This is a genomic window from Halostagnicola sp. A-GB9-2, from assembly GCF_030068615.1.
Taxonomy (GTDB): Archaea; Halobacteriota; Halobacteria; order Halobacteriales; family Natrialbaceae; genus Halostagnicola.
Genome location: NZ_JASJOC010000004.1, coordinates 223,929 through 280,312, shown reverse-complemented (window position 1 = coordinate 280,312; position 56,384 = coordinate 223,929). Strand labels below are relative to the sequence as shown.

The 56,384-nt window shown below is 61.2% G+C and carries 59 protein-coding genes (2 of these 59 cut by a window edge); 37 read left to right on the top strand and 22 right to left on the bottom strand.

Annotation, left to right across the window (positions count from 1 at the left end; all coding sequences use genetic code 11):
- Together QNM96_RS12495 and QNM96_RS12490 are read right to left on the bottom strand one after the other, a co-directional pair.
- On the bottom strand, positions 1–227 hold the 5' portion of the coding sequence (locus QNM96_RS12495; protein ID WP_283836721.1) for an SCO family protein. Its footprint begins 607 nt before the window's first position; 227 of the gene's 834 nt are visible here — the first part of the coding sequence; the start codon lies at positions 225–227; its stop codon lies off the left edge, out of view.
- A 172-nt stretch (positions 228–399) separates the two neighbouring features.
- Entirely contained in the window at positions 400–579 is a 180-nt protein-coding gene (locus tag QNM96_RS12490) for a hypothetical protein (protein ID WP_283836720.1), read from the bottom strand.
- Positions 580–686: 107 nt separating this feature from the next.
- Between QNM96_RS12490 and QNM96_RS12485 the strand changes: the two genes are divergently transcribed.
- The 5 genes from QNM96_RS12485 (at position 687) to QNM96_RS12465 (ending at position 3,821) form a co-directional block, all read left to right on the top strand.
- Positions 687–1,526: a CPBP family intramembrane metalloprotease gene (locus QNM96_RS12485; protein WP_283836719.1), complete on the top strand. Its 840-nt coding sequence runs from the start codon at positions 687–689 to the stop codon at positions 1,524–1,526.
- 314 nt (positions 1,527–1,840) lie between these two features.
- Positions 1,841–2,320 carry a hypothetical protein gene (locus tag QNM96_RS12480; protein ID WP_283836718.1) on the top strand — a complete coding sequence of 160 codons (480 nt, stop codon included), beginning with the start codon at positions 1,841–1,843 and terminating at the stop codon, positions 2,318–2,320.
- A gap of 383 nt (positions 2,321–2,703) precedes the next feature.
- The gene (locus QNM96_RS12475; RefSeq protein WP_283836717.1) at positions 2,704–2,886 is read left to right on the top strand and encodes a hypothetical protein; all 183 of its coding nucleotides are present in this window, start codon (positions 2,704–2,706) and stop codon (positions 2,884–2,886) included.
- 318 nt (positions 2,887–3,204) lie between these two features.
- Positions 3,205–3,444: an antitoxin VapB family protein gene (locus QNM96_RS12470; RefSeq protein ID WP_283836716.1), complete on the top strand. Its 240-nt coding sequence runs from the start codon at positions 3,205–3,207 to the stop codon at positions 3,442–3,444.
- Positions 3,441–3,821: a PIN domain-containing protein gene (locus QNM96_RS12465; protein ID WP_283836715.1), complete on the top strand. Its 381-nt coding sequence runs from the start codon at positions 3,441–3,443 to the stop codon at positions 3,819–3,821. Before QNM96_RS12470 ends, QNM96_RS12465 begins: the two co-directional genes overlap by 4 nt.
- A 98-nt stretch (positions 3,822–3,919) precedes the next feature.
- On the opposite strand, the gene QNM96_RS12460 is transcribed toward QNM96_RS12465, so the two are convergent.
- A complete protein-coding gene (locus QNM96_RS12460; RefSeq protein WP_283836714.1) occupies positions 3,920–4,339 on the bottom strand; it encodes a transcriptional regulator in 420 nt (139 codons plus the stop codon).
- Positions 4,323–4,646, bottom strand: coding sequence for a DUF6516 family protein (locus tag QNM96_RS12455; protein ID WP_283836713.1), 324 nt, complete (start codon positions 4,644–4,646; stop codon positions 4,323–4,325). Before QNM96_RS12455 ends, QNM96_RS12460 begins: the two co-directional genes overlap by 17 nt.
- Before the next feature lie 268 nt (positions 4,647–4,914).
- Between QNM96_RS12455 and hisI the strand changes: the two genes are divergently transcribed.
- From hisI to QNM96_RS12435, 4 genes are all read left to right on the top strand, one after another.
- Positions 4,915–5,283, top strand: coding sequence for a phosphoribosyl-AMP cyclohydrolase (hisI, locus tag QNM96_RS12450; protein ID WP_283836712.1), 369 nt, complete (start codon positions 4,915–4,917; stop codon positions 5,281–5,283).
- 45 nt (positions 5,284–5,328) lie between these two features.
- Positions 5,329–6,480 carry a hypothetical protein gene (locus QNM96_RS12445; RefSeq protein ID WP_283836711.1) on the top strand — a complete coding sequence of 384 codons (1,152 nt, stop codon included), beginning with the start codon at positions 5,329–5,331 and terminating at the stop codon, positions 6,478–6,480.
- A 391-nt stretch (positions 6,481–6,871) separates the two neighbouring features.
- On the top strand, positions 6,872–7,276 hold the full coding sequence (locus QNM96_RS12440; RefSeq protein ID WP_283836710.1) for a universal stress protein: 405 nt from the start codon (positions 6,872–6,874) through the stop codon (positions 7,274–7,276).
- A 160-nt stretch (positions 7,277–7,436) separates the two neighbouring features.
- On the top strand, positions 7,437–7,931 hold the full coding sequence (locus QNM96_RS12435) for an HPP family protein (RefSeq protein WP_283836709.1): 495 nt from the start codon (positions 7,437–7,439) through the stop codon (positions 7,929–7,931).
- 35 nt (positions 7,932–7,966) lie between these two features.
- On the opposite strand, the gene glmM is transcribed toward QNM96_RS12435, so the two are convergent.
- Positions 7,967–9,331, bottom strand: a complete 1,365-nt coding sequence (gene glmM, locus QNM96_RS12430; protein ID WP_283836708.1) for a phosphoglucosamine mutase — start codon at positions 9,329–9,331, stop codon at positions 7,967–7,969.
- A 180-nt stretch (positions 9,332–9,511) separates the two neighbouring features.
- On the opposite strand from glmM, the gene QNM96_RS12425 reads away from it, so the two are divergent.
- From QNM96_RS12425 to QNM96_RS12410, 4 genes are all read left to right on the top strand, one after another.
- On the top strand, positions 9,512–10,402 hold the full coding sequence (locus QNM96_RS12425) for a hypothetical protein (RefSeq protein WP_283836707.1): 891 nt from the start codon (positions 9,512–9,514) through the stop codon (positions 10,400–10,402).
- Between the two features lie 76 nt (positions 10,403–10,478).
- A complete protein-coding gene (locus QNM96_RS12420; protein WP_283836706.1) occupies positions 10,479–11,015 on the top strand; it encodes a hypothetical protein in 537 nt (178 codons plus the stop codon).
- Positions 11,016–11,151: 136 nt separating this feature from the next.
- Complete coding sequence (locus tag QNM96_RS12415; RefSeq protein ID WP_283836705.1) at positions 11,152–12,000, top strand: ribose-phosphate diphosphokinase; 849 nt, start codon at positions 11,152–11,154, stop codon at positions 11,998–12,000.
- Between the two features lie 118 nt (positions 12,001–12,118).
- Positions 12,119–13,222 (top strand): hypothetical protein, encoded by a 1,104-nt coding sequence (locus QNM96_RS12410; protein WP_283836704.1) that lies wholly within the window; start codon positions 12,119–12,121, stop codon positions 13,220–13,222.
- Positions 13,223–13,360: 138 nt separating this feature from the next.
- Here the strand turns inward: QNM96_RS12410 and ileS are convergent, their stop codons facing one another.
- A complete protein-coding gene (gene ileS / locus QNM96_RS12405) occupies positions 13,361–16,618 on the bottom strand; it encodes an isoleucine--tRNA ligase (RefSeq protein ID WP_283836703.1) in 3,258 nt (1,085 codons plus the stop codon).
- 105 nt (positions 16,619–16,723) lie between these two features.
- Positions 16,724–16,951, bottom strand: coding sequence for a hypothetical protein (locus QNM96_RS12400; protein ID WP_283836702.1), 228 nt, complete (start codon positions 16,949–16,951; stop codon positions 16,724–16,726).
- Between the two features lie 112 nt (positions 16,952–17,063).
- Here QNM96_RS12400 and QNM96_RS12395 point away from each other — a divergent pair, with 112 nt between their 5' ends.
- From QNM96_RS12395 to QNM96_RS12375, 5 genes are all read left to right on the top strand, one after another.
- A complete protein-coding gene (locus tag QNM96_RS12395; protein ID WP_283836701.1) occupies positions 17,064–17,753 on the top strand; it encodes a uracil-DNA glycosylase family protein in 690 nt (229 codons plus the stop codon).
- 65 nt (positions 17,754–17,818) lie between these two features.
- The gene (locus QNM96_RS12390) at positions 17,819–18,238 is read left to right on the top strand and encodes an HIT family protein (RefSeq protein WP_283836700.1); all 420 of its coding nucleotides are present in this window, start codon (positions 17,819–17,821) and stop codon (positions 18,236–18,238) included.
- A 162-nt stretch (positions 18,239–18,400) separates the two neighbouring features.
- Positions 18,401–19,369, top strand: coding sequence for an ABC transporter ATP-binding protein (locus QNM96_RS12385; protein WP_283836699.1), 969 nt, complete (start codon positions 18,401–18,403; stop codon positions 19,367–19,369).
- On the top strand, positions 19,362–20,153 hold the full coding sequence (locus tag QNM96_RS12380; RefSeq protein ID WP_283836698.1) for an ABC transporter permease subunit: 792 nt from the start codon (positions 19,362–19,364) through the stop codon (positions 20,151–20,153). The genes QNM96_RS12385 and QNM96_RS12380 overlap by 8 nt, the downstream gene beginning before the upstream one ends.
- A gap of 95 nt (positions 20,154–20,248) precedes the next feature.
- A complete protein-coding gene (locus tag QNM96_RS12375) occupies positions 20,249–20,491 on the top strand; it encodes a hypothetical protein (RefSeq protein ID WP_283836697.1) in 243 nt (80 codons plus the stop codon).
- A gap of 72 nt (positions 20,492–20,563) precedes the next feature.
- On the opposite strand, the gene QNM96_RS12370 is transcribed toward QNM96_RS12375, so the two are convergent.
- Positions 20,564–21,664, bottom strand: a complete 1,101-nt coding sequence (locus QNM96_RS12370; RefSeq protein WP_283836955.1) for an A24 family peptidase C-terminal domain-containing protein — start codon at positions 21,662–21,664, stop codon at positions 20,564–20,566.
- Positions 21,665–22,180: 516 nt separating this feature from the next.
- Positions 22,181–22,942, bottom strand: coding sequence for an IclR family transcriptional regulator (locus QNM96_RS12365; RefSeq protein WP_283836696.1), 762 nt, complete (start codon positions 22,940–22,942; stop codon positions 22,181–22,183).
- A 449-nt stretch (positions 22,943–23,391) separates the two neighbouring features.
- On the opposite strand from QNM96_RS12365, the gene QNM96_RS12360 reads away from it, so the two are divergent.
- From QNM96_RS12360 to QNM96_RS12345, 4 genes are read left to right on the top strand one after another with little or no spacing between them, the layout of a single operon-like run.
- A complete protein-coding gene (locus QNM96_RS12360; protein WP_283836695.1) occupies positions 23,392–25,356 on the top strand; it encodes a 3-hydroxyacyl-CoA dehydrogenase/enoyl-CoA hydratase family protein in 1,965 nt (654 codons plus the stop codon).
- Between the two features lie 3 nt (positions 25,357–25,359).
- Positions 25,360–26,550, top strand: coding sequence for a beta-ketoacyl synthase N-terminal-like domain-containing protein (locus tag QNM96_RS12355; RefSeq protein ID WP_283836694.1), 1,191 nt, complete (start codon positions 25,360–25,362; stop codon positions 26,548–26,550).
- A complete protein-coding gene (locus QNM96_RS12350; protein ID WP_283836693.1) occupies positions 26,547–27,089 on the top strand; it encodes a Zn-ribbon domain-containing OB-fold protein in 543 nt (180 codons plus the stop codon). The genes QNM96_RS12355 and QNM96_RS12350 overlap by 4 nt, the downstream gene beginning before the upstream one ends.
- A complete protein-coding gene (locus QNM96_RS12345; protein WP_283836692.1) occupies positions 27,086–28,762 on the top strand; it encodes a long-chain-fatty-acid--CoA ligase in 1,677 nt (558 codons plus the stop codon). The genes QNM96_RS12350 and QNM96_RS12345 overlap by 4 nt, the downstream gene beginning before the upstream one ends.
- Before the next feature lie 49 nt (positions 28,763–28,811).
- Here QNM96_RS12345 and QNM96_RS12340 read toward each other — a convergent pair whose 3' ends face one another.
- From QNM96_RS12340 to QNM96_RS12330, 3 genes are all read right to left on the bottom strand, one after another.
- Positions 28,812–30,143, bottom strand: coding sequence for a methyl-accepting chemotaxis protein (locus QNM96_RS12340; protein ID WP_283836691.1), 1,332 nt, complete (start codon positions 30,141–30,143; stop codon positions 28,812–28,814).
- 186 nt (positions 30,144–30,329) lie between these two features.
- A complete protein-coding gene (locus QNM96_RS12335) occupies positions 30,330–31,187 on the bottom strand; it encodes a branched-chain amino acid ABC transporter permease (RefSeq protein ID WP_283836690.1) in 858 nt (285 codons plus the stop codon).
- Between the two features lie 3 nt (positions 31,188–31,190).
- Positions 31,191–32,468, bottom strand: coding sequence for an ABC transporter substrate-binding protein (locus QNM96_RS12330; protein WP_283836689.1), 1,278 nt, complete (start codon positions 32,466–32,468; stop codon positions 31,191–31,193).
- Between the two features lie 126 nt (positions 32,469–32,594).
- Here QNM96_RS12330 and QNM96_RS12325 point away from each other — a divergent pair, with 126 nt between their 5' ends.
- The 3 genes from QNM96_RS12325 to QNM96_RS12315 are packed head-to-tail and all read left to right on the top strand — an operon-like array spanning position 32,595 to position 35,135.
- Positions 32,595–33,623, top strand: coding sequence for a branched-chain amino acid ABC transporter permease (locus QNM96_RS12325; RefSeq protein ID WP_283836688.1), 1,029 nt, complete (start codon positions 32,595–32,597; stop codon positions 33,621–33,623).
- Positions 33,624–33,636: 13 nt separating this feature from the next.
- Positions 33,637–34,413 (top strand): ABC transporter ATP-binding protein, encoded by a 777-nt coding sequence (locus QNM96_RS12320; protein WP_283836687.1) that lies wholly within the window; start codon positions 33,637–33,639, stop codon positions 34,411–34,413.
- Positions 34,410–35,135 carry an ABC transporter ATP-binding protein gene (locus QNM96_RS12315; protein ID WP_283836686.1) on the top strand — a complete coding sequence of 242 codons (726 nt, stop codon included), beginning with the start codon at positions 34,410–34,412 and terminating at the stop codon, positions 35,133–35,135. Before QNM96_RS12320 ends, QNM96_RS12315 begins: the two co-directional genes overlap by 4 nt.
- Positions 35,136–35,804: 669 nt before the next feature.
- Here QNM96_RS12315 and QNM96_RS12310 read toward each other — a convergent pair.
- From QNM96_RS12310 to QNM96_RS12300, 3 genes are all read right to left on the bottom strand, one after another.
- Positions 35,805–37,763 carry an ATP-binding protein gene (locus tag QNM96_RS12310; protein WP_283836685.1) on the bottom strand — a complete coding sequence of 653 codons (1,959 nt, stop codon included), beginning with the start codon at positions 37,761–37,763 and terminating at the stop codon, positions 35,805–35,807.
- A gap of 249 nt (positions 37,764–38,012) precedes the next feature.
- Positions 38,013–38,402, bottom strand: a complete 390-nt coding sequence (gene fer / locus QNM96_RS12305) for a ferredoxin Fer (protein ID WP_283836684.1) — start codon at positions 38,400–38,402, stop codon at positions 38,013–38,015.
- Positions 38,403–38,564: 162 nt separating this feature from the next.
- Positions 38,565–39,746, bottom strand: a complete 1,182-nt coding sequence (locus QNM96_RS12300; RefSeq protein ID WP_283836683.1) for an anion permease — start codon at positions 39,744–39,746, stop codon at positions 38,565–38,567.
- Positions 39,747–39,907: 161 nt separating this feature from the next.
- Here QNM96_RS12300 and hisA point away from each other — a divergent pair, with 161 nt between their 5' ends.
- Complete coding sequence (hisA, locus tag QNM96_RS12295; protein ID WP_283836682.1) at positions 39,908–40,642, top strand: 1-(5-phosphoribosyl)-5-[(5-phosphoribosylamino)methylideneamino]imidazole-4-carboxamide isomerase; 735 nt, start codon at positions 39,908–39,910, stop codon at positions 40,640–40,642.
- A gap of 410 nt (positions 40,643–41,052) precedes the next feature.
- On the opposite strand, the gene QNM96_RS12290 is transcribed toward hisA, so the two are convergent.
- Positions 41,053–42,552 (bottom strand): TrkH family potassium uptake protein, encoded by a 1,500-nt coding sequence (locus tag QNM96_RS12290; RefSeq protein WP_283836681.1) that lies wholly within the window; start codon positions 42,550–42,552, stop codon positions 41,053–41,055.
- A 94-nt stretch (positions 42,553–42,646) separates the two neighbouring features.
- Entirely contained in the window at positions 42,647–42,919 is a 273-nt protein-coding gene (locus tag QNM96_RS12285) for a hypothetical protein (protein ID WP_283836680.1), read from the bottom strand.
- Positions 42,920–43,186: 267 nt separating this feature from the next.
- Here QNM96_RS12285 and hisB point away from each other — a divergent pair, with 267 nt between their 5' ends.
- Positions 43,187–43,780 (top strand): imidazoleglycerol-phosphate dehydratase HisB, encoded by a 594-nt coding sequence (gene hisB / locus QNM96_RS12280; protein ID WP_283836679.1) that lies wholly within the window; start codon positions 43,187–43,189, stop codon positions 43,778–43,780.
- Positions 43,781–43,829: 49 nt separating this feature from the next.
- On the opposite strand, the gene QNM96_RS12275 is transcribed toward hisB, so the two are convergent.
- The 3 genes from QNM96_RS12275 to QNM96_RS12265 form a co-directional block, all read right to left on the bottom strand.
- Positions 43,830–44,363, bottom strand: coding sequence for a hypothetical protein (locus tag QNM96_RS12275; protein ID WP_283836678.1), 534 nt, complete (start codon positions 44,361–44,363; stop codon positions 43,830–43,832).
- A 391-nt stretch (positions 44,364–44,754) separates the two neighbouring features.
- A complete protein-coding gene (locus QNM96_RS12270) occupies positions 44,755–44,907 on the bottom strand; it encodes a hypothetical protein (RefSeq protein WP_283836677.1) in 153 nt (50 codons plus the stop codon).
- Between the two features lie 96 nt (positions 44,908–45,003).
- On the bottom strand, positions 45,004–45,777 hold the full coding sequence (locus QNM96_RS12265) for a hypothetical protein (protein WP_283836676.1): 774 nt from the start codon (positions 45,775–45,777) through the stop codon (positions 45,004–45,006).
- A gap of 132 nt (positions 45,778–45,909) precedes the next feature.
- On the opposite strand from QNM96_RS12265, the gene QNM96_RS12260 reads away from it, so the two are divergent.
- The 4 genes from QNM96_RS12260 to QNM96_RS12245 all read left to right on the top strand — a co-directional run bounded on the left by QNM96_RS12260 (position 45,910) and on the right by QNM96_RS12245 (position 49,669).
- Positions 45,910–46,413, top strand: a complete 504-nt coding sequence (locus QNM96_RS12260; protein ID WP_283836675.1) for an amino acid-binding protein — start codon at positions 45,910–45,912, stop codon at positions 46,411–46,413.
- A gap of 19 nt (positions 46,414–46,432) precedes the next feature.
- Complete coding sequence (locus tag QNM96_RS12255) at positions 46,433–47,041, top strand: YigZ family protein (protein WP_283836674.1); 609 nt, start codon at positions 46,433–46,435, stop codon at positions 47,039–47,041.
- A gap of 76 nt (positions 47,042–47,117) precedes the next feature.
- Positions 47,118–49,262, top strand: a complete 2,145-nt coding sequence (locus tag QNM96_RS12250; protein ID WP_283836673.1) for a S9 family peptidase — start codon at positions 47,118–47,120, stop codon at positions 49,260–49,262.
- A gap of 200 nt (positions 49,263–49,462) precedes the next feature.
- The gene (locus tag QNM96_RS12245) at positions 49,463–49,669 is read left to right on the top strand and encodes a DUF2892 domain-containing protein (protein ID WP_283836672.1); all 207 of its coding nucleotides are present in this window, start codon (positions 49,463–49,465) and stop codon (positions 49,667–49,669) included.
- 58 nt (positions 49,670–49,727) lie between these two features.
- On the opposite strand, the gene upp is transcribed toward QNM96_RS12245, so the two are convergent.
- Complete coding sequence (gene upp / locus QNM96_RS12240; protein ID WP_283836671.1) at positions 49,728–50,405, bottom strand: uracil phosphoribosyltransferase; 678 nt, start codon at positions 50,403–50,405, stop codon at positions 49,728–49,730.
- Positions 50,406–50,536: 131 nt separating this feature from the next.
- Between upp and QNM96_RS12235 the strand changes: the two genes are divergently transcribed.
- From QNM96_RS12235 to QNM96_RS12225, 3 genes are all read left to right on the top strand, one after another.
- Entirely contained in the window at positions 50,537–51,259 is a 723-nt protein-coding gene (locus QNM96_RS12235) for a DUF5828 family protein (RefSeq protein WP_283836670.1), read from the top strand.
- 98 nt (positions 51,260–51,357) lie between these two features.
- The gene (locus QNM96_RS12230) at positions 51,358–52,548 is read left to right on the top strand and encodes an anion permease (RefSeq protein ID WP_283836669.1); all 1,191 of its coding nucleotides are present in this window, start codon (positions 51,358–51,360) and stop codon (positions 52,546–52,548) included.
- 169 nt (positions 52,549–52,717) lie between these two features.
- Complete coding sequence (locus QNM96_RS12225; RefSeq protein ID WP_283836668.1) at positions 52,718–53,428, top strand: hypothetical protein; 711 nt, start codon at positions 52,718–52,720, stop codon at positions 53,426–53,428.
- Positions 53,429–53,577: 149 nt separating this feature from the next.
- Here the strand turns inward: QNM96_RS12225 and QNM96_RS12220 are convergent, their stop codons facing one another.
- Positions 53,578–54,963: a hemolysin family protein gene (locus QNM96_RS12220; RefSeq protein ID WP_283836667.1), complete on the bottom strand. Its 1,386-nt coding sequence runs from the start codon at positions 54,961–54,963 to the stop codon at positions 53,578–53,580.
- A gap of 102 nt (positions 54,964–55,065) precedes the next feature.
- On the opposite strand from QNM96_RS12220, the gene QNM96_RS12215 reads away from it, so the two are divergent.
- The 3 genes from QNM96_RS12215 to QNM96_RS12205 all read left to right on the top strand — a co-directional run.
- The gene (locus tag QNM96_RS12215) at positions 55,066–55,365 is read left to right on the top strand and encodes a glutathione S-transferase N-terminal domain-containing protein (RefSeq protein ID WP_283836666.1); all 300 of its coding nucleotides are present in this window, start codon (positions 55,066–55,068) and stop codon (positions 55,363–55,365) included.
- A complete protein-coding gene (locus tag QNM96_RS12210; protein WP_283836665.1) occupies positions 55,366–55,875 on the top strand; it encodes a redoxin domain-containing protein in 510 nt (169 codons plus the stop codon).
- 302 nt (positions 55,876–56,177) lie between these two features.
- A protein-coding gene (locus QNM96_RS12205; RefSeq protein ID WP_283836664.1) for an L-threonylcarbamoyladenylate synthase crosses the window boundary here: on the top strand, positions 56,178–56,384 show its beginning. Its footprint extends 384 nt past the window's final position; 207 of the gene's 591 nt are visible here — the first part of the coding sequence; the start codon lies at positions 56,178–56,180; its stop codon lies off the right edge, out of view.

Genomic DNA, 56,384 nt, shown 5'->3' with positions numbered 1-56,384 from the left:
GTTTCTCGTTCCTCGAGGAACTCCGTCGTCGATATCGATCGATCGTGAAGCGGCGACGGCAGCGTCGCCGTCGGAAGTTCCTCGCCGTGTGTCGGATAGGGTAACGTTTCGGGGTCCGCGTCATGATCCGGCGGATCCAACGCGGTCGTGGAATCGTCTCCGAGACAACCGGCTACCGACACCGTAGAAGCCAGACAAATAGTTCCGAGAAGGTGGCGTCGCTGCATACCTCCGGTTTGGGAGTACCGGGACATAGCCTCGTTGGTGCGGTTTTCGAAAGAGTCGGGTCGTCGATTCGCACGAACGATGCCGGGGCGGCGAGTGCAACCCCACGTTGGCCGAGCACGGACCGACTCGCCCGCGGAGACACGCGTCGGCGAGGCGACGACTCGAAACGAGCTACGGGCCTTCGCCGCGGTTTTCGTCGGCGGCGTCCTCGAGTCGCTCGAGTTCGCGTTCGGCGTCCGGCGACCGCCTGTGCTGTGGCGACGTGATGGGGTCGCCCGAGCCCACGATACGTTCCTCGGGGTCTTCGACGGCGATCCACGCTCGGAGCCGCGCGAGTAGTCCTCGAGCCACGGCGGGAGAATCGTGAGCGACCATGAAAAGTTTGGGTTCCGTGCGGAATGCGAGCACGGACTGCAGGGATCGGCACATTCATCGGTTGGATTCCCTGATATTCAGGTATGGACAGCCCCCAATCGGATCCTCCGTCCGATCCCGAAGATTCCGGTTCCGATCCCGAAGATCCTGGCCCCGGTGTGTCAGGGCCCGAAGAACCCCCGTCGCGGTCGCGGTTGATCGCCATTGCCGGCTCGGTCGGCTACGTCATCGGCGCGTTCATCATCGCATTCGCCGGCAGTATCGCGCTGATGATGCCGCTCATGATCGGCCTGATGGTGACCGATAACCTCGAGCTCGTAGAGTACCTCTTCGAGGGAGACGGGTTCGTATTCCTGGCCGCCGCGGAGTCGGCGATGTTGGGACTGGGCGCGGTCGGCCTCGCGGCGCTTTCGGTCATGCGCGGCTGGATCCCGAAATCGGATTTCGGCCTGTCGATCCCGACGAACCGCCAGTTCGTCGTGAGCCTCATCGCGATCGCCGGACTCGTCGCGCTCGGCATGGCGCTCTCGATCATCAGCAACACGCTCGGGATCCCCGCTTCGGAGCACTCGCTGATCGACGAGAACGCCTCAGCGACGTACTTCCTCGCGCTGGCCGTGATTTCGATCCTCATCATCGGACCCGCCGAGGAGCTGTTGTTCAGGGGCGTCATCCAGAACTACATGCGCCCCGCGTTCGGCTCCGCAGGGGCGATCGTCCTGACCTCGGTGCTGTTCTCGAGCATCCACCTGCCCGCCTACTTTACGGCCACGTTCGCCGAAGCTGTCGTCTCGCTCGGCGTCGTCCTCGCGCTGTCGCTCGTGCTCGGCTGGCTCTACGAGAAGTACGAAAACCTCTATCTCGTGATGTGGATCCACGGCGGCTACAACGCCGTGTTGTTCCTGTTTCAGGCGTTTCTGTAACTCGTCTTTTCGAAATCGTTCTGGTTCGGTTTGGCCGCCCTCGAGCACTCTTCCTGATGAGAGACGGTAACGGCTCGAGTGAGAGTGATTGTAACCCCGAAGGCCCTCAGCACGCTGGCGGTCACACGGCGACATATCGCCTGCGACGATAGGGGTCGCTGTGATGACCACGCAAGCGCCAGCGCGCTTTGCCCCTTCACTCCGCCAGGTTACAGCGCGTTCCCCAGCGTGGGCTGAGAGAACGGATATCGAAAGGACAAATCACGGTTTGACCTTCGAAAGGGAACTTATATTGAGAGAGTGTACCGTGTAACATGAATCGCCGGCAGGCCCTCGCTTCGGGCTGTGCGGGGGTAGGTATCTGTCTCGGTGGCCTTCTCGTCCACAGCAACCCGACCGGAGAGTCGGATGCGGTACCGGTCGTCGCGGGCGAAGAGTTGGAACTCACACCGGGCGAGAAAACGACAGCGACGTTCCGAGTCGACGACGCGGGAAGCGTGCGCGTTTCCAGCCTTCCAGAATCGGAATCCGTCGTCTTCGACGTCAACGATGCGAGCTTCTCCGACTCGCCAGTCGGCCAAGACGACGCGGACCCGCCGTACTGGAACTGGTCGCCGCCCGAATTGAGCGTCGAAATTTCGGTCCCAGTACGCGTACCCGACCGCACAACGTCCGGGGAGTATCGGTACGCAGTCACGGCGTGGCACGCAGACGTCGAGCGCGGGCCCGATAGAACTCGAGACGATGCCAACGCCGAAACCGAATCGTTCCACATCACGGTCACCGACGACTAACCCGACCGCCTACGCTCTTCGAAATCTCTCTCGCAACCGCCTACGCTCGATCGGACCACAATTGCCAGACAGCGCGGTCTCGAGACGGAGAGTCGACGAATTAGGTAGTGCCTCGAGGACGGATTCGGTCACAGAAATGGCGATTTTCCCGAGCTGTGACGGATAGATATAAGTCTCATCAGGTCAACAAACAGAATGGAAGTCACCCTCAACGAGTGATGGGGCATGCGTTGAAATGCCCCGGGTGTCCTAGCACCCGAGGCGTGGCTTCCAAGCGGTCTGCTCGGAGCCATGATTACGTTCATTCTACCGGGATATAAACATCCCGCCCGACGGCTGAATAACGTACAGACACCAGTCACAATCACTGCAGGAGGGAAGCTATGACCGACGAGAGCGACGACCTCGAGATTGAATCGGACGACGCCACATCCGATTCGAGGTCTCTGGTCGAGTGTCCCACCTGCGGAACCCCGGTCGCACTCGTCACGATGAAAGAGCCCACGATCGGCATCGCCACGCCCTGTGGCTGTCACGTCGCCCCCGGCCTGCTCGAGTCCGACTAAGGCTCGAGTCGGGGCGGTAAGCCGAAATCTCGATCAGCGAGTTGCCGACAAAGAAACAACCACCATCACCACATCGTGGATCGGGGTTTCGGTCCGTAAACCGGACTCGAGGCATTTTCTCGAGACAGAAATCGAGGGAGTAGGTCAACATGAATCTGTGAAAGTAATCGCATCGGCAGTACGAATTTGGGATGTCCCTCAATCCCGTAGTGGGTTTTCTCCCTTCCGAGACCACTGAACCAAACTCTCCGTTACTGCAACGAGGAACCTGAGTCCGGTACACTTTTGCTAATAGTAGACGTACACCTACGTGTACACATGGGGACGAAAAGTCTGACTATCACGGAAGAGGCGTACAAAAACCTGAAAGCGCACAAGCGAGAGGATGAGAGCTTCACGGACACGATCAACCGGATAACGGGCGGTGAGCGCGACCACATGAAAGGATTCGGCGCGTTTGCCGACGCAGACGGGTTCCGCGAGGCCGTTGACGAGGCCCGCGAAGACGTTAACGAGGGCTTCGACGAGCGACAGGAGCGGCTTCAAAACCGCCGATGAAAGCGCTCGACGCGACGTTTCTCGTCGACTATCTCGAGGGGGTTGACGACGCTGCGGCGTTTCTCGAGAGCCACGACACGCCGATCTACTACGCGCCAGCGACCGTGATGTTCGAGGTGTACGAAGGTGCCGCCCGCTACCCCGGTAGCTCGATCGAAAAAGCACAACAGAGTCTCGACTGGGTCGACACACTCGAGTTCGACGATCGGGCGGCCGCCGAGGCGGCACTGGTTAAATCCGAACTGGTCGACCGCGGCCAGCCCATCAACAGCGGGGACGTTCTAATCGCCGGCCTCTGTCGGAGATACGGTGCATCGCTCGTCACCCGGGATTCCGACTTCGACGCCGTGGCTGGCCTCGAGACGGTGCACTACTGAACAGCAAAGTAAAGCCGCATGGTGCACTACGATGGTCCTTTAACCCAACAAAAGTTTGTCTGAAACTGTTTGCACTGAGCTAAATGTTACTGCAGTACTCAGACGTCGGCAGCATCTCGATTTGCGTTTGTGCCGTGTGCGAGTGGCAGATCTACCGCAATCGTGTCGTACCAGACCGTCGGCTTCTTGGCTCTGCCGTCTTTCTCGAACTCGATTAGACGCAACTCCTCGAGTTCTTCCAAGTTCGTGTGGACCTGCCGAACGTCCCGATCGACGAGACGAGCCGCATCACGGATGCTTTTGGGATCGTGTTGAGCGATGGTCCGAAGTAACTCGAGGTTCTTCGGCCGAACTACCCGTGCCAAGTCATCCGGATCGCTGTACACGATCTCAAAGAACGGCTCTGGCTCATCGCCTCGGTCGAGCGCTCGAAGCGTCTCGAGCGCTCGCTGTTCATCGCCAGTTCTGAAACGGATATGTAACGTCCGATCGTCGTTCGTGTTACCAGTTTTCTCCATTGTCGATTACCTCCTGTTTGAAGCGTTTGTAGAGTGATTCGAGGTCGGTGAAGTCGACGTTTTCAACGTCGTCAGGGTCATCTGAGTTGTGTTTGTGGTGACGGCCGACGCCCGGATGGTCCGGGAAGTTATCGTACCGAAAGATCGTTTCGCCATCAGTGGTTCCGTACTGGAACGAGTATTTGATGCCTTCCGGATACCGGTCGGAGTTCGGAACAACCCACGCCTCGGCTTCGACGTAGGTCCCGTCGAACTCGAACTCACGCCCCATGACGTGTTTCGCGTCGGTATCGTCACCATCGCCCATCAACTGTTGTTACATGTCACAACACAATAAAGGTGCCGAGAAAGAGGGACTGCGCTAATACGGTTTGTAGTTCAGTGGTCCAACAGGGAAAACCCAGAACGGGATCGAAATCTGGATCGCTCGAGCGGCTCGTCGCCGTTTACGAAAAAATAACAGCTGCCATCGAGATTTGCTCGAGAACCGCTACCGGTCCAACCGAAACCCGTCCGTTCCCACAATCTCGAGCCCAGCAAAAGACCTATCGCCCCCGGCGGACTTCCACTCGAGTATGGACGACGGCATCGAGGTCGATTTTGGCGAGGACGGGCTGGTTCCGGCCGTAGCCCAGGACGCCGAGACGGGCGAGGTGTTGATGCTCGCGTACGTGTCTCCGGAGGCGCTCGAGCGGACGCGAGAGACGGGGGTGGCCCACTACTACTCGAGAAGCCGCGACGAGTTGTGGCAGAAGGGCAAGACAAGCGGCCACACCCAGCAGGTCGACGCCGTGCGGGTCGATTGTGACGCCGACACGTTGCTCTATCTGGTCGACCAGGAGGGCGGCGCGTGTCACACGGGCCATCGATCGTGTTTCTACCGCACGATCGAGGGCGAGAACGTCGGCGAGAAGGTGTTCGATCCGGATACCGTCTACGAATAATTCGGCCAACTAACTGAACGACGCGAACTTACTGGACCCAGACCAATGAGCGAATCCGTTCATCGCACGGCATCCGACGCACTCGAGGAGCTCGAGGCGGCCCGAGACCGGCTCGAGCGGGCACAACAACAGATCGAAACGAAAGGGGGCGACGGCGGTGAGGCGGTCGTGGACGCTGCCGAGGCCTACCGGGACGCGGTGGATCTCCTGGAGTCGTACGTCGATCGGGCGACGGGAACTGGCAAGGAGAACTTCAAGGCCTACGTCGAACTCGAGGGAAAGTTCGATTCGCTCGTGGAGGGGCTCTCGGACGATCTCAAGGGAAGGGAGGCCTTCGAGGCGTCCCTGGACGCAATCGACAAACGCCGACTGAGCGAGTCCGATTTCGAGAGGGCCGAAGCCGAACTCGAGCCGGCCAAGCAGTACGCGGAGTTGATCGACGAACGCCAAGCCGCTCGCGAGGCGGTAAGAGCCGCGAGGACGAACGCGAGCAAACGACTGCGAGAGATCGACGACGAACTCGCGGAAAACGAGCGGTTGCTCGAGCTTTCGAACGCCGATCTCGACGCGCCGGTCGAGCGACTCCGAGAGCCCATCGAAGGCTACAACGACGCGTTCCGCGAGGCCTTCGAAGCGTACCGAAGCGAGGCCTCCGCGCGGGAGATTTTCGCCTTCCTCGATCGGACGCGCTGGTACCCATTCGTCGGGTACGAGCAACCGCCCGCGGATCTCGAGTCCTACGTCGCCACCAATTCTGCAGGCGAGTACACGATCGACGAACTCCTCGAGTACGCGAACTACTCCCGGTCGAAGCTCTCTCACTACGTCGACGACGCGGACGAACTCAAACGACAGGTGGCGACACAGCAGACGTTCCTCGACGGGATCGACGCCGAGCCGTTGACCCTCGAGTGGCCACCCGGACCCGCGGGGGTCCTCCAGCGGCGGACGCGGGAGTATCGACCGTTCGTCGACCGGATCGCCGACGAAGAGACGGTCGCGCTGTTGCGAGATGTCCGACTGTTCGCTCGCGATCCCGACTACGATCGCCTGCAGACGGCGGCCCAGGCGGTCGTTCAGCTCACCCCCGACGAACGCAGGCGACTGGCGGACGGACGGGTTGCGGACGAACTCGAGGCCCTTCGAGAAGAGCGCGAACAGTTGCGAAATGCCCTCGAGGTCGACGATCCGGTGTAGCTCACTACCGTTGTTCGGCTACTGCCGTATGACATTCCGTACGTGATGCTCGTGTTCAGGTGAAAGTTCAGTTTATTGGGCACTCTCGAGATGAGAGTTCACAACTGCGTTCTGCCGTGGCCCCATATTTCGGGAGGGGTATCGTGAATGTAGTCGGTCCACCGACGGACGGCCTCGAGTCGCTCTCGAGTAATTCGACCATGTTTCGCCGCCAGTTGCCCACATTTCTGTGAGTCGGTAATACGTATCGAGAACGTATAGTTCGGGAACCCAACGTTCGAGTTCCGACTCCTAAGCGTTTCTCCGAAAAGTGCGTCGGGATGTGCCACGTCTTCGAGGCGAAGCTGCAAACTCCGGAGAATTTTCCCGGGTCGGGCACGAACATCGTGGTATGACACATCATCTCTTGGCCCCCGTCGACGACTCCGATCCCGCACGCGCGGCCCTCGAGTACGCCCTCGAGCACTTTCCCGACGCGGAGATCACCGTCCTTCACGCGGTCGACGACCTCGCGGCCGGCTACGCCGGTCAACCGCCCGCGATCGCGGGAACCGATGCCGAACCAGAGGTGTTCGACGAAGCGAAGCGACTCGCCGCAGAGTACGACGCTGATCTCGAGACGGCGGTCGTCGATGGAACGGCCGGCGACGCCATCCTCGAGTACGCCGAGGAGGAAAGCGTCGACGGCATCATCATGGGAAGCAAGGGCCGGTCGGGCGTCTCGAGAGTGTTGCTCGGCAGCATCGCAGAACAGGTGACTCGACGGGCGACGGTTCCGGTGACGGTCGTTCCATGATCGCGGTCCGCACGATCGCCGATGACGGCGCGGGCCTTCCCTGAGGACGACGCTTCGCCTCACTCTCCGCCCCGATCGACACTCGCTCTCCGCTCCGATCGGCGCTCGAGACGGCCGAAACCGGTCACGTTTGTACCTCGAGTCCGAACGCTCGAGCAGGATGGACGACCAGCTCGGGAGCACGCTCCACACCGGACTCCTCATCATGACCACAGCGGGGATGGCGTGGCTGTCGGGGTTCCCGATGTTGTTTCCGAGTCTCGGTCCAACGGCGTTCGTGCTGGCACTGTTCCAGAAGAGCGACGCGACCTCGCCGCGGCGCGTGATCGGCGGCCACGTCATCGGCGTCGTTGCCGGGCTCCTCGCTTACCACCTGCTCGCCGGCGGAATCACGATGGCGGGGACGACGGAACCGGGGTCGATAGAAGGCCTCCGCCTCGCAGCAAGCGGCGTGTTCGCGACGACGCTCACCGCGGGCGGAATGCTGGCGACGGATACCCGTCATCCCCCGGCCTGTGCGACCACGTTGATCGTCTCACTCGGACTCCTTACGACGGTCCTCGAGGGCGCGTTAATCGTCCTCACCGTCATCGTTCTCGTGCTCGCCCATCAGCTGTTGCTCGCGACCGAACGGTGGGGCGCACGACACGTCTGAAAGAAAAAGCTGGTCGAAAGATAGCAGGTCCGCAGTCAGGCCTCGTCCTTCGCCTCGATTAACGCCCGATACATGTCGTCCACGAGTTCGTCGGCGCGACTCGAGTCGCGAGCTTCCGCGTAGATTCGAACGAGGGGTTCGGTTCCCGACGGTCGGGCGAGCACCCAGGCGTCGCCGTGATCGAGTCGGTAGCCGTCGCGCGTGTTGAGTTCCGCCTCGGAGGTTTTGGCCTGGTTCGCCGCAGCGTCGATCATCGCGTCGCGCTCGGCGGTCGAGTCGTACTCGACGTTCCGTCGAACGTTCGCGTAGCCGCCGTACGGTTCGACGAGGTCGCTCACCGACTGGTCGGCGACAAGCTCGAGGAACCGGGCGGCGGTAAAGGCCCCGTCTCGCGAGAGGCGGAATCCGGGGAAGAAGATGCCGCCGTTGCCCTCGCCGGCGACTGGGACGCGGCGGTCGTTGGCCTCGAGTTCCTCTATCCTCGTGATGATGTTCGTCGAGCCGATGGGTGTGAGTTCGATGGATGCACCGGCGTCGTTGACCACGTCGACCAGTCGCTGGGAGACGTTAACCGCGGAGACGGTCGTATCGCCGGGCTCGAGTTCGGCCGCGGCGAGTGCGGCCAGCGTCGCGTCGCCCTCGATGTACTCGCCGGTTTCGTCGAAGAAGATGGCGCGGTCGGCGTCGCCGTCGTGGGCGATTCCGATATCGGCGTCGGTCGCGCGAACGAGCCGGCCGAGATCCTCGAGGTTGTCGGGAACGGGCTCGGGGTCGCGACCGGGGAAGTGGCCGTCTGCCTGGCTGTTGACGGTGACGACTCGACAGCCGAGCTCGCGGAAGAACTCGGGGCTGACGAGCGCACCCGCACCGTGGCCTGGGTCGAGGGCGACGGTCAGGTCGGCGTCGGCGATCCGCTCTCGGTCGACGGTCGCAAGCAGTTCGTCGATATAGTCCCGCCGGACGCCGTCGACGTCACGGCTTCGTCCGGTTTCGTCCCACGCGGCGACCTCGAACGACTCTGCGAGCAGCGCTTCCTCGATTCGCTCTAAGTCGTCGATCGCCAGTTCGACGCCGTCGCTCCCGACGAGTTTGACGCCGTTGTACTGGGGCGGATTGTGCGAAGCCGTGATCACGATGGTCGGCACGCCCTCGCGTTCCGCGTAGAACTGCGCGCCCGGCGTCGGGAGGATGCCGAGTCGATCGACGTCCGTTCCCGTGCTCACGATTCCGCTGGCCGCCGCATCGGCGAGCATCCGGCCGGTGTGGCGCGTATCTCGAGCGATCGCGATGCGGTCGACGTCCCAGGCTGTCCCCGCAGCCTTTGCGACGCGCAGGACGAATTCCGGCGTCAGTTCCTCGTTGGCGACGCCGCGAGTTCCACTCGATCCGAACACTTTCATTGGGAACTAGTCTGGACGGACACCTCAAAGGGGTTCCGGAGAACGCACACGTCCAGCGCTCGCTCGAAGGAGTACAGTAGTCGCAACCAATGGCGTCGCCGACATCCGATATCGTCCGCGAACCCGACAGCGTCGCCGCCAAGCAGAATGCTTTCGACGCCCCCGGCCGATGGCACGAGTATGACCACGATCGACGAAAAACGCGTCTACGGCGAGAGTGAGGGTGCGCTCAGCGCCTACGTCGGCAGTTCCATGGGTGTCGTCCGTGTGAAAGTCTCCGGAAGCGCCGTCGGCGAGTTCTCGCTCTGTCACCGAAGCGAGACTCGAGATGTCGCCGCCGGGCCCGGTTCAGTCGCGATCGCGACCGAAGAAGACGTGCTGGTGGCCGATCCGACCGATCCCGACTCGTTCGCGGAAATGGACTTCGGCCCCGCAGTAGGCGTGAGCTACCACGACGAAGCGCTATTGGCCGCCGGACCCGATGGTCGCATCGGCCGCCGACTCGAGGGAGACTGGGAAACGCTCGCCGAAACGCTAGAAGCCGACGTTCGAGCGATGGACGGAGACCTGTTGGGAACCGAGAACGGCGTCTACCGCGTTCACGACGGCGAACTCGACCACGCCGGGCTCACAGACGTCCGCGACGTCTCCGCGGCCGGCGTTCCGCTCGCGGCGACCGAAGCGGGGCTGTACAAACTCGGCAACGGCTGGATGGAGGTTCGATCTGAATCCTTCGACACGGTCGCGGCCGACCCGGTTAGCCCGCCGGGCGAACTCGAGCGAGCGCACGCGGTTTCCGAGGGCGTCGTCTACGAGCACTCGAGCGACAGGAGCGAAACGGCCGAATGGATTCGGGACGGCGAGTTGGGGTCCGGCGAGCAAACGGACGAAGATCGGCGCGCGAGCGGTGCGAACTCGAGCGATTCCGTCGTCGGCTTCGGCTACGGGGAAACCGTCTATGCGATCACGTCGGAGGGAACGTTTCTTGCGGCCGATACGGACGGCTGGCGACCGCACGTTCTCGGCGTAGCGGGCGTTACAGGGCTTGCGATCCCTGAACCACCGGCGTAATCCGATCCGGCGAGCGACGAGAGTATGACGGACGTCTGACGGGGGATTAATGTGACGGGATTCTCAGAAGACTCCAATGGCAGAGATAACACGGCGGCGCGTGCTGGCCGTCGCGGGTGCAACCACGATGGGTGCGGTTGCTGGGTGTACGAGTTCCGGTGAAGAAGACGAAAACGGCGGCGACGACGAAAGCGGTGGCAGTGAGGGCGACGGGACCGAAACCGAGAGCTCCGAAACCGGTGACCAGACCGGGACCGTCCTCGGCAATATTACGGTCGAAAACATGGACGACTCGAGTCACACCGTCGACGTCCTCGTCGAATTCGACGGCGAAATCGAAGACTGGACGAGCGAGAGCCTCGGATCGAGCGGCGATACCACGACGCTCGAACGAAACTGGCCGAGCGAGCCGGGACCGATCAGGATCGTCGCTCGAGTCGACGGCGACGAGTTCACCGAAGTGACGCCGGCAGACTGGAACGATCCGGACTGTTTCAACCTATACGTTAGCGTCAGAGACAGCGACGGCGTAACGATCGCGGCCGAAACGGACAGCGGCCCGTGTGGACCAGGCGATGGTGATATTGACGACGCGGAAGAAGCCGACGACTGATAGGGTCGTTGTAACTATTTACCGGTCATTCGCCATATCAGGGGTGACGAATGGCCGGAAATGACTGGCAACCCGACTCTATGAGGGCGCGTGGAAGAACGAAAACTGGTTTAGCCCGGGGGCAGTCTCACCGAGTATGATCGTCAGCGGATCCGCCTCACAGTCGCTCGGTGCCTCGCTCGCGAGAGTTCTCGAGGAGCCGCTCACGGCCGCCACCTACGACCGGTTTCCCGACGGCGAAACGCTCGCCGCGGTTCCGGATTTTGCCGGTGAGCGCGCTATCGTCGTCGCATCGACTATTTCGAACGACGCCCACATCGAACTCCTCCAGCTACAGGACGCCGTTCGCCAGGCGGGTGCCGAAGAAGTCGTCACGGTGCTCCCGTACATGGGCTACGGCCGCCAAGACGACGCCTTCGAGGAGGGACATCCGATCTCCGCTCGCGCGGTCGCCCGCGCCATCTCGACGGGTGCGGATCGCGTCCTGACCGTCAACCCCCACGAACGAGGCGTCTGCGAGTTTTTCGAACCGTCGGCGACGGCCGTCGACGCGGCCGGACGGCTCTCGGAACCGCTTCCGGACGCGCTCGAGGACCCCGTCTTTCTCTCGCCCGACGCCGGCGCGATCGACCTCGCCGAAACGGTCCGTGACGGCTACGGCGGCGGCGAAACCGATTACTTCGAAAAGACGCGCCACTCTGGAACTGACGTCGAAATCTCTCCGAGCGACGTCGACGTCGCCGGACGCGACGTCGTGGTGGCCGACGACATCATCGCGACGGGGTCGACGATGAGCGAGGCCGTCGCCGTCCTCGAGGAACGAGGCGTCGAGCGGGTGTTCATCACCTGCGTCCACCCGTTGTTAGCTCGCAACGCCTACACGAAGCTCTCTCGAGCGGGCGTCGAAGCGATTTACGGAACCGACACGGTCGAACGAACGGTCAGTTCGGTGTCGGTTGCGCCCGCGATTGCGAACGAACTATAGACCAGTCCGGTACTCAGCGTGGCGCCCCGCGCAGAATCGAGACGACGAACGGAGCGGAGTTTCTCGACGAGAAAACGCGATAGTAGGCTTATATGATAATCACGTCTCTTGTCAATCGATGTTATCGAAACGGTCGCTGCTTCGTCGCGCCATCGCGGTCGCGGGCGGCGGACTCATCGCCAGCGGGACGGCCGGTGCCGCGCCGATCGGCGGGTCGTCGTCGACGGCTCAGCGACACCGGCAGAACGGATACGATGCCAGCGCAGTCGTCGACGCCGAAACGACGGTAACTGCCAGCGTCGAACGTCCGGTATTGAACGTCGTCGGACTCCCCGGTCCGGTCGGGAACGCGCTCACCGATATCCGACAGCAGTACTCGTCAGTCTCGCTCGAGGATATCCAGCGCGTGAGCGCGAGCGCCGCAATCGACGGCGAAACGATAACCGGCGGCTGTGCCATCGCAACCGGTTCGTTCGACAGCCAAGCGATCGGGGCACAAGCGCGAGAGCACGGGCTAACCGACGTCGAGTCGACCGATGACGAACATCGAATGGAGGCGGGTCCCCATCAGCAGAGAGCGACGGGAACCGGCTCGAGTCGCTCCATCACGCCCACAACTCGAGAACCCGAAACGGTCGATCGGTTCGCCGCCGCGGACTCGCCGTACGCCATCGGCGTCGACGACTCCACGCTCTACGTCGGCTACGATCACGGAGAGACCGACGCGCGGACACACGTTGATACGGCCCTCGAGATGAACGCCGACCGTCAGTCACGACCGACTCAGAGCGGGACGGTCGCGGGTGCGAACTACGGTTCGCTCCCGTCGCTGCTCTCCGGTCACGCGGTCGCATACGCGTCGCTGGGCTCGGATACGCGTCGCTCGCTCTGCAGTCGGCTGACCGACGCGCCGGATGCGTTCAAATCCGCAATTCGGGCTGCCAGCGCCGCCGGTGTTGCCCTCCAAGCAGGATCCGACCGAAGCCGTCTCCGATACGGCATCGTCGCCGATCCGAATCGAGTCAGCGCAGAGACCGTTCGTAACATCGTTACCGAGGCGACAACCGGTTCACAGTCGCTCGAGAGCGACGGAATCTACCGCAGCGGCAACACCATCGTCTTCGACGCGACTGTCGAGACGGACGCGCTGTGGGCGTCTCACGGACAGTTCCTCGGAATCGAGGACACAGACAATCGACAAGAATCGACACACGTGCTGTAACTACGTCGAGTAGACAGCCGTCGAACCAACCTCCTTGCATCTTCTAACTCCCACTGAGCGACGGGTTCTCGAGAAGACGACACTCGAAAAGGCTCGATCGACCGCACCGTCCTCGAGTGGGAGCCGAAAACGATCGCCTCAGTCGGACGCCTCAGCGGCCGCCAGCGGATCGATCGCGATTTCGACCGCCACGCCTTCGACCTCCCACTCCTTTCGGTGACCGTCCTCGAGCGAGCCGAGTTCGTCGGCGCGAACCTCCTCGCGGATCAGGTCCTCGTGGTCTGCGACGAGATCGGCGACGCGGTCGTCTTCGACCTCGAACTCGAGTGCGATCCGCTCCTCGACGTCGAGGTCGAGTTCCTTTCGCATCTCCTGGACTCGGCGGATGACCTCTCGAGCGTAACCCTCGCTCTCGATGTCCTCGGTGAGCGAGGCGTCGACGTAGACGACACCGCGGTCGTCGCCGTCGGTTCCGAAGGCCGTTCCGGCGACATCCTCGGGCGTTTCGGTGACGAACGAGACCATCGACGCTTCGAGACCTTCGTCGTCTTCAAGCACGTCGTCGACCGCTGCTTCGAGCGCCTCGAGATCGGGCTCCTCGATGTTGGCCTCGTTGAGGGCGTTCATGACTTCGCCGGCCCGACCACCGAAGGCGGGGCCGAGTTCGCTCATGTCCGCCTCGGCGCTGTAGGCGAGTTCGCCCCACTGTTCGCCGGGGGAAACGACCTGCACCTCGCGGGCATTGAGTCGATCCGCGAGCAGGTCGGTGTGACGGGTTACGGCTTCGACAACGCGGTCGTCGTCGGCCGCGACCACGACTCGCGCGATCGGCCAGCGGAGCTTGCGGCCGGCCTGCTGGCGGGCGTTCGCGCCCGCCTCCTCGATGCCACGGAGGAGCGCCACGTCGGTCTCGAGTTCTGGATCTTCCCAGGTTTCCTCGACCGCGGGCCAGTCGCACATGTGGACGGTGTCATGTTCGTCCTCGCCGGTGAGCGTGCCGTAAATCTCCTCGGAGATGAACGGTGCGTAGGGTGCGAGCAAGGCGACCGTTTCCCGAAGGACCCGGTAAATTGTCGCGTAGGCGGCTTCCTTGGAGGCGCTGTCGTCTTCCTCCCACATTCGTTCGCGGACGGCCTGAATGTAGAATCGAGAGACATCGTCGACGACGAACTCCAGCAGCGCATCGAGTGCGCGGTCCTGACGGACGTCTTCGAACGCCTCGGTCATCTCGGCCTTGGTCGACTGAAGACGGGCGAGGATCCACTCGTCGACTAACTCGAGGTCGTCCTCGAGGGCCTCGAGGCTGGACTCGTTCGGATCGAAGCCGTCCAGACGCATGTACGGAAGCGGGAATCGGAACACGTTCCAGAGGGTCCGGAGCTGGTTTTCCAGCGTCGCCATCTCGTCCCACGAAAAGCGCATGTCCTCGCCCTGCGGGTTCGCCGAGAGCAAGAACAGCCGCATTGCGTCCGAACCGTGGCGCTCGATCGCTTCGTCGGGTTCGACGACGTTGCCGACCGATTTGGACATCTTGCGGCCGTCCTCGTCCAACGCGTGGCCGTGCATGAGAACCTCGTCGTACGGCACCTCACCCATCGCGGCCGTCCCCATCCCGAGCTGGGACCAGAACCAGCCGCGGGTCTGGTCGTGGGCTTCGAGGATGAAGTCAGCTGGCCAGAGCTCGTCGAAGCGCTCCTCCTCGGAGGGGTAGTTCAGCGTGCCCCACGAGGCGACCGAAGAGTCGAGCCAGACGTCGAAGACGTCGGGAACGCGGGTGTAGGTCGTCCCGTCCTCGGTGATCGTCAGATCGTCGACGGTGTCTTTGTGCAGATCGACGGAATCGGCGTCGATGTCCTGATCGACGCGTTCTGCGAGTTCCGCTCGGTCGCTAACGACGATCATATCCTCGTCGTCATCGCGTCCTTCGGGCGTCCAAACAGGGAGCGGAATCCCCCAGTAGCGCTGGCGGGAGACGTTCCAGTCCGGTGCGTCCTCGACGAAGTCCCGGAACCGATTGTCTCGAGCCCAGTCTGGGTGCCACTCGCTGTCCTCGACGTTCTCGAGAAGCTCGTCCTTGACGTCGGTGATCGTGATGAACCACTGGTCGGTGACGATCTGGAGGATCCCCGTGTCGCAGCGCCAACAGTGGCCGTAGCTGTGGTGAACGTGTCCTGACGATAGCATCGCGTCGTTGTCCTCGAGGTCGGCGATGATCTCCTCGTCGGCGTCCTTGACGAACTGACCTTCGTACGTACCAGCTTCCTCGGTGTAAACGCCGTCGCCCCCGACGGGACAGAAGATCGGGAAGCCCAGCTCGGTTCCGCGGTCGAAGTCCTCCTCACCGTGGCCGGGTGCAGAGTGGACGAGCCCGGTGCCGTCGCCATGGGTATCGACGTAGTCGCCGGCGTAGACCTCGAGGGTTCCCTCGGCGTCGACGTGGTCGGGCACTTCCTCCTCGAGCGGGTGCTCGTAGGACCAGCCGATTAGCTCCTCGCCGGTCAGTTCCTCGACGACTTCGTAGTCCTCGTAGCGGCCCTCCTTGAGGACCTCCTCGTGTTTGGCTTCGGCGAGGTAGAGAAGTTCCCCGTCTTGCGGCGTATCGCCGCTCGACTCATCCGAGGCGCTTTGCGCCTCGCGCTCACCGTCTTTCCAGGCCCGAACACCGACGTAGTCGCCCTCCTCGTCGACGGCGACGAAGGTGTTCGCCGGGATGGTCCACGGCGTCGTCGTCCAGATGACGATCGACCCATCTCGATTCTGAAGGTCGAACTTCACGTAGATCGAGGGATCTTCGACGTCCTCGTACTCGACTTCGTTGTTCGCGATGGCGGTTTCACAGCGTGGACACTGCGAGATCGATCGGTGGCCCTTCTCGACGAGGCCACGATCTGCGGCCTTCGAGAAGCCCCACCAGGCGGCCTCCATGTACTCCGGCGAGAGTGTCTTGTAGGGGTCGTCCCAGTCCATCCAAACGCCGAAGGACTTGAAGTCGCTCTGGAGTCCCTCGAGTTGCTCCTCGGCGTACTCCTTGCAGGCGTCGATGAAGTTCTCCTCGCCGAACTCCTCGATGTCTTTTTTGTTCTCGAACCCGAGGTTTTCCTCGACCTGGGTTTCGATCGGGAGTCCGTGCATGTCATAGCCCGGCCGGTCCGTCACGTCGTAGCCGCACATTCGAAGGTAGCGGATGTAGACGTCCTTCAGGGACTTGTTCCAGGTCGTTCCCATGTGGGCCGATCCGGAGGTGTACGGTGGGCCGTCGACGAAGAAGAACGATTCGCCGTCCGCGCGGTGCTCGACCGTCTGCTCGTAAGCGTCGACGTCGTTCCAGTACTCGAAGACCCGTTGCTCTACCGCCTCGGGGTCGTACTGGTCGTCGACCTCGCCGAACCTGCTCATGTGTGACGTAATTCGCTGGGGAAGTAAAGAGGAATCGATATTGCAAGTCGGGGACGGACGACCGCGAAGTGGATCGGCGGCACGAATCCTGCGAGGAAAGCCGGGTTAGTATTGCATCAGACGCGCGAGCAGTTTCTGGTATCCGAGCCCGTAGACGCCCGCGTATAACATGACGCCGCCGAGCGCGGCCAGCCACACGGCGACCATCGTTTCACCGGACCCGAGGTGCTGGATACTCGCGTACTCGGTCACGATTCCCGCCGCGGTAAGGGCGATCGCGGCGACCGTGTAGACTAGTAGCGAAAGGATCTCGATCAGCAGTTCCGCTCTCATAGCTTCCGTAAGTCACTCGGCGATTGTAAACTTGTCCCCTCGAGCACTCGAGTAACGGACCGAGAGGGGCGAATCCGACAACGCTGAGTCGCTGGATAACGAACCGTCGACTGTGCCCGAACCCGACGCCGACTCGAGTGAGAAATCCGGCGCGAGCGCGGAGGACGCCGCGGATCCGCAGTTCCCGGACACGAAAAACGTCCTCGAGCGCGACTGTACTCGCTGTCCCGCACTCGTCGACTCCCGAGAGTGCATCTCGTGGGGAACTGGCGACCTCGAGGCGGATATCGTCGTCAGCGGCGAAGCCCCCGGCCGCGGAACGCCGTCGGCGGACCGCTGGCGAGGCGGCAACTGGACGGGGAAGGCCTACACCTCGAGACACTCGGGCCGGCGCATTCGCTCGATGCTCGAGCGGATCGGCTACGGCGGGGAATCCTATTACACGAACGCCGTCAAGTGCTTTCCCGCGGATTCGGACGATCCGACGACCAACCGGGAGCCGAGCGACGAGGAACGGGAGAACTGCCGCACCCACCTGCTGACCGAACTCGAGACGATCGGCCCCGAAGTCGTCCTCGCGACCGGAAAACACGCGACGACGACGGTCCTCGAGGCGGAGGGCAAGTCCATCGACGGCTTCCTCGAGACCGTCCTCGAGCCGGTTCACTGTGAGAGCCTTGGGGTCTGGCTCATTCCGATTCTGCACCCCTCGTATCAAGACGTTTGGATCGGGCGGCTGGGTTACGAACCAGAAGAGTATCTCGAGGCGATTCGAGAGACGCTCGAGGGAGTGCTCGAGTAACCAAAACAGGCTGGCTGTTAATTAGGCGAGTAACCTTCTTGGGTCGAGGCGACACACACTCGCGTATGGGTACGATCTTCAGCCAGATCATCGACGGCGACATTCCGGCACGAATCGTTTACGAAAACGAGACTACGATCGCCTTCCTCGACGCGAATCCCCTCGCGCCGGGACACACGCTCGTGATTCCCAAAGAGGAGTACGAACGACTCAACGACGTTCCCGACGATGTCGCGACCGACCTCTACGCGACGGTCCACCGGCTGGTTCCGGAGGTCGAAGCGAGCGTCGACGCCGACGCGAGCACCGTCGCGTTCAACAACGGGGAGGCGGCCGGTCAGGAAGTCCCCCACGTTCACTGCCACATCGTGCCGCGGTTCGAGGGCGACGGCGGCGGCCCGATCCACGCCGTCGCTGGCGATGCGCCCGATCTGTCGGACGACGAACTCGACGATATCGCCGAGGAGATCGACTCTCGAGTCTGAACTGTCGTCACCAACTCAGCTCGACTCGAGCGGAGAGATCCGTTTTCCCGCCAATTCCCGGATCGAGTCCGCCAACTAATTCCCGTATCGAGTTCGCCAACCAGTTCCCGGATCAGATAACGGCCAGCCGAATTTATCACCTGTGAGATGGAAACAGCCCACATGGGCACCATCGACGTCGACGGCCTGACGAAAGATTACGGCGAAGTACTCGGGGCCGACGACCTCACCTTCACCGTCGAGGAGGGCGAGATATTCGGGTTTTTGGGCCCGAACGGTGCTGGCAAGACCACGACGATCAGGCTCCTTCTCGGCCTGCTCGAGCCGACCGACGGGACCGCTCGGGTACTCGGTGCGGATGTTCGCGACGAGAGTGAGCTCATCGAGGCCAAACGTCGACTCGGTTACCTGCCGGCGGATCTCGGGTTCGACGAGAAGGCGACCGGAGAACGGGTTCTCGAGTACTTCGGCTCGGTTCAGGGCGACGGTCGGCGCGAGGAACTCCTCGAATTGTTCACGCCGCCGCTCGAGCGGGAGATTCGGGAGTACTCGAGCGGCAACAAGCAGATGCTCGGGCTCGTCCAGACGTTCATGCACGATCCTGACCTCGTCATCATGGACGAGCCGACGTCAGGACTCGATCCGCTGAAACAGGAGCGGCTGCTCGAGTTTCTTCGAGCCGAACGCGACCGCGGAACGACGATTTTCTTCTCCTCGCACGTCCTGAGCGAGGTTCGGCGCGTCTGCGATCGTGTCGGAATTCTCCGCGAGGGCAGACTCGTCGCCCTCGAGGACGTCGAGAGCCTGCTCGACCGCGGCGGGAAGCAGGTTCGACTTCGACTCGCCGAGCCCGAAAAGGAGTTCGGGCCGATCGACGGCGTGGCCGAACTCGAGACGACCGGCCGGTCGATCACCTTCACCTATACGGGCGAGTACAACGCCTTGCTCTCGCATCTGGCGAGCTACGACGTGGTCGACGTCGAAATCGACGAGCCGGCGCTCGAGACGATCTTCATGCACTACTACGGAGACGCGAACGAGGAAGTCGAGGCTCGAGCGGACGCCGAGACGGTCGACGACGAAACGAGGGAGCCGAGTGCGGAGCCGACGACGGAGGAGACGGATGCTTGAGATCGCCCGGTACGAAGCCGAGCGCCGGCTTCGAGGAACGGTCGCGCTCGCGGTCGGAATCGGCGTGCTCTCGTTGGCGTTCATCGGCTTTTTTCCCTCGTTCGCGGACGCCGACATCGACGAGCTCGTCGAGGCCTACCCGCCGGCAATGCAGGAGGCCTTCGGGATTCAAACCCTCGGGACGATCGAGGGCTTTCTCGCCGTCGAAATCTACCAGTTCATGTGGTTGCTCCTGCTCGGCCTCTACGTGGCTTACGCCGCGGCGAACTCGGTCGCCGAGGACGTCGAACGCGACCGGATGGACCTCGTCCTGTCGCTTCCGGTCTCTCGAGGCCGCGTCGTCCTCGAGACGTTCGCCGCCCTTGCTGTACCTGTTCTCGTGCTCAACGCCATCGTTCCGGTGGCCGTCTACGGCGGCGTCGTCGCCGTCGGCGAGTCGATTTCCGTCCAGGATCTGGCGATGGTCCACCTCCTCTCGATTCCCTATCTGCTCGCGTGTACTGCGATCGGACTCGTGCTCTCGGTGACGGTTTCTCGAGCGACCGTCGCGAATCGACTCGCCATCGCCGTCGTCTTCGTGCTCTTCCTGATCGAATCGATCACCGTGGGGACAGACGACTACGGGTGGATCGGGAACGGGAGCCCGACGCACTACTACGATCCGACCGAAATCCTCGTCGAGAGCACCTACGACCTGACCGGCGCGGCGATCCTGCTGATCGCGACCGCAGTACTCGTCCTCATCGCTCGAGCGCTGTTTTCGCGCGGGGATATCGGGGCGTGAATCCGTAGCGGGAACCCCGACCCGATCCAGCCCGGAGGTACTCGACCGAATCGAACTGCCGTGAGTGTTTTTACACTCGAGCGTGAGCCTCGAGTATGAGTCCGGCAAGCGGATTGAGCAGGTTGGCCGCGCTGGCGCGGGAACACCCCGTCGCGGCGGCACTCGAGGTGGCGACGCTGCTGGGGTGCGTGCTGTTGGTCGTCGGAACCTACGTCGCGATAGCGAGCGGGCCGCCGACCGGCACGGGAGAGTTGTGGCTCGGAATTATCATCGGCGGCGGGGCGATCGTTGTGCTCTGGACGGTTCTCGTGCCGCTGTACGAACGACTGCTCGCGTGAGCGGTGAGTAGCCTCTCCCCCAACACCTTCTCCGAAAATAGCGAATCGCATTACCAGTCCTCGGACCGGCTCTCAGACGAACAGACCGAACAGAAGATCGCCGTAAACCAGCGCGATTACCAGTCCGAGGAAGACCGGTACCAGAAACGGCGTTCCCGGCGAAATCCAGACCGTCCGTTCGTCCGTCAGGCTCTCGAGTCCCGACCGGAGCGACTCGGCAGACGTGCCGTAAGCCGCGTGATCGATGTCCTCGAGGAACGCCTCGGCACCCCACGGATCGTCGATCGTGGGCTCGGTTTCGGGGGCGGCCACCGACGTCCCGTCGATAGTTGACTGGTCCGACTCCTCGTCGAGATCTGCCTCTCCTGACTCCTCGTCGAGGCCCGCTCGTTCCGTCTCTTCATCGGCAACCGACGACTCGAGGGGCTCCCCGCCGTCGGTTCGAACCGCCGCGTCGACGGCACCGTCGGTTGGCTGGTTCGGTTCCTCGGGGAGCGAGTCGGGATCCCGATAGCGCTCGGGATCCGAGCGAAGCTCCTCGAGAGAGACGTTGCGCCAGCGGAGGTACATCCGAAGGGCATCTAGATCGAGTCCGCCGCGGTTGAGCACGCTCGGCGACTCGAGAAGCGTTCCGTGGGTTTCGGTCGCCCGATCCCACGAGATGGGCCATCCGAGGAACATCACCGGTGCGATTCGCCCGGCGAGGGCGTTTCGGGCGGCGAGTGCGAGCGGAATGGCGATGCCGATCAGCACGGCATTTGTGAGGATCGTAAAGGAGAACGTGCCGACTGGCGTCGTCGCCGTCGGAAACCCGACGGAACCGACGACGTACTGCGGGAAGGTCGGAAAGAGCAACGCAAGCGCCATCAGCGCCTTGGCGTCCGCCCCGCCGAAGCCGCCGAACCACCAGAACAGATACGCGAGTGGGACGACGAAGCCCAGACTCACAGTTACCGGTAGCAAGAATTCTTCGAACCAGACGGTCGAATCGGACGCGTTCCAGGCGAGCCACCCGTCCCAGACGAGCAAGAGCGCACCGAGCGTCGACAGCGGAATCCAGACGCCGCTCGAGACGCGCCGAGTTTTGATATCGCGATACGCGACCCACGCGAATACCGGAACGGCGATCAATCGAAGGAGATCGGGAACCGCCGTCAACGAAGCCGAACCTATCACACGACTCCCTCTCGAGCGAGGGAGCGTTATAGTTTCGGCCCAACAGAGATGTGGCCGAGTCAACCGGTGAGAACAGCAGACGATAGACGAGCGATCAGAGATGCTCCTGATCGAATTACCGGCTACAGATACCACCATTTATATTGTATACTAGAATACTTGTTATGACTGTAGTATGAAATATAAAAACGATTTGAAGGAAAGTAGCGTAATAACCGAGAGTAAACGGGGTATACAGTGATTTCATCGCTGTACTGGTTTCTCTTCTATGACAAACGGGCGGAGTCGAATGCTTACAGGGGCGGTGTGATCTAAGTGCGTAATAAGGTATTACGGACACAGTTTCGGACGTATTAGATTTTTATAAATATATTGAAGAGTTATCGAGTATCGGTTATTGGCGGGGGAATATTATATAAAATACATGCCCTATTTATACAGTTGTTTGTTGGTTGTTATATTGTCCACGCCACTCCCTCGGATTACTGCATGCGACTCACTCCATCGTTTCGCCTACTGACCGTACCGATACTTGATCCTGATCGTATCCGCCGACTCCTCCGCCTCCTGAAGGAGCGTCCGCTGGTAAGACTCGTTTTTCATTCGCCCGGTCGGCACTGCGATACCGATGCAGGCCTCTAACTCCCCCTCAACGATAATTGGGACGGCGAGCAACCCCATTCCGTTAACTTGCTGGTCCCAATCGACCGCGTATCCCTGCTCGCGGATGGTCTCGAGTTCGTCTAAAAGTGTCTCCCGATCCGTAATCGTGCGATCGGTCACCTGCGGGAGCCCACGCGTCTCGAGAAACTCCTCGAGGCGCTCGTCCGACATGTGTGCCAGGATGGTTTTTCCGGGCGCGTGGGAGTGTGTCGGAAGGGTCATGCCGGGATAGATTCCCAACTCGAGGGATTGATCCTCGAACTCCTCGTGGAGGATTACGGACCGACCCGCCTCTTCGATCACGAGCGTCACCAGTTCGCCAGTCGCCTCGGTGAGTCGCTTGAGCTCTAGCTTCGAAACCTGATAGATCCTACTTCGGTACTTGATCCGCGACCCCGTCGAGAGGAACTTGTAACTGAGAGAGTACTCGCCGTTCTGGTTGACGACGTAGCCGGTCGTCTCGAGCGTCCGGAGGTACACGTGCGCGGTGCTTTTTGGAATCTCCATTCGTGTCGCTATTTCGGACGGGCCTGCACCGTTGGTTTCCCAGAGGAGGTGGATGACCTCGAACACCCGTTGGACCGACGTGAGTGATGGAGTGGATTTAGTCACGGTATCAATTGGCACGTTGAGTCTGTTAAGTGGTTCGATTATATTAGACGAGGTGGATGAAAACGCACCATAAAGAGCCGTACAAACTGAGTAGTAAAGAAGTGTTGGCTCAACAACCACATAGCGTCCAAGCAAAGTAGACAGTGTGAAGATCGTCCGCCAACATCAATTACACACATAAGATTGTAATGGGATCGTACTCCGTCGTTTATTACATGATTTTTCCTGGATAACAACCATCGTCACGGGCTAAGCCAATGTATCCAACTATATTGGACAGTAGGGATCCCGGGTGACGGGCGTTCTCCTGACCGGCTGTCCGGACCGATACCGACAACGCTCGATAGCGGCAACTGACTGGCCGTTACCCGCCGGTAAACGACGGTAGCGGCGAATCACCGGCTATCGCTTCCAAAGATATATGAGAACCAAACACGCAGTTACCATTGATGACGATTGACACAGTGAGACGAGTCGCGGTTCTCGGCGCAGGAAGCATGGGTCACGGGATCGCAGAGGTCGCTGCGATCGGTGGCTACGACGTAACGATGCGCGATCTCGAGGAAGACCTCGTCGACGAGGGCTACGAAAATATCGAGTGGAGCGTCGAAAAGCTCGCGGAAAAGGGACGAATCGACGAATCCAGCGAAGACGTTCTCGAGCGAATCGAGACGACCACTGACCTTCCCGAGGCTGTCTCGGATGCGGACCTCGTAATCGAGGCCGTTCCCGAGCAGATGGAGATCAAGAGGGATACCTTCTCGACGGTCGATGAACACGCGCCCGATCACGCGATTCTAGCGTCGAACACCTCGAGTCTCTCGATTTCGGAGATCGCAATGGCGACCGACAGGCCGGAACAGGTCATCGGGCTTCACTTTTTCAACCCGCCGGTGAAGATGGATCTCGTCGAGGTAATCCGCGGCGAAGCAACGAGCGAGGAGTACGCCCAGGCCGGCTACGAGTGGGTCGAGTCGGTCGACAAGACCCCGATCCACGTTCGCAAGGACGTCCACGGCTTCGTCGTTAACACCGTCCTCGTCCCGTTCATGGAAGAGGCGGCCTGGATGCTCTCGAACGACGAGACGGACATTCAGACGGCCGACGCGACGATGGTCTACGAACGGGGCTATCCGATGGGGCCGTTCGAACTCAACGACTTCGGCGGCATCGACATCGGTTATCACTTCCGCGACGCTTCCGACCAGCCCGTTCCACCCGCAGTCGCGGAGAAAGTCGAGAACGAAAACCTCGGGAAAAAGACTGGCAAAGGGTTCTACGACTACGGCGACGGGGAGGCGTCGGACGCCGACGGCGTCGATTACGGCCCGAGCGACGCCGGCGACTTCGACGCGCTTCGAACCGAGGCAGTCATGATCAACAACGCGGCGTGGCTCATCGGAAACGACGTCGCGACGCCCGAGGAGATCGACACCGGGCTCCGCCTTGGCGGCAGTTTCCCCGAAGGGATGTGCCGCCGCGGCGACCGCGTCGGCCTTGACGCCGTCCTCGAGAAACTCGAGTCGCTCCACGAGGAATACGGCGCGGACCGTTACGAGCCGTCCGACTACCTCGTCGAACTCGTCGAGGAAGGCCACACCGGCGAAGACGCCGGCAAAGGGTTCTACGACTACCGAACGGACCCGCCATACCACTACCTCGACTGGGAACTCACCGACGACGGCGTCCTTGACGTGGCGCTCGACCGCCAGGAACGGCTGAACTCGATGTCCGAGGACATGTTCGCAGAGATCGACCGATTGCTGACCGACGTCGACGTCGACGAAGTCAGCTGCGTCGTCTTCTCCGGTGCCGGCGACCGGGCGTTCAGCTCCGGCGCGGATATCACCGGCTTCACCGCCGGCGAACCGGTCGACATCATGGACCCGGACGACGTGTTTACGACCGTCTACGAGTTCGACCGACCGACGGTCGCGAAGATCGACGGCTTCTGTCTCGGCGCGGGTATCGAACTCGCGCTCGCCTGTGACATCCGGATCGGAAAGGAAGGATCGACGATCGGTACGCCCGAGACGGATCTCGGCCTGATCCCCGGCGGCGGCGCGACTCAGCGCCTCGTTCGACTCGTCGGCGAGAACCGAGCGAAGGAGATGGTCTTCCGCGGCCTCAAGATCGGTGCGGAGGAGGCCGAAGAGTGGGGGATCTTGAACCACGCCGTCGCCGAGGACGAGTTCGAAGACGTTGTCGACGACGTCGTCTCGGATCTGGTCTCGGGGCCGCCGGTCGCGCTCAAGGCCGCGAAGCAGGTCATCAACGAAGGCCAGGAGACGAGCCTCGACGCGGGCCTGTCGATGGAAAAGCAGTCGTTCGCCCTGCTGACGACCACCGACGACATGCTCGAGGGCGTCACGGCGTTCAGGGAGAACCGCGATCCGGAGTTTACGGGTGAGTGATCGATGACACGCAACGTCGCGATCGTCGGCGGCGGGCAAACGTCGTGGGGTGACCGCGACGCTAGCTGGAAGGACCTCGCACAGGAGGGCGGCAAGGCGACGTTCGACGCCGTCCCAGATATCGGCCCCGAGGACATCGAGGGGCTGTTCGTCGGCGCGGTCCAGCCCGAACGGTTCGCGTTCCAGTCCCACGTCGCGCCGATGGTTGCGGAACTGCTCGGTATCGACGTGACGAAGATGATCGCACGCACGGAACTGGCCTGTGCGAGCGGCCAGGCCGCCCTGCGATACGCCTGGCTCGCCATCGCGGCCGGCCAGTTAGACGTCGCGCTCGTCCTCGGCGTCGAGAAGATGAACCTCGGCAAAGAGCAGATGCCCGAGATGCAGGCGTCGATGTCGAACGTCCTCGACAGGGAGTTCGACGGCGTCAACGGCCTCTCCGCACCGCCGTTTTTCGCCTGGTACGCCCAGCGACACATGCACGAGTACGGCACAACCCGCGAACAGCTCTCGCAGGTCGCCGCCAAGAACAAGTCCAACGCGGCGAAGACGGACTTCGCACAGTTCCAGCGGGAAATCGAACCCGAAGACGTCACCGAATCGCCCGAAATCGCACCGCCGCTTCACCTCTACGACTGCAGCGGCATTACGGACGGTGCCTCGGGCGTGATCGTGATGAGCGAGGAGAAGGCTCGAGAGGTAACCGATACACCGGCCTGGATCACCGGCAGCGGCCAGTCCTCGATGGCGGGCAACTCGATCAACAACCTACCATCCTACGACGGCTGGCCGCAGGCTCGAGAAGCCTCGCAGGAAGCCTACGATCAGGCCGGCATCGAGGACCCGCTGAAAGAAATCGATGTCGCGGAGGTCCACGATTGTTTCTCGATCAGCGAGATCATCGAGTACGAGGAACTCGGCTGGGTCGAACGCGGCGAAGGCGGCCAGTTCATCGAGGACGGTCGAAGCCATCTCGACGGCGATATCGCGGTCAACCCGCGCGGCGGCCTTCTGGGCTGTGGCCACCCGCTCGGGGCGACCGGCGTCTCGCAGGCCCTCGAGATCACGAATCAGTTCCAGGGCACCGTCTCGAGTGACCGACAGGTCGAGGACGCGACGACCGGACTCATCCACAACTTGAGCGGCAGTGCATCGGTTCACAGCGTCATGACGCTGGGGCGTGATCCACAATGACGGAGCAACCAGATTCCACCGATTCGACCGATCAGTCCGGCTCGAACGACGCGAACGGATCGGTCCCGAGAACAACCGTCTCGATCCCCTCGGAGATCGAGCTCCCCGACCTGCTCGATTTCTACGAACGACAGACGGCAGAACACACCCAGATCCACGAGTTCTACGAGAACCTCGACGAGGGCAGGCTGACGACCACGCGCTGTCTCGAGTGCGGGGAGACCCACTACCCGCCCCGGATCGTCTGTCCCGAGTGTATGAGCGACGACCTCGAGTACGTCGACCTGCCACACGAGGGCGAGCTATTCGCGTTCAGCGAGTCTCGCGGCGGCACGCCGCTTGGCTACCACGACACGTCGCCGTTCGTCGTCGCCATCGTCGATCTCGGCGAGGTCAAGCTCTCGGCGCGGATCGACGACGCTCGGTACGACGACCTCGAGATCGGCGATCCGGTCTCGCTGAAGATCGTCGACATCGACGACGGGACTGAACGGGAGCGGGTCTTTTATCGGTTCGAACCACGAGGTGAAGAACAATGAAAGATTACGAACTCACCCTGCAGGTCATGCTCGATCGGGCGGTCTCCCAGTTCGGCCACAAGGAGATCGTCTCTGAAGAAGCGGACGGCACGACACATCGCTACACCTACAGCGAGGCCGAAGAGCGGATCTGCCAGCTCGCGAACGGGCTCGACGAACTCGGCCTCGAGCTGGGGAGTCGAGCGTCGGTGATGGCGATCAATCACCACCGCCACTACGAACTCTACTTCGGGCTCTCCTGTAGCGGTCGGAGCATCCACATGACGAACCACATGCTCCCCGAAGAGCACATCGTGGAGATCATCAACGAGGCCGAAGACGAGGTCGTCTTCGTCGATCCCGAGTTCGTCGACACCGTCGAAGCCGTCGCGAATAAGTTAGAAACGGTCGAGGAGTACGTGATCCTCGACGACGAGGTTCCCGAAACCGACCTCGAGCCGGTCCGGTCCTACGAGGATCTGCTCGAGGGCCAAGACGCCGCCTACGAGTGGCCCGAAATCGACGAGGAACGCGAGGCCGGGATCTGCTACACGTCGGGAACGACGGGGCTCCCGAAGGGCGCGGCCTACACGCACCGCGGGCTCTACCTGCACACGCTCACCCACAGCCACGTGGACGTGTTCAAAATCAGCGAAAACGACGTCGTCATGCCCGTCGTCCCGATGTACCACGTCAACGGTTGGGGGCTCCCCTACACCGCGACGTTCTGTGGCTCGAAGCTCGTACTGCCGGGACCGAAGACCAGTTCCGAAGAGACGGCGGCGCTTATCGACCGCGAGAGCGTCACGGTCACCGCGGCGGTGCCGACCGTCTGGCGCGAGATGGCGAGTTTCTACGACGAGCGCGACGACGTAGAACTCGAGAGCCTCGACCGCGTTCTGACCGGCGGCAGTTCGCCGCCCGAGTGGCTCATGGAGAAGTTCGACAAGGAGATCGAAGCACCGATCCACCAGGGTTACGGGATGACGGAGGCGGCTCCCCACCTCGTGAACACGATGACGACCACCGAAGTCAGGGAGGAACTCGACGAAAGCGGGCAGTACCACCAGCAGATGAAACCTGGCATTCCCGCACCCGGCGTGCAGATCCGGCTTCGGGACCAGAACGGTGATCCCGTCCCTCACGACGGCGAGTCCTCCGGCGAGATTCAGGCCCGATCACCCTGGCTCATCGACGAGTACTTCAATCGGCCGGAGCAGACCGAGCAGTCGTTCACCGACGACGTCCCCGAGAGCGAAGCGACCGGGGAGTCGGACGGCGTGTCTTCCAGACGCTGGTTCAAGAGCGGCGACGTCGGCACCATCGACGAGTACGGCTACCTCGAGGTCGTCGACCGACTCGACGACATCATCAAGAGCGGCGGCGAGTGGATCTCCTCGATCGAACTCGAGAACGAACTGATGGCCCACGACGCGGTCGAGGAGGCGACCGTCATCAGCGTCGAACACGAGAAGTGGGACGAGCGACCGGTCGCCTACGTGGTTTCGAACACGGAAGACGTGACCGCCGGCGAACTCGAGGAGCACCTCCTCGAGCGGTATCCCAAGTGGTGGATGCCCGACAAGATCGTCTTCCGGGAGCAGATTCCGAAGACGACGACCGGGAAGTTCAACAAGAAGGTACTCCGTGATGACTTCGACGAGGAGTACGACGGGCTTCCGCTCGAGGAGTAGGAGCGCGTTTTTCCGTTTATCGACTCGAAGGGGCAGTTCTGATTCGGGGTTACAGCTCCGACTCGAGGTCCCGAACTTCGTCCCGGACTTCTCGGACTTTGTCGGCCTGCCGGTCGTTCGTTTCGGCCAGCGTTTCGATTTCCGAGGCGACTTCTTCAATCTGCCTGACCGACGTGCCGAGCATCGTCGTGACCTCCTGGGCGGTCGCCGCCTGGTCGTCCGTCGCCCCGGCGATCTGGTCGATACCCGTATTGGCTTCCTCGACGGCGGCCCGGATTTCGGATTGTTTGTCGTCGATCGTACGAGCGCGCTCGACGGCTTCATCGACGCGGCTGATCGTCGTCTCGACGCTATCGATCGTTTCGGTCGTGTTCTGGCTGACATCCTTTACGATGTCCTCGATCGTCCCGACTTCCGCTTTCGATTGGTCAGCAAGCTCTTTGACCTCGTCAGCGACGACGCCGAATCCTTCGGCCCCAGCATCTACCTGCGCGGCCTGAATATTCGCGTTGACGGCCAGCAGGTTCGTTTCGTCGGCGATCTTGTCGATCACGTCGACGACCTTGTCGATCTCTTCGATCCGCTGCTCGAGGGTTCGCGTACTCTCCGAAAGGGTATCGGTCGCGCCGCGAACCTCGTCGATCATCGAGACGATGTCAGCGGTCGCTTCCTTGGAATCGGCGGCCAGTTCTGCGGCCGTCTGGCTCTGGTTGCTGACCGCTTCGGCGCTCGCGGAGATTTCTTCGACGGTCGCCGACAGCGACTCCATCTCGTTGCGAACTTCGGCGAGGTTCTCGACCTGTTGTGCGGTCAGGTCGTCAACGTCGTCGGTGATCTCCGCGTTCGTCTCGGCCGCCGTAAGCAACTCCTCAACCGCGCCGTCGACGGTTTCGCTGATCGCCGCCTGTATCTCCTCGAGTTCGTTGCGCTGGTCGACCAGATCCGTCACGATGGTGATGTACTCGAACGCGCCAATCGACTCGCCGTCGGGCGAACGAAGCGGGACACCGGCCGTGCGGATGTGCCACTGATCGTCGGGTGGACCGCCGGAGCGAATCTGTTCTTCCTGAATGGGGGTTCCTTTTCTGGCGATCTCCTCCGCCAGGGTTTCCTCGACGCCTTCGGTGCCGATCACATCCAGCGCCTGCTCTCCGACCGCGTCCGCTTCGGAGACGCCGGTCAGTTCCATACTCGCGTCGTTCCAGTGTGTGATAGCACCGCCATCGTTGACGACGAGGATCGGTTCCGGGAACTCGTCGACGATCCCTTCGAAGAGGTTTCGCCAGAAATCGCGTTCCGCTCGCAACCGACCGTTCTCGTCTTCGCTGTCCATGTCATCGCGAGCGATCCGATCCGGAAGCAACAGCTCACTGCTAGTCATTAGCGCACCTGTTGGAAGACTGTCCGAATATATCTACCGGCCGAAAACTTTTGCCGAGGGTGGTCGGGTAGTGTTCTCTCGAGAGCGAGGCGGCGCACTCAAGAGCGAGACAATCTCCTCGAAGAAAGAGACGGTGCGGCTCGAGGGGTCCACGACGAAGCTTCGAGAGAAGAGGTGAAAACCGGCTTAGTGCGGCAGTTCCCGCCCGTAGAGGCCGGTCGGTTTGTAGAGCAACACGAGGATAATCACGATCAGCGCCGTCATACCGCTTAATCGCGGCGAAATGGCGGTCGTCGTGAACACCTCGAGAAAGCCGATGACGTACGCGGCGATGAGGCTCCCCCGAATCGAGCCGATGCCACCGAGGATGACGATCGCGAACGCCAGAACCAGCGGCATCATACCCATATCGTAGGACGCGGCCCGGAAGGTCCCGTACATAACGCCTGCAGAGCCAGCGAGGAGACCCGCCACCGCCCAGACGAGGAGCGTGATCTGGTTCGTGTTGATGCCGACCAGCGCCGCGCCCTTTTCGTTCTGTCCCGTCGCGATAATCGCCTGTCCGACTTTCGTGTAGTTGATGAACACGAACAACCCGATGATGAACAGCCAGGAGATGACGAATATCAGCAGGTTGTTGTAGAGAAACGAGACGCCGCCGATCGATGTACTGCCGGCGAGCATCGAGGGGACCGATCGAGGATCGGTCCCGACGGCCGCTCGAAACGAGTACTCGATGACCAGCCAGGCCAGGAGCGTGATAATGAGGACGTTAACCGGGTCGTCCGTGTGCTTGACGAAGACGGAATGCAAGACGACGTGGAAGAGCGCTCCCATCACCGTCGCGGCAACAAGCCCGATCCAGACGCCGTATCCCATGCCGGCGACGAACCATGCGGTAAACGCGCCGACCGTAATGGTTCCGCCGTGGGCGAGGTTCGCCTGCCCGGCGACGCCGAACACCAGCGTGAACCCGATCGCGATGAGCGCGTACAGCGAACCGAGGATGAGCGTGTTCGCGACGATACCGACGATATCAACCATTCGTCAGAACCACTCTGGTTCCTGATAGTCGGCCGTTGCCAGATCCTCCGGGTAAACCACTTCCTGGATGCCGTCTCCGTCGTCGTCAACTTGCCACTGGAAGTTGACTCGGCGAAGGCGGTCCTCCCCGAACTGGGCGTCGTGGGGGAATTCGTCTCCTTCGCCGTTGAACGCGACCGTTCCGCGGGTACCCTCGTACGTGTGCGACGCGAGCGCCGGAACGATCGCTTCGGAATCTGTCGTCTCCTCTTGCTCGACGACTTCGGCCCACATCTTGATGCCGTCGTAGGTGGCGTAGGAGAAGGCATCGTTCGGATAGACGCCGAACTCGTCGTAATAGTTTTCGGCGAACGGAATCGTTTGATCGGTGAGTTCCGCGGTGTGGACACCCGGCGTGTTGCTCATCGCGAACTCGGTCGCACCGTCGAACGCCTCGTGTGCGCCGGGGTCGTTAATCTGTGAGATCAACCCGGCGATCGCGAACTCCCGTTCCTCGTCTCGCCACTGAATCTGTGCGGGACCGGCGGTGTGAGCCATGCTCATCAGAACGGCGTCGGCGTCTTCTCCCTCGATACTGTCGAACATCGGCGTGAAGTTATCCGTGTCGCCAGGATAGCGCTCGTTGTACGGCACTTCGATCCCCTGGTCCTCGAGCAAGTCCGGGAGATCCTCCGAGAACGGCTGGGTCCACTCGAACTCCTCGTTGAGCACGGCGACTCGATCCCACCCCTCTTCCTCGTGCATGTACCCGGCGAACTCCGCGACCGACTCCGCCCAGAGGACTCCGTTTCCGTAGGGTCTGAAATGGTACTTGTATCGATCGTAATCGTCCGCGAGGTACCGCGAAACCTCCGGCGACGTGTTTCCGCCGCTGATGTGAACGACCTGGTGTTCTGCGATGTTCTCCATGAGGTCGAGCATGACCTCCGTCTGGAACACGCCGGCGGTCATATCGACGTTATCGTCGACGACGAACTCGAGATACCGATCCTCGGCGGTCGTCGGCGAACCTTGATAGTTTGCAACGTGAAGTTCGACCTCCTCTCCGAGCACTCCACCGTCGTCGTTGATTTCGTCGACGGCTAGTTCCGCGGCGTATTCCTGTGCCGTTCCTTGCGGTGCACTTCCCGGTTCGAAGGCGAGGAGCCCGATCTGGACCCCATCATCGCCGTTCCCGCCGTTTGAACCACCGAGACACCCCGCAACGGACATCGTTGCACCTGCACCAATCATTCCGACAAACCGTCGTCTGTCGATACCCTGGGTTGCGTTATCACGCATAATAGTTGGGATGACCACCCTCCTAAATAAGTGTGTTGGTAACATGCCATAACCCACGAGTCAACACTGGACAACAAGTTATAAATACAATGTTGCGTCATCTCTAACGAGAGGGTAAGTGATGACATGACACGTCTGGATCTCGAGCCGCGACAAGCAGTGGGTATCGTCTGTCTGATAGGGTTAGCATCTGCGCCGTTTTTGCTCCCCGTTCTTACGTTACGACAGCTTACGGGCGCGCTGTTTCTCGGGATGTTCGCGATGAGTTGGGACTACGTCTCGGGGTACACCGGTCAGCTCAGCTTCGGACACAGTATGTTCTTCGCCACGGGCGGCTATACGGCGGCGCTTTTTAATCTCCACCTGGACGTTACACCCCTGCTCGCAATCATCATCGGAACGATTGCGGCGGGAATTCTCGGCGTCGTTATCGGCGTTCCCGCACTTCGGCTTCGAGGACCGTATCTCGCGCTCATCACGCTCATCGTTCCGCTCATACTCGTTCAGATCGTCAACATCTTCCCCGGAACGCTCGGTGGAGAAGCGGGGTTGCGCAGTCCCGATAATCTGATTTCCGTCGGTGACACGATAGCACCGATCCTTTCGACGATCGGTTTCGAAACGCCGTTCGATCAGGAGGTGTTCGTCTACTACTATCTCAGTCTCCTGTTGTTCCTGGCGATCTTCGCCCTGTTTTACGTCTTCACTCGCTCGTACGTCGGCGACATATTCACGGCGATTCGAGAGGACGAGGACGCGGTACTCGCCTCGGGTATCAACCCGGCGAAGTTCAAGGTCTTCGCCTTCACGATGAGCGGTGCGGTCGGCGGCCTCGCCGGGGCGGCGTTCGTCCACACTCCGGTCGGGAATCCGAATCCGGGGCTTCTGTTGGCGGTCGTCGTCAGCATCGAAGTCGTACTGATCGCCATTCTCGGCGGGATGGGGACGATCACGGGCCCCGCAGCCGCTGGGATCGGCTACTACTTCGTTCGAGATTTCCTCCAGTCGACCGTCAGTCACGTCTCAATGGTGATCTTCTTCTCGGTCGCGCTTTTGGTCCTGTTTTTCCTTCCGAAAGGAGTCGTTCCGTGGCTGGCCGACCGGGGACGTACGTTGCTAGCGTGGCGAGACCAACGCGGAAAGCCGACCACTTAATACGGAGACATCAATGAGCTCACAATCTACGCAATCGACGGATGGGACAGCGAACACGGACGACGTGCTCAGACTCGAGAACGTGACCAAGCGCTTCGGCGGCGTCGTCGCCGTCGACGATCTTTCGTTTTCGGTTCACGACCGGGAAATTCTCGGGTTCATCGGGCCGAACGGAGCCGGCAAGTCGACGACGTTCAACTGCGTCTCGGGAGCGTTTCCGCCGACCGACGGCAAGGTGTACTATCGGGACGAAGACATCACGGGCGTTCCACAGTATGCGCTCGTCGAGAAGGGACTGGCACGGACCTATCAGACGTTTCGACCGCTAGACGATCGAACCGTCCTCGAGAACGTTTCGCTCTCGATGGTGCCCAACAAGTTGTTCTCGATCGAAGAGTTTCGAACCGACGTCGAGGATCGGGCCAAAGATATCTGTCAGCAGGTCGGGTTGACCGAATACATGCACCAGACGCCGGACGAACTGCCACACGCTGGGCTGTTACGCCTCGAGGTCGGTCGCGCCCTCGGGACGGATCCCAACCTCCTGTTAGTCGACGAACCGTTCGCCGGACTCACGCCCGAAGAGGTCGAACGAACGGCGACGCTGTTCCGATCGCTTCGCGAAAACGGCATGACGTTGATCGTTATCGATCACAACATGCACGGACTCCTCGACCTCGTCGACAGGGTCGTCGTGATCTCGTTCGGCGAAAAGATCGCCGAAGGCAGTCCGGAAGAGATTCGAAACGATCCGACGGTTCAGGAGGCCTATCTCGGAGGTGAACTATGAGTACAACGACGCCGGACGCCGACGACGCCGTGCTCTCGGTCGAGAACCTGTCGGTATCCTACGGGAAAGTACAGGCGCTCAAGGACGTCGACATCGCCGTTCGAAGCGGCGAAACCGTCGCGGTTATCGGCCCCAATGGAGCGGGGAAATCGACGCTCGTCGATACGATTGGCGGGTTCCACGACTACGAGGGAACCATCCGGTACAACGGGACGGAGATCGCCGACTCGTCGACGCCGGCACTGATCGACGACGGCTTGTTCTACTGCACGGAGCGGCGGGACCTGTTCGACTACATGAGCGTCGAACAGAACCTTCGACTCGGCTCGTACCTAAACAACGAGGGCGAGGAAGAACGACTCGCTGACGTGTTCGACCTCTTTCCACGACTCGAGGAGCGACGATCACAGGAGACCCAGTCATTGAGCGGGGGCGAAAAGCAAATGCTCTCGCTCGGGCGGGGGCTGATGAGCGATCCCGAATTCCTCATCCTCGACGAGCCCTCGATCGGGCTCGCGCCGGTTATCCTGCAGGATATCAGCGAAGCCCTCGAATCGATTCAAGAACTGTCCGTCGAGGTCCTCATCTGCGAACAGAACATCACCTTCGCGCTCGAACACGCAGACCGTCTCTACTTGCTCGAGAACGGGGCCGTTCGACGCTCGGGAACGCCGGACAGTCTCGAGTCGGACAAGTTCGTCGAGACGTACATCGGCGGCTAGGACGGTTTCGGATTTCGCCGTCCGAACGACGCGGAGTCGGTTTCGACGAACGACGATTTCTCGAGGATCGATCCTGTCATGCGGTATCTAGAGATGCACATATAGGATCGAACCCAGTGAAATCACCGAGACGCGGTTGGGGCTTCCGAGCGGGCCATGCGACAAAAAGCGGGAAACGAATCTGCGAGAATGATTCGAATCGACCGGCCTGAACCGTTCCTATGATGCCATAAGTAACACTTTACAGTTCATATTACTTAAATGGTAATTACTGAGTGAGGAGATGCTTGAGATAACCAGCTCACAGAAGGAAGTGCTGTCTCAGTTATCTAGAGAGCGGATTTCCAGGGATAAGGAGGAGAATAGGAAAGCGTTCGTATAGCGGTTCAATCGGTCAGACAGTCAGCTATATTTTCCAGTTATACACCCCATTATTCGAGATTCTATCTATAGATATTACAATCGGCGGAGTATTCATCGAAGAGAAACCGATAACCGATCATCCCACAATATGAAAGATATAAAGAGAGGACCAATAATAGACAGAGACATGATAGAAGGTGCCTCTCAAGATATTGTAGTTCGAGAGCCGAGCAAGGCGGTGGGGCGTTTCTGACTCCGAGTAAGGCGGCGCGACGGTTTCATCGGCTTCGCGTCGCTATCGCGAAACTACGGCGATTGCTCGCGAGAAACCGGAAGCGTAATCGTAAACGTCGAGCCCTCGCCGGGAACCGAATCGACGTCGATCCGTCCGTCGTGTCGCTCGACGATCCGCTTGCAGAGTGCGAGCCCAATGCCGCTCCCTTGCTGATCGTCGGCGCTTGGGAACCGTTGAAAGACCTGAAAGATACGGCCTTCGTTACTGGGATCGATCCCAACACCATTGTCCTGAACGGTTATTTTCCACTCGTCTCCATCTCGCCTGGCCGAGACATCGATCTGCGGAGGATCCGCTCCCGAATACTCCATTGCGTTGCTCAAGAGGTTCTGAAACACCTGGCGAAGTTGATTACCGTCCCCCTCGACGCACGGAAGCGAACCCCCCGTGATTCGAGCGTCGGTCTCCTCGATATGAACTTTCAAGTCCTTTCGGGCGTCCGCGAAAACGTCGTTCAAATCGATCATATCGAACGAATCCCCTCGCGTCTCGACTCGTGAATACTCGAGGAGTCCGTCGATCATCTCGTGCATCCGCTCGGCACCGTCGACCGCGAACTCGAGAAACTCTCGCCCCTCCTCGTCGAGGGCCGCGCCGTGTCGACGTTCGATCAGGTTCAGATAGCTCGTGACCATTCGAAGCGGCTCCTGCAAGTCGTGACTTGCCGCATACGCGAACTGCTCCAGCCGTTCGTTCGAGCGCTCGAGTTTCCGTTCGTACTCCTTGCGCTCGGTGATGTCGCGAAAATACAACGAGACGCCCGTTTCTGACGGATAGATGTTCCCCTCGATCCAGTTCCCGAGCGGTTCGTAGTAGTGCTGGTAACTCGTCGGTTCCTGGGTTTCTATCGCCCTCTCGAAGCTCTCTCGAACGTCCTGATCGTCGCTCGCCTCGGGAAACATCTCCCAGAGCGTGTTCCCGAGGAGTTCTTCCTCAGAATGCTGGAGGAGCACTTCCGCGCGATCGTTGACGAGCGTATATCGAAGCTCGTCGTCGAACGCACAGAACGCGTCGTCGATCCGGCCCAGTATCCGCTCGAGCTTTCCTTCGAGTTCTTTCCGATCGGTGACGTCCGTTTGCGTACAGACTGCGCCATCGAAGGAGCCGTCGCCGTCGAACGAGGGAGCACAACGGACGGACAGCCAGACGCGCGTCCCGTTCGCCTGAGTGATACCGATACCGTCTTCGGTCACCGGTTCTTTCGCCCGCTTCGCACGTGAAAACGGAGTGTTATCCGGCGAGATCACGTTACCGTCTCGATCGGCGAACTCCCACGATTCGTCGAGAACGCTGGTCGGAAGTTGATCGGTCGAGCCACCGAGGAGGTCCTCGGCGTGGTCGTTCGCGAAGGTAATCGTCCCGTCAGCGTCGATGGCGGTAATGCCGACCGGACTCGTCTCGAGGATTCGGTCCGTGCGTCGGTCGTCATTCCGACGGTCGGTCCGCCGCGGTCCGTCGAGAGCCGACGTGAGAATACTGGCGACGTTTTCGACGAAACGGGCATCGTCTTCGGTGAAATCGCGGGGGTTCGTCGAGTACGTGCCGAGAATACCCCACGGATCATCATCCGGTCCGAGCGAAACGGTAATCCCGCTTGTGATATCGTGTTCGACGAGGACTGAAGCGACCGAAAAGCGATTCCCGGGTTCGAGCTCAGAAACGATAACCGGCTCGTCCGAACGGAGGGTGTGTCCAAACAGCGACTTCGACATCGTCGACAGATTCGAGGAGTCGACTCCCGTCTCGTCCCACCCGACACCCTCGCGAAAAGACAGCTGCTCGTCGCTCGAGTCCGTTTCGAGAACATGACAGAATTCCGTGTTCAACGACGTCGTGATCGCATCTATAGCATCCTCGAGCAACTTATCCGAATCGTCGTCGTCGAGCGCTTGCGTTCCGAGGTCGGTAACGAGTTCGCGTTGGTGAACCCTGATCTCGAGTTCCGTTCTGGGCTTCGATGACGAACCCATTTTGGGACCAGTACTGGCTGGTTACGGTAAAGTCTTGCCGCGCATACATCGACGGTTTGAAATCTACGCCGAGGGACCAAAGCTTCCGTGACGAAATCGCCCGCTGTGTCGAAATGCGTTCGGAACAAGCGAGGGGGCGACCGAAGAGAGCCACTCCGGGCTGGACAATCAAGGCTATGGACGAATAGTAAAGCGGGATCACGAGGGATCCCACAATCCGTGTAAATACGACGGGTACGAGTACGGTCGTTAAATGACGCGGTTCTGCAGGTAGTCGAGGTGTTTCGCGTTGTAGACGATTTTGACTTCCTCGGTTTCAGCCGAACCGATACAGGTCAGGACGACGTCTTTCTCCTCGACTTCTTCGTCGGAGAGAATCTGTTGCATGTCCATCTGGATTTCGCCTTCCTTGATGATGGCTGCACAGTTTGCACACGCGCCAGCTCGACAGGAGAACGGCCAGTCGTAGCCCTGCGCCTCTGCGGCCTCGAGGATGTACTCGCCTTCGGCGACGTCGAGGGAGCCGTAATCCTCATCGTCGAGACCGGCGTCAGCCGCGTTCTCGAAGAGGTCGTCGTCGTCCATCTCCCATCCCTGGTCATCTAACACTTCGTAGTTGAGGTATTCTACGGTGGGCATCAGGCGGTGATTCGAGTCCCGCACTGGTATAGCTTGCTGTTCAGTCCTAAATTGTCTTTCACATAGAATTGGTAAGTATCCATGGATTGGTTCGGTGATCGTATAGTTTCACGGCAGATATCGGCCTAGAATCAAAAATACGGGCAGAAATAGCTCGAACGGTTAGAATCCGAAGATCGGAACGTATCGGAACGTAAGAAATGCTCCCGTCGTCGAAATAATCGGAACGACGTTTTGCATGAGGATCACCCGAGCCGTCGTCGAGGGATTGAACAGATCGGACGCTTTCGGAATGTCGCTGACTTCCTCCTCGCCGATTTCCGGGGACGGTTCGCCTTCCTCGTCGGCCGTGAGCGCACCGACCGAAACCGCCGTCTCTTCGCCTCGAGCCGCCTCCGAGAGTCGAGTCGTCCGGGTTGCACGACCCCAACCCAGCCCAACGATGGACATGGTCGCGATGACGACGAAACTCGCCGGGATCCCGATCCAGGAGAGTCCGACGACGATCGTCGAGCTGATGACGGCGACGACGACCGCCGCGGTCAGAGGGAGATTGGTGATATCGTTGCCGAGCGTGTCGAGCGTTCGGCGGGCGATGGTAAACGCGCCGATGGCGACCGCGATCGAACCGATGATGATGGCGGGATCCTCTGCGAGTTGGCCGCTCCCGACGAGGGGTGCAACGGCGTTGGCGATGTTGCTCGTTCCCGAACTGAAGCCCATGAGACAGCCGATAACGATAACGACTACCGAACCGGTCCACTCCCGTCTCGAGACCCCGGTTTCGATGTGCAATCGGGGAATATACCCCGAAGTATCGATTCCGAGCAGGGCGTCCTCGGCGGCGTTGCCTTCGATGGCCACCCACTCGTTGATCCGCGTGTAGAAATACCGGCCGACGACGCCGCCGATCCAGAAGCCGATGATCGGGGCGACAATCCACCAGATGGCGATTTCTCCGAGAACGGCCCAGTTGAGTTCGCCCGTTGCTAGGCCGAGCGCGGCGATCGCGCCGACTGCCGTCATCGACGTGGAAGCCGGAACACCGGCGTAGTTTCCGATGAAGAGGGCACCGCCGATAAAAAAGAGGACGGCGACATTGGCCTCGAGGGTGAAGATGGCCGTGCTCGTCACCAATTCGTTTCCGAGCGTATCGACGACCTCCCGTCCGATCGTAAATGCGCCGATCGCGAAGAAGATAGACATTAGCGCCGCTGCAATTCCTTTCGAAAGGATATTTGCACCGACGGCAGGCCCGAATGCCGGGCCGGTCGTTGCACCACCGATATTGTATCCGACGAAGGCTGCAACGAGAATTCCGACGAGTAGCAGTACTTCTGTCACGTCTGTAAAATAGAGTGTGAAGACCTAAAAGCACGCGTATTTTTGTTCGCCGCTGACCGGTCGAGATTGAAGGGTGTTGGTACAAACGAACCGTCGAGAGCGGTGCCGAATCGTCGCGCCGGACCAACGAGATTATCCCGACCGGCACCGCGCGTTCGGGTATGAGCCAGTTCCCAGCGTTCGAGGTGATACCGGCCGTCGACGTGCAGGATGGAGAAGTCGTCCAACTCGTACAGGGCGAACGCGGTACCGAAACGCGCTACGGCGACCCCGTCGATGCCGCACAACGGTGGATCGACGCGGGGGCGAAAACGCTCCATCTCGTCGACCTCGACGGAGCCTTCGAAGGGGAGCGAGCGAACGCCGACGCGATCGACGCAGTCGTCGATTCGGTAGCCGTTCCGACGCAACTCGGCGGCGGCATCCGAACCGCCGAGGGCGCGACCGATCTGCTCGAGCGCGGCGTCAACCGAGTCATCCTGGGGACGGCGGCCGTCGAGAATCCGGAAATCGTCGCCGAAATCAGCGAGACCCACCCTGATTCGGTGGTCGTGAGCCTCGACGCGAAAGACGGCGAAGTCGTCATCGAAGGGTGGACCGAAGGGGCGGGAATTACGCCCGTCGAAGCCGCTGAACGCTACGAGGACCTCGGTGCCGCCGGAATCCTCTTTACGAACGTCGACGTCGAAGGGCAACTCGAGGGGGTCGCCACCGAACCCGTCCGGGAACTCGTCGAGGCGACCGATATTCCCATCGTGGCCAGCGGCGGCGTTGCCACGCTAGAAGACGTGCGGGCGCTCGAGGAAGCCGGCGCGGCCGCCGTCGTCGTCGGGAGCGCGCTGTACGAGGGCGAGTTTTCGCTCGAGGAAGCACAGGCCGTCGTCGAGAACCAATAACCCGAAAGGAGAGAACAGAGCGGTGGCCGGGAGCGGGCGTCGAGCCACTGCGAGACGCCCGCGACTCGGGGGAGGGCAGGCGGTTCACGAATTTGTACCGCGAGGTCACGAGAGCGCGGCGCGACGCGCAACGACGAACGGGCGACGCCCGTGAGTCAGTGACCGAGCGGGCCGACGACTGACTCGGAGTGAGCAATGCGAACGAAGAGGAAGGAGGAGCGCTTTTAATCGAAGCTAAGCGGGAGCGAAGCTCCCGCGAGGTCGTCGGGCGGCGCTGCCGCCCGACTGCAAGCGATTCCGAAGGAATCGCCCAGTCCAAAAGAGCGCAAGCGCTCTTTTGAGGATTTTGCCGAGTGCGATCGCTCCGCGACCGCACGCAGCGCAAAACTTCGGTGTCAGAACTTCGTTCATTAGGACTTCCAGAACGCCGGCGTCAACAGTACCAGTACGGGGATGATCTCGATGCGCCCGATCCACATCATGATGATCATAACGGACTTCGAGAGCGTCGAGAAGCCTTCGTAGTTGCCCATCGGTCCGGCCATCCCGAAAGCGGGTCCGATATTCAGGAAGATCGACGCGGCCGCCCCGAGCGCGTCGAACTCCGAAACAACGGTGGACGGGTCTCGAGCGGCGTCGACGACGATGAAGATCGTCAGCAAAAAGAAGATGATGATGGCGAGCAGGACGTACGAGAAGATGTCGGTGATCGTATCCTCGTCGACGACGCTGTCGCCGAGTCGCACGGGACGAACTGCTTGCGGGTGAATCGAGGTGAAGAGGTTCCGGTAGAGGCTCTTGAGAATTACGAGCCAGCGCAGGGACTTGATCGAACAGGTCGTACTCCCCGCCATGCCGCCGATGAACATGCACAAAAAGAGCATGTGCTTCGCGCCGGGCGACCAGAGGTCGAAGTCCACCGAGGCGTAGCCCGTCGTCGAGACGAGCGAGACGACGTTGAACACGCCGTGTCGAATCGTCGGTTCGAGGCCGCGGCCGAACGTCGAGTCGACGTACAGAATGCCGACGACGAGCAGGCTAAAGGTTCCGAGGATGCTCAAGTAGAAACGGAACTCCTCGCTTTTGAACGGCTGGAGGTAGTTACCCTGGACGACATAGTAGATCAGCACGAAGTTCGTCGCCCCGAGAATCATGAAGGGGACGATCGCCCACTGAGCGATCGGCGAGAACGCGCCGGCGCTCTGGGCCTCCGGCGAAAAGCCGGCCGTCGCGACGCTCGTAAAGGCGTGTGACACGGCGTTGAACAGATCCATTTCCGGCGCCAGGCCGAGGAGATAGAGCGCGTAAAAGGTCGTCGCCGCTGCGACCGTTAATCCGACGTACAGTCCCCAGATGAGCCGAGCGGTGTCGCCGATGTGCGGTCGTAACTTGGTGACGTTTCGCGTCTGCGTTTCGGTCTCCATCAGTTGTGCACCACCGACCATCAGGTTCGAGAGCAGGCCGATGGCGACGACCAGGATACCCAGTCCACCGAGCCACTGGATGAGCTGTCGCCAGAGCATGATCGCCCGCGAGTGCTCGTCGAAGTCGTCGATGACGGTCGCTCCCGTGGTCGTGAGCCCGCTCGTACTCTCAAAGAGCGCGTTGATCGGATGGGCGAGCGTGCCCACGCCGGCGACGAAGAACGGAATCGCGCCGACGGCGGCGACGCAGAGCCACGTCAGCGCGACCATCAAAAACGCTTCGCGCTGGCCGAGGTCGCGCTCCATGCTGAGTCGCTCGAGACCCAGTCCGGCGAGCGCAGTGACAATAATCGCCACCACGAACGGCGTCGGGTCGGAGCCGTCGATCATCGCCAAAACGAGCGGCGCAGCAAGCGGAACGGCGAGCCACTTTAATACCGTTCCGGTGAGGCTGCAACTCGAGCGCCAGTCGACGCGAATCTTCATCGAGTCAGACCGTGAGTCGGGGAGGAAATAATCGGTTCGGTCGGCGATTCACCGGCGAGGGTGGGGAGTGGTGGAGAACGGAGGCAGTTCGCGTTCAGGACGATCGGTTGTATCCGTGGCCGAAGTAGAGGGCGAGAACGTTGATGGCTAACAGAGCGAGAAACGCCATCGTAACGGTCGGGTCGCCGAGACCCTGGGAGAGCAACGGGACGTGAACGAACGGCAAGGCGATCGCAACCCAGAACGAGAGGAACTGGGCTGGTCGCTTGATCGTCCGGAGCAGGCGGCGATGGGTGTCAATATCTCGATCCGTCTCAGCAGGCGACTGAGCGATCGATTCGTTCGGGAGCGGGGAGGAGTTGGACATCTCGGGACATTCACCTCAGTTACTCACGACTTTCATCGGCAATAACATATAATAGGGAGAAGGTTGGCGTAATTTCGGTCCGTTTTACGCGAGTAGGCGATGTAATCGGATGTTTCGATACGAACTTAAAAACCTTTAGACGTTTTATAGAGCATTCTAAATAGGTTTTACCGGATTGGCGTGAGTTTTCAAAACCGGGATTCAGAGAGGGAGTCAGCGAGCAGTTCGAGCGCAATCGCCTTGTACCGCCGGCCCCCTCGTTTGCCCATGAGCGAGCGAACGGCGACCGTCACCCGCGAGACGGCCGAAACGACGATCGAGTGTACACTCACCGTCGACGGTAGCGGGACCGCCGACGTCGAGACCGGAATTGGGTTCTTCGATCACATGCTGAGCGCACTGGCCAAACACGGATTGTTCGACCTCGAGGTCGACTGCGACGGCGACCTCGAGATCGACGACCACCACACGGTCGAGGACGTCGCGATCGTCGTCGGAACGGCCCTCTCGGAGGCGCTGGGCGATCGAGCGGGGATCGTCCGATACGCCGACCGACGGGTTCCGCTGGACGAAGCCGTCGCCTCGGCGATCGTCGACGTGAGCGGTCGCCCTCGGTTTTACTTCGACGGCGAATTCTCTCAGGATCAGATCGGCGACTTTACGAGCGACATGGCCCGGCACTTCGGCGAGTCGCTGGCGATGAACGCCGGGCTAACGCTCCACCTCGCGGTCGAGGGCGAGAACGCCCACCACGAGGTCGAGGCGCTGTTCAAGGCGCTCGCTCGAGCGCTCGACGACGCGACGCGGTTCGACGAGCGACGCGAGGGCGCGCCGAGTACGAAAGGGACCCTTTCGGAGTGATGGGGGCGCAGTCGTTCGGCCGCAGTATAATCGCGGCGCGGTAACGATGTTAATCCGTTTTTACCGCCTCGAGACGCCGCTCGACCGGCGGCGTGAGCGAGAAGAGTGAACGGATCCGACCAGAATCTTCGGAGGGCGGATTTTCGGCGGTCTCGTACGTCTCGAGGAGCGGTTCCGTGGCCGTCCGTCTGGAAGCCTCGCGGTCCGCAACGAGCGTACGACGGCGGAGCCACCAACTGAACGCGAGCCAACAAGCCAGTGCTCCCAGCAGTCCGAGAAGACCGAAGACGGAGAGTCCGACGATGGTCGATGCGAGCAAAATACCCGCGGTGATCGCTCGTAACTCTCGGATACGCAGCTTGTGAGACCCCGCTTCGCGAGCGCATCGGGCCTCGAGTTCCGCGTCCGAACATGTCTGGAGGGCGTAGTCGGTGGCGTACAGTTGACGATTCCAGAACGGGCCTTGCAGATAGAGAGCCGCGGTTTGACTCTCGAGGCCGGGCAGAATCCCTCCGATGGACGCCTCGAGGTCGGTCGCTTCGAGCGCCCCCTCAAGCCGGTGGCGCTGTCGGTCCGTCGGCACGGTGACATCGTGACGAGGCGCGTCGAGAACTGCCCCCAGACGTAGAACAGGGCGACAAACAGCGTTCCGGCGACCGGGCCAGCGACCCAGAACGGCGTCTCGAAGAGGAGACCCGTAACCGCGGTCACAACGACGGCGATTGCGAAGAGACCGAGCAAAAACCTGGTCAGTCCCCATGTCGCACGAGTGGTGGAAATTTCGGTGTCGGCTCGCTGGCGAGCGTAGGGGAAGACGCCAAGGGAGGAAACGATCACCACCGCGAAGACGATACCGAGAGCGGGAATCCAGGCCAGCGCCATCGCGACACCACCGACAAGCGCCGGGTCGACCGACTCGAGAACCGCCTCGGTCCGTGCGGGAAAATCACCGACGAAGACGGTTCCGGCGAGCGTCAGGAACCCGACGGCGATGAGCTGTCGATACGTCCCCGCGCTCCACGCTCAGGGTCGACATCGTCTCGAGCGGTGTACCAGCCGTACAATCGAAGCCAACAGAAGCCGATGACGAGGACGAGACCGATTCCGAGGAGCGACCGGGAGACCATACGGCGATCATGATACGTTCGTCAATTGAGCGTTTCGGTGTCAACGGGCGGTCAACAAAACCGGTACAGACCGAGGAAAGAGCGGAGACTACCGGTTCACGAACGAACGAGTTGGTCGCCATTTTCGGCGAACTCGCCGTCCTCGAGCGCGTGCTCGATGATCGCCTCGACTTCTCGCGTCTCGAGGTCGTAGGCCCCTGCGGCGAGCGTTTCGACGGCGCTGCGGTCCATCGGGAACTCGCGGTTTCGGAGCAGACGGATGACCTTACCGTAGCCCTGTGGCGGGCTCGCCTTCGAGTTCGCGTTCGAATTACTGGAGTTCGAGGAGCTGCTGTCTTCCCCAGTATCGGAAGAGTCTCTCTGTTCGTCTGTACTCGAGGGAGCATCAGTAGTTGAAGACTCGTCGATATTCGAGGACTCCGTGGATATGTCTTCGGTGTCCTCGGATTCGGAATCGGGGCTTCGCTCAAGCGTGATTCCGCGGTCCCGGTCGTCAGCCCCGGAATCCCCACGATCCGAGTCGTCCGCAACGGCGTCCGCTTTGGCTTCGCTCACGTCGATTACGGATGGCCGGCCAGTTCGATCCGGATCCTCTGCTGTCGGTTCCACGCCGCTCGCATCGCCACAAGAGGATGAATCGTCGGCTTCGGTCACCGCATCGGAATCGCTCCCGGAAGTCGGTTCCTCGGACGACTCGACGCCGGCGCGAGCGAGCAGGGGTTCGAGCAGGTCTTCAAGTCGATCGCCACACGTACGACAGAGGACGACGCGGCGCTGTTCGGCTTCGGTCGGTTCGAGTTCGGGTGGTAGCAGTTCGAAGGTCCCCGCGGCGTCGGCTCCGCAGAAGTCACAGTGGCTGAGTGCGCGCATGAGAACTCGTTTCGACTACGCCCTCAAAAACGTCCGTCAGACGCGAGGTGAGCCGTTCGCGTCTCGTGGCGTTTCAACGGCGACGAGCGACCACCGGACATTATACCACGGCCCGCGAATATACGAGAACGAATGTTCGACGAGATCATGGAGAAGTTCGAGGGATCGCCGAGCCAGCAGGCGGTTATCCGCCTGCTGCTCGAGCGGGGGTTCTCGGTCAACGACGAAGGCCGCGTCGTCTCCGGTGGGATCGAGATTCCGAACACGGGTATCGCCCGCGAAATCGACGTCGACCGACGCGTCGTCGACTCGACGACCGACGCGATCCTCGAGGATCCCGAACTGCGACGGATCTTCCAGAACATCTCGCAGGTGCCGAGCCTGATGGATCTCGCGCCGGTGCTCGATCTGACCGTCCTGTCGATCGAGGTCGACGATGCGGACAAGAAAGGTATCGTCGCGACGATCACCGGACTGCTGGCCGATCACGACATCTCGATTCGCCAGACGATCAGCGAGGATCCCGAGTTCACCGACGATCCGCGCCTGTACCTGGTCACCGACGAGGATCTGCCGGGAGAGCTGTTTACGGACTTACGGGAGATTACGTTCGTCCGCAAGATCGAACTGCAGTGAGAAGCAAGGAGAGAAGACAGTGACCGGAACGTACCGCACCCTTGCCGAGCCCGCCACCGCCGAATTCGTCGTCCAGGGATCGGAGTTCCTCGGACACGCCCGTCCCGCCGAGTCCGTCGACGCGGCGGAGGAGTTCATCGAAACGGTCGAACGGGAATACGACGACGCGACCCACAACGTCCCGGCATACCGCGTGCGAGCGGACGCCGAGGGCAACTTTTTGCGGGAGTACTCGAGCGACGACGGCGAGCCGTCGGGTTCGGCCGGAAAGCCGGCGTTGAACGTCCTCGCACAGGAGGAACTCGAGAACTGCGCGGTTGTCGTAACGCGGTACTACGGCGGGACGAACCTCGGCGTCGGCGGCCTCGTCCGGGCCTATTCGAAGGCGGTCAAAGACGCCGTCGAGGAGGCAGGCGTCATCGAGGAACGGCCCCACGAGCGGGTTGCGATCACCGTCGAGTACGACGATTCCGGAACCGTCAGAGGAATTATAGAGAGCGAGAGCTACGAGTTCGACGCGAGCTACGAGACCGACGTGAGCTTCGGCGTTCGGGTTCCAGTTGCGGAGAGCGAGGCGTTCAAAGATCGACTGCGGAGCGCGACGAGCGGGCGAGCGGATCTCGAGTGAGTGCGACCCCGTTCGATGACACCAGCCGTTGTTTCGAATCGAAACTGCTAATTCTCGCGACGAGGTGTCACGTAGCATGAAAACGATCGCCGCCGACGGTTACTACGACCTGACGCGGGTCGAGAGCCCCCAGATTTCGCCCGATAGCGAACGCGTTGCCTACGTCGAAAAAGTTCCAGCCAACGAGGAGAACTACGAGGCGACGATTCACGTCGTCCCCCTCGGCGGGGACGGCTCGAGGCAGTTCACCGTCGCCGAAGGCGTCGATAGCCAGCCGCGCTGGAGCCCCGACGGCGAATATATCGCGTTCGTCAGCACTCGAGGCGCGGACGACGACCGGCCGCAGTTGTGGGTCCTTCCAACCGACGGCGGCGAGGCGAGACAGGTGACGGACGTCGTCGGCGGCGTTTCGAACGTCGAGTGGAGTCCAGACGGGACGAAAATCCTGTTCGCCCAGCAGGTCACGGACGAAGACCGCGAGGAAGGTCGCGATCTCGAGGCCGAACCCGACTATGAACCGGAGTCGCCCGATCCGCGCGTGATCGACCGGATGATCTACCGGGCCGGAACGCAGTACCTCGACGGCAAGCGGGCGCACGTGTACGTACTCGATGTCGCCGCGGCGCTCGAGGACGGAGTGGGAACTGCAAACGAGAACCAGGTCGGTGGCCCAGGCCGAGGTGAGGACGACGGTACCGACTCGGAGCCAATCGAACGGATCACCGACGGGGACGACGATTTCGTCGGGCCGACGTGGGGAGACAGCGGGACGATCTACTACGCGAGAAAGGTGACCGAGGACGACCGAGCGCCGGACGACTCGGTCACCTTCGAACTGCTCGAGTGCGACCTCGAGTCGGGCGAATCGGCGGCGTTCACGGAGACGACCGGCTGGGTCGGCTCGCTGTGGGCGACCGAAGATGGACGGATCGCCTACCCCTCCACCCCCGAAGAACGACTCACGCTGGCCCAGACCCAAATTCGGGTCCACGATCGGGAGACGGGAACAGAGACGACGCCGACGGAATCGCTCGATCGAGATCTCGCTCACGACGGCCACGTTGAGTGGGGGCCCGACGGTGAGTTGCTGTACTTTACCGTCCCCGACGAGGGGTCCGTCGTCTGCTATTCGGCACCCGGAGACGCGAGCGAGCCGCCAGAGCCGGTCTACGGCGAGGGCGTTACCGTTGAAGACTTTTCTGTCGGCCCGGACGCCATCGCGTTCGTCCAGAGCGAGTGGGACCACCCCGGAGATGTCTTCGTGACGACTCGAGGTGGCAACGAGACTACGCGGCTGACTCGCGCCAACGACGAGTATCTCACCGACCGCGCCGTCTCTCAGCCCGAAGAATTGTGGATCGACAGCGACGCGGGGACGATCCAGGGGTGGGTGCTCACCCCGCCCAAGTTCGACGAGGACGAAACCTACCCGCTCGCCGTCGAAATCCACGGCGGCCCGCACGTCCAGTGGACCACCTCGGGGACGATGTGGTACGAGTTTCAGGCGCTTGCCGCCAGCGGCTACGTCGTCTTCTGGTGTAACCCTCGAGGGTCGACCGGCTACGGGCAAGAGCATGCGGCAGCGATCGAACGCGACTGGGGCGACGTGACGCTGGCCGATATTCTCGCCGGCGTCGACGAAGTCTGTGAACGCGGGTACGTCGACGAGAACGACACCCACATCACCGGCGGAAGCTTCGGCGGCTTCATGACCGCCTGGTCCGTAACCCAGACGGATCGATTCCGGGCCGCCGTCTCGCAACGCGGCGTTTACGATCTGACGGGATTTTACGGCTCGACGGACGCGTTCAAACTCGTCGAAGGCGACTTCGGAACGACCCCGTGGGAGGACCCCGAATTGCTCCGGGCGCAATCGCCCGCCGCACACGTCGAAGGTGTCGAGACCCCGACGCTCCTGATTCACTCCGATCGGGACTATCGAACGCCCGCCAACACCGCCGAACTGTTCTACCTCGGACTGCAAAAATACGGCGTCGATACCCGCCTCGTTCGCTACCCTCGAGAGGGCCACGAACTCTCCCGAAGCGGCGAGCCTGCCCACGTCGTCGACCGCCTCGAACGCATCGTTCGCTGGTTCGACGGCTACTCGAACTATCACGACTCGCCACCCGCGCTCGAGTGCGGTCCGGGCGAGGGATTGAGCGGAGGCGAGAGCGAGGGGACGGGAGACGAAAGCAAGAACGAGGGCGAAACGGACTAGGTCCAATTCGACTGCAACTATTGACTAGGGAACCGCCAGCGGGCTCGAGGGTTCGAGGTGAAACGAGAGGGTTCAAACGGCGGGGATAGGTGCGCGCTCTCGAGTCGAAACGGGGGTGTGTGCCTGAGGCACAAAGCAGGGAGTGACGTGCCGACAGCTGACGGGAATACCGTTAGGAGTCTCGAGTCCAAAACTCAGCTATGGACCGAAACGTCGGCGGGATCGATCGGCTGCTTCGGTTCGGCGCTGGATTCACACTGCTGATCTACGGGTACCGGAATCGAGAAACGACGATCGGCACGCTCGCGTTTATCGCCGGGAGCGATATCCTCGCGACCGCGATCATCCAGCGGTGTCCGATAAACGCCATGTTCGGAATCGACACCTGCGGCGAGGAGAACTGGTAGAGCAAGGGCGACTCGAGACACAGCCCAAGAAGTCACTGGAGAAAACGCAAAGCAGCGCTCAGGTCGTTCGGAACGCGCGGTCACCCGCATCGCCCAGTCCGGGGACGATGAAGCCGTCGTCGTCCAAACGGTCGTCAATCGAGACGGTGAGCAGATCGACCTGCTCGAACTCCTCGTCGACGCGCAAGAGCCCGTCGGGTGCAGAAACCGCAGAGAGAACGATGAGATGCTCCGGATCGACGGAGTTCTCGACGACGTGGTCCAGGACGGCACACATCGTACTCCCCGTCGCGAGCATCGGGTCGGCGACGATGACGGTATCTTCCTCGTGGATCTCCGGCAGTTTCACGTAGTCGATCGTGATCGGGAACGAGCCGTCCTCGCCCCGGCCGGCTTCTTCGTCTCTGCTTGCGCTGATGACGCCCTGTCGCGCGCGAGGGAAGGCTTTCAGCAAGCCTTCGACGAACGGAGTCGCCGCGCGCAACACGTTGATGATGACGACGTTGTCGAGTCCCTTGACGCGCTCGCCCATCGTCGGCTCGAGGGGCGTTTCGATCTCGGCGTACTCGGTTTCCATCCGGCCGTCGATGATCTCGTAGCCGCAGATACGGCCCAGTTTGACCAGGCCTTTCCGAAAGCCGACCTGTTCGGTTTCGACGTCTCGAAGGCGTGAAAGCGTATCTTTCGCCAGTGCGTGAGTGACGACGTAGGCGTTGTCCCGCTTGTCTATCGGCATAGTAGTACAGCCATCCGCCGGATAGTTCATGGTATCGATCCGGTTCGAGCGGGTGACGACGAACGAACCCGCAGATTTCCCCCCGGCGGAGAAGTTTATACCGCTTCGCGCCATACGACTCCCTTAACCGAATGGAAGAGAGCATCTCGGGTTTCAAAGTCCGCGGTGATTGGTCGACCGTCGTCGAGCACGGGGAGCGAGTCACACGCGCGCTCAGAGACGCCGGTGTCCACGACCCCGATCACGACTACGGCGCGCGCTTCGCTCGAGCCTTCGAAGAGTGGGAGGAGTGGCGGCCGAAAGCCCACGAAACGCTCGAGCGAGACGTCAGCGAGAAAACCGCTGATCAAGCGAGCGTCGAAGAAGGAAAAGGCGAAAAGGCCGGTAAAGATCCCGACGAGGACATCAAAACCGCTGGCGAGAAACTCTCGGAATCCTACGAGCAGTTAGAAGAAGACGACGCCGAAGCCGCCGTCGACAACTGGAAGGAATCCATCGATTACGTCGCGCGGGCGGCGGATTCTGCGAGTCGAAAAGCGCTTCGCCGCGTCGAGGACACGGTCTACCAGAACGTGATGACACAACTCGCACCCTACTACTTCGACAACGAACTCGTCAGCGCGAACATCCAACAGTCTGCCCGTGGAAACGACAACGGCGAGTCGTTCGTCTTCGAGGTCAACGTCAACGACGACGTGCTCAAAGACGACGTTTCGGAATCACTTGCGTCCTACGAGGACGAGGTCGACCGATGGCACGTCGTTACCGAGAAAGATACGGAGGCCGCCGAAGCGATCGAAGGTGCCGAGCCGCCGCCGGAGCCCGAAGACAACTCGAAATCGACGACGAACTAACAGTCTTACGGACTTTTCATCGGTGCCAACGCTCGAGAACGCTAACGTCGCCAATAGGTCGGCACACACTTGTAGGACCCGCTGGTAACCCCGTGTAAATGGTCGATATCGCGACGATCGCGACGTTTCTCGTGGCTGCACTCGCGGCACTCTTTATGGCCTGGTCGATCGGCGCGGGCTCGAGCGGGTCGACGCCGTTCGCCCCAGCCGTCGGTGCGAACGCAATTTCAGTCATGCGAGCGGGATTCTTCGTCGGGATTCTCGGGTTTGCGGGTGCGGTGTTACAGGGTGCGAACGTCTCCGAAGCCGTCGGAACCGAACTGATCGATGGGGTCACGTTGTCGCCGATCGCCGCTGCAGTGGCACTCACCATCGCGGCATCGCTGGTCGCGATCGGCGTCTTCGCCGGCTACCCGATAGCGACGGCGTTTACCTCTACTGGAGCCGTGATAGGGGTCGGGCTAGCGATGGGGGGCGACCCCGCCTGGGCGAAGTACACGGAGATCGGCGCGATGTGGATTCTGACACCGTTCGTCGGTGGTGGAATTGCGTACGCGATCGCACGAATTTTGCGAGACGAGCCGATCGGCGAAGAGCGCTTGATTGTCGGGCTGGCCGCCATCGTGGGTGCGGTCGTCGCGAACATCGAGTTCGCCGTCCTCGGTCCACCCGACGGCGGAGAATCGATCGCACAAACGGTCGGCGGCTGGCTTCCGTTGTCGCCGACCCTTTCGGTCGCCAGCGTAACCCTGGTAATAGCGATACTCTGGGGGGTCGCTGTCGGGGCCGACCTCAACAAGGGAACCGAACGCGGCGAGCGACACTTTTTGCTCGTTCTCGGCGGCCTCGTCGCCTTCTCGGCGGGCGGCAGTCAGGTCGGGCTCGCAATCGGGCCGCTGGTACCCATCTCCGGCGACCTCGAACTTCCGCTGATCGCATTATTGCTCGGGGGTGGCGTCGGACTTCTGATCGGCTCGTGGACGGGTGCGCCACGGATGATCAAAGCGATCTCGCAGGACTACTCCTCGCTTGGCCCGCGTCGGTCCATCGCAGCGCTGATCCCGTCGTTCGCGATCGCACAGGTCGCCGTTTTGTACGGCATCCCCGTCTCGTTTAACGAAATTATCGTAAGTGCGATCATCGGAAGCGGCTACGCTGCATCGACGGCGGGAGGAGGAGTGAGCGGGAGGAAAATGGGGTACACGGTCCTCGCGTGGGTTCTTTCGCTCGTCGGCTCGATCCTCATCGCGTTCTTCGGCTACTGGGTTATCGATATCCTGTTGCTCTGATAGGGTCGTTCGTAATTCTCTCCCGGCATAGATACTCAGTCGTCGGTTTCGCTCGGCAAAACTCGTTCTCCGCTCAGGCTGGCTGAAAATAGGTACGAACGACCCTATGAGAGGAAGGCGACGAGCGCGATACCGAACGGCATTTACACGAACGGCCGTGAATTCCAGTATGGCAGTAGACGATTCCGAACCGATTCAGTGGCGGCGGGACGCCGCAACGTCGCGAACCGTTCGTATCCTGTGGTCACTCGGCGTCGGGACGTTCTTCGCCGCGGCGCTCATCATCGTCTTCTGGCGACTGTTCGATATGACCGGTCAGACTGGCGGCCAATCGATCATCGTCGCCGGCCTCGCCGCACTCGTCGTTACAATCCTCGCGTTCGCGTTCGGTAGTAATACCGAACAGCGAGTCGCGCGAGTGAGCGAACGGCTCCCGGTCAGTGCACCGACCGGAACGAGCCTCGAGCGAGCACTCGACGCGGCGCTCGGAATGCTCGTGATGGCCGGCGCGATTGCGGCCCTGATGGCGACCGGTCGGTACGTCTCGCAGAACGAACTGCTGGAACTCGGTGCCGGTCCGTTTACGTTGCTCGCGGCACTGACGATTCCGCTCGCACTCGTCGCGATTGCACTCTCGTCGTTTCTCCGGTCGGTCGGCACGCTCGATCACGAAGAGCGAGTGATCTACCTCCACGACCCCGATCAGGCGATCGAACTCGAACTGATCGAGGACACCTCGATCCGCAGACTCGGAGACGCGGCGATCTTGAGCCTCGAGTACGCGCAACCGGACGGTCAGTACGTGCAGGGACCGCGGCGGATCGTCGTTCCGCCAGCGGTCGCACGAGAAGTACAGGAGTTAGTCAACGCCGACAACTGATAGGATCGGTTGTCAGTCATTTCTGGCCATTCGCCGCCCCGCCCTGGCGACAAACCGATAAACAGGGACAACCAACCCTATGAGCGCTCCTCGGAATGTCGTCCGCCTCGTCTGCTCCTCCGTCTCGTCTTCAGCCGCTTGTGCCCCGCCTACTCCTCCGTCTCGTCTTCAGCCGCTTGCGTCTCCCCGTCTTTGTCCAGTTCCTCGAGTTTCCGGAGTCGAGCCTTCATGATCCGGGTGTTTTCGACATCTTCGACGGTGATCCGGACGCCTTCGTAGGTGAGTTCCTCGCCTTCCTCGACGAGTCGGCCCGCTCGGTTGAAGATGAAACCGGCGATGGTCTCGAACTCCTCGCCTTCGGGGAGTTCGATCTCGAGGGCCTCGTTAACGTCCTCAATGTTGACCTCGCCGCGGACGAGGACGGTCCGTTCGTCGATTTCTTCGACGGGGAGATCTTCGCCGCCCTCGAGAATCTCGCCGATGATCTCCTCGATCATGTCCTCCATCGTCACCAGCCCCTCGGTGGTGCCGAACTCGTCGATGACGATCGCCATGTGCATCCGGTTTTCGCGCATCTCGGTGAGCAACTCGTCGACGTTTTTCGACTCGGGAACGTGAAGCGTCGGCTGGATGAGGTCGTCGATCTCCAGGTCGTTAGCCTTGGTTTCGCCGTAGTTGAGGTCGCGAACGAGGTCACGAATGTGGACGATACCCAACACGTTATCGAGGCTATTTTCGTAGACCGGCACTCGAGCGTGACCACTTTGGATGCAGGTTTCGATTGCCTCGTCGATGTCGGCGTCCTTTGGAACCGCCGTCATATCGAGCCGAGGGGTCATCACTTCCTTGACGATCGTGTTATTGAATCGGAAGATCCGCGTGAGCATCTCGTGTTCTTCCTCCTCCAGGACGCCCTCGCGCTCACCGGACTCGATCATCTCCTGGATTTCGTCGCGAGTCACGTAGGGGGACTCAATCGCCCCCGTAGATCCGGTAATGCGGTTGACCTGACGGGTGAGATAATCGAACAGGACGATGAGCGGGTAGAGGAGGTACTCGGTTGCCTTGAGCGGTTTCGAGATCCGAACCGACCAGGTTTCGGTGTTCTCGACGGCGTAGGACTTGGGAACGCTCTCGCCGAACAGCAAGACGATCGCAGTAATGCCAAACGTCGCCAGCAAGACAGCAGCCAATCCGCCGAAATAGAAGCCAAGCAGCGCAGTCGCGATCGAGGACATCGCGATGTTGACGATGTTGTTCCCGACGAGGATCGTTACGAGCAGGCGGTGTGGATCCTCCTTCAACGACTTCACCAGCTCTGCGCCCGGGACCCCTTCTTCGACCATCCCCTCGACGCGGTGTTTCGGGAGCGAGAACATCGCGATCTCCGAGGATGAGAAAAAGCCCGATAATGCGATGAGGACGACGACCGCGAGCGCCCCGAGAATCGTTACTGTCGACCGGTCGAACTCGAGTCCAGCAACTGGAACTTCGTATGTGGCAAGCAAGATGTCGAGGAACGAAGACAACGCCATTGATTATCGGGAAATTATCACCCTGCCGACTAACCCTTTATCCTTTTGTGAGGGATTTCCGGCGACGATACGTTTACCCGCCCGTTCCACCAACGGAGACACATGAGCGCACCGAGTGAATCACCGATCACCCTGTACCGACTGCAGGCCTGTCCCTACTGCGAGCGCGTGGTTGCCCTCCTCGAGGAGTACGACCTCGAGTACGCCTCGCGGTACGTCGAACCGATGCACTCCGAGCGGGACGTCGTCAAACGCGTCGCCGGCGTCCGGTCGGTCCCCGTTATCGTCGACGAGGAAACGGGCGTCACGATGGCCGAAAGCGGGAACATCGTCGAGTACCTCGAGCGGACCTACGGTGAGCACGGAAAAGCACAAGGCGCGGCCGCAGGGGGTGACGACTGAATGCCGGACTTCGACGTCGTCGAACTCGGTCCGACGGATCATCCCGAAGCCGGCGACGAGGCACCCGATTTCACTCGCCCGCTCGTCAACGACGAGTTCTGGGAGGACCGCTCGCTGTCGGAACTAACCGACGAGGGGCGAGTGATTCTCATCTTCACGCCGATGATCGCCTCCTACGCCGCGAAGTACGTCTGGGACGAACTCACGGAGCGCGGCTGGAATGAGGGCGACGCGCGCATCGTCGGCGTCAGCGCCTCGACGCCCTACGCACACTCGAGCGTGATCGCGGACAACGACTATCCGTTCGAGCTGTTCGCGGATCCGGCAAACGGCGTCGCGGAACGGTACGGCATCGCCCACGACCTCGACGGAATGGCTGGCGTTTCGGAGCCCCGAACCGCGTTCTTCGCGATCGATTCGGACGGCGTCGTCGAGGCCAGCTGGGTCGCCACCGAGTGGCCCGAGTTCCCCGAGTATGACGACCTCGAGGAACAGCTGGATCTCGTCTGAAGCGTTCGAACAACGCTACGTTTTCCGAGATCGATCTTCGGAAGCGACTCGAAGAGCGCCTATCGGCGAACCAACTCGAACGCGTTCATGGCGGCGCGTTCGCCACGGAAGAATCGGTTTTCCCCGCGAAAAGGCGACAGAACGCGACCCGAAGCAAGACGAGGATACTGAGAACGGTTCCGAACGCCATCACGACGAACGGCTGAAGCAACACGCCCCCGGATCGCCGAAGTAGATCAGGGAAGCGTCGGCCACGACGCGGTACGTTTTTGGCCGCGACGAGCGGAGTTCGAATCGAAACCGTGTCATCGTCATCTCTCGAGCGAGCCGCGACGGCGATTCGGAGCGGCGAGCTCGTCGTATACCCGACCGAAACCGTCTACGGCCTCGCCGCCGACGCGCTCGACGCCGCGGCAGTCGAACGCGTTTACGACGCGAAAGAGCGGAATCGATCGAACCCCGTCTCCCTCGCGGTACCGTCGGTTCCCGCAGCGCTTGAGCACGTCCGA

Coding starts and splice junctions, on each gene's coding strand:
- QNM96_RS12485 (WP_283836719.1), top strand. CDS start 687: ATGGACAGCCCCCAATCGGATCCTCCGTCCGATCCCGAAGATTCCGGT.
- QNM96_RS12480 (WP_283836718.1), top strand. CDS start 1,841: ATGAATCGCCGGCAGGCCCTCGCTTCGGGCTGTGCGGGGGTAGGTATC.
- QNM96_RS12475 (WP_283836717.1), top strand. CDS start 2,704: ATGACCGACGAGAGCGACGACCTCGAGATTGAATCGGACGACGCCACA.
- QNM96_RS12470 (WP_283836716.1), top strand. CDS start 3,205: ATGGGGACGAAAAGTCTGACTATCACGGAAGAGGCGTACAAAAACCTG.
- QNM96_RS12465 (WP_283836715.1), top strand. CDS start 3,441: ATGAAAGCGCTCGACGCGACGTTTCTCGTCGACTATCTCGAGGGGGTT.
- QNM96_RS12460 (WP_283836714.1), bottom strand. CDS start 4,339: ATGGAGAAAACTGGTAACACGAACGACGATCGGACGTTACATATCCGT.
- QNM96_RS12455 (WP_283836713.1), bottom strand. CDS start 4,646: ATGGGCGATGGTGACGATACCGACGCGAAACACGTCATGGGGCGTGAG.
- hisI (WP_283836712.1), top strand. CDS start 4,915: ATGGACGACGGCATCGAGGTCGATTTTGGCGAGGACGGGCTGGTTCCG.
- QNM96_RS12445 (WP_283836711.1), top strand. CDS start 5,329: ATGAGCGAATCCGTTCATCGCACGGCATCCGACGCACTCGAGGAGCTC.
- QNM96_RS12440 (WP_283836710.1), top strand. CDS start 6,872: ATGACACATCATCTCTTGGCCCCCGTCGACGACTCCGATCCCGCACGC.
- QNM96_RS12435 (WP_283836709.1), top strand. CDS start 7,437: ATGGACGACCAGCTCGGGAGCACGCTCCACACCGGACTCCTCATCATG.
- glmM (WP_283836708.1), bottom strand. CDS start 9,331: ATGAAAGTGTTCGGATCGAGTGGAACTCGCGGCGTCGCCAACGAGGAA.
- QNM96_RS12425 (WP_283836707.1), top strand. CDS start 9,512: ATGACCACGATCGACGAAAAACGCGTCTACGGCGAGAGTGAGGGTGCG.
- QNM96_RS12420 (WP_283836706.1), top strand. CDS start 10,479: ATGGCAGAGATAACACGGCGGCGCGTGCTGGCCGTCGCGGGTGCAACC.
- QNM96_RS12415 (WP_283836705.1), top strand. CDS start 11,152: ATGATCGTCAGCGGATCCGCCTCACAGTCGCTCGGTGCCTCGCTCGCG.
- QNM96_RS12410 (WP_283836704.1), top strand. CDS start 12,119: ATGTTATCGAAACGGTCGCTGCTTCGTCGCGCCATCGCGGTCGCGGGC.
- ileS (WP_283836703.1), bottom strand. CDS start 16,618: ATGAGCAGGTTCGGCGAGGTCGACGACCAGTACGACCCCGAGGCGGTA.
- QNM96_RS12400 (WP_283836702.1), bottom strand. CDS start 16,951: ATGAGAGCGGAACTGCTGATCGAGATCCTTTCGCTACTAGTCTACACG.
- QNM96_RS12390 (WP_283836700.1), top strand. CDS start 17,819: ATGGGTACGATCTTCAGCCAGATCATCGACGGCGACATTCCGGCACGA.
- QNM96_RS12385 (WP_283836699.1), top strand. CDS start 18,401: ATGGGCACCATCGACGTCGACGGCCTGACGAAAGATTACGGCGAAGTA.
- QNM96_RS12380 (WP_283836698.1), top strand. CDS start 19,362: ATGCTTGAGATCGCCCGGTACGAAGCCGAGCGCCGGCTTCGAGGAACG.
- QNM96_RS12375 (WP_283836697.1), top strand. CDS start 20,249: ATGAGTCCGGCAAGCGGATTGAGCAGGTTGGCCGCGCTGGCGCGGGAA.
- QNM96_RS12360 (WP_283836695.1), top strand. CDS start 23,392: ATGACGATTGACACAGTGAGACGAGTCGCGGTTCTCGGCGCAGGAAGC.
- QNM96_RS12355 (WP_283836694.1), top strand. CDS start 25,360: ATGACACGCAACGTCGCGATCGTCGGCGGCGGGCAAACGTCGTGGGGT.
- QNM96_RS12350 (WP_283836693.1), top strand. CDS start 26,547: ATGACGGAGCAACCAGATTCCACCGATTCGACCGATCAGTCCGGCTCG.
- QNM96_RS12345 (WP_283836692.1), top strand. CDS start 27,086: ATGAAAGATTACGAACTCACCCTGCAGGTCATGCTCGATCGGGCGGTC.
- QNM96_RS12340 (WP_283836691.1), bottom strand. CDS start 30,143: ATGACTAGCAGTGAGCTGTTGCTTCCGGATCGGATCGCTCGCGATGAC.
- QNM96_RS12335 (WP_283836690.1), bottom strand. CDS start 31,187: ATGGTTGATATCGTCGGTATCGTCGCGAACACGCTCATCCTCGGTTCG.
- QNM96_RS12330 (WP_283836689.1), bottom strand. CDS start 32,468: ATGCGTGATAACGCAACCCAGGGTATCGACAGACGACGGTTTGTCGGA.
- QNM96_RS12325 (WP_283836688.1), top strand. CDS start 32,595: ATGACACGTCTGGATCTCGAGCCGCGACAAGCAGTGGGTATCGTCTGT.
- QNM96_RS12320 (WP_283836687.1), top strand. CDS start 33,637: ATGAGCTCACAATCTACGCAATCGACGGATGGGACAGCGAACACGGAC.
- QNM96_RS12315 (WP_283836686.1), top strand. CDS start 34,410: ATGAGTACAACGACGCCGGACGCCGACGACGCCGTGCTCTCGGTCGAG.
- QNM96_RS12310 (WP_283836685.1), bottom strand. CDS start 37,763: ATGGGTTCGTCATCGAAGCCCAGAACGGAACTCGAGATCAGGGTTCAC.
- fer (WP_283836684.1), bottom strand. CDS start 38,402: ATGCCCACCGTAGAATACCTCAACTACGAAGTGTTAGATGACCAGGGA.
- hisA (WP_283836682.1), top strand. CDS start 39,908: ATGAGCCAGTTCCCAGCGTTCGAGGTGATACCGGCCGTCGACGTGCAG.
- QNM96_RS12290 (WP_283836681.1), bottom strand. CDS start 42,552: ATGAAGATTCGCGTCGACTGGCGCTCGAGTTGCAGCCTCACCGGAACG.
- QNM96_RS12285 (WP_283836680.1), bottom strand. CDS start 42,919: ATGTCCAACTCCTCCCCGCTCCCGAACGAATCGATCGCTCAGTCGCCT.
- hisB (WP_283836679.1), top strand. CDS start 43,187: ATGAGCGAGCGAACGGCGACCGTCACCCGCGAGACGGCCGAAACGACG.
- QNM96_RS12270 (WP_283836677.1), bottom strand. CDS start 44,907: ATGGTCTCCCGGTCGCTCCTCGGAATCGGTCTCGTCCTCGTCATCGGC.
- QNM96_RS12265 (WP_283836676.1), bottom strand. CDS start 45,777: ATGCGCGCACTCAGCCACTGTGACTTCTGCGGAGCCGACGCCGCGGGG.
- QNM96_RS12260 (WP_283836675.1), top strand. CDS start 45,910: ATGTTCGACGAGATCATGGAGAAGTTCGAGGGATCGCCGAGCCAGCAG.
- QNM96_RS12250 (WP_283836673.1), top strand. CDS start 47,118: ATGAAAACGATCGCCGCCGACGGTTACTACGACCTGACGCGGGTCGAG.
- QNM96_RS12245 (WP_283836672.1), top strand. CDS start 49,463: ATGGACCGAAACGTCGGCGGGATCGATCGGCTGCTTCGGTTCGGCGCT.
- upp (WP_283836671.1), bottom strand. CDS start 50,405: ATGCCGATAGACAAGCGGGACAACGCCTACGTCGTCACTCACGCACTG.
- QNM96_RS12235 (WP_283836670.1), top strand. CDS start 50,537: ATGGAAGAGAGCATCTCGGGTTTCAAAGTCCGCGGTGATTGGTCGACC.
- QNM96_RS12230 (WP_283836669.1), top strand. CDS start 51,358: ATGGTCGATATCGCGACGATCGCGACGTTTCTCGTGGCTGCACTCGCG.
- QNM96_RS12225 (WP_283836668.1), top strand. CDS start 52,718: ATGGCAGTAGACGATTCCGAACCGATTCAGTGGCGGCGGGACGCCGCA.
- QNM96_RS12220 (WP_283836667.1), bottom strand. CDS start 54,963: ATGGCGTTGTCTTCGTTCCTCGACATCTTGCTTGCCACATACGAAGTT.
- QNM96_RS12215 (WP_283836666.1), top strand. CDS start 55,066: ATGAGCGCACCGAGTGAATCACCGATCACCCTGTACCGACTGCAGGCC.
- QNM96_RS12210 (WP_283836665.1), top strand. CDS start 55,366: ATGCCGGACTTCGACGTCGTCGAACTCGGTCCGACGGATCATCCCGAA.